A 56,548-nucleotide genomic window follows, 5' to 3' on the forward strand; every position below is an offset into this window, starting at 1 on the left:
GTCTTTGATCTTGATCTCCGCACCGAGCTCTTTAAGTATGTAATACAGTATCAGCCTTGCTCCCGCCTCGTCCGCGCTCCGCCCAGATATTTTATCCTTGTCTCCTGCCAGCAGTATCGCGCAGGCTTTTTCATAGTCCATCTTTCTCAGCTCTTCGGCGGGGATCTTTGTCCTGATCTGCCTTAAAAGTATTTTGTACGCTTGGATCTCCTGCTGGGTAAAAAGCGGCTTGCCCTGCTCTGTGCTGCCGGTTGCTGCCGGAGCTTGTGAATTATTAACCGCAGCTGCCTGCTGTGCCATTTTCAGCTCCTATCAGTCGACGTTTACTCCGAGCTTTGCAGCATATTTCTTTCCTGGATCTGTGAGCTGACCTCTCTTGGCTATTTCTTGAAGTATTGCTCTATAATCACTTAATGTTTTGTCTTCGCTCTTTAATTCTTCAAGGACCGCCGTTGCGGACGACTCGGCATTTTCATCAGTTAATTGATCTGTTGTTATTTTAACGAACTTATTTCTTTTAATTACTAGCATTTTTGCAAATGTTGTCCCGCTCTCATCTTTCAGCATCTTGTCGGCAATTGCCTTAGAACCTTTATCTCCTTCTTTAGCAGCTCCTGCTTGTGGAGCACCCGCACCTGCAGCGGGTGGCATCACTACGGCCGGACCTGTTGCCGGTTTCTGTTGCGTGCCACTTTTTGCCACATCACTGGCTGTTTTCTTATTTTTGTTTGCTCTTTCCAGCAATACCTTTGGCGGCAATTTTTGCGTGAAATCAAATGCCGAATATCCCCTTACTCCTTCAGCCTCATCTTTTGCGGAATATTCTTTCACTTTTTCAGCCATCCATTCTTTCACCATCTTGTCCTTTTCATATTCGCTGACAGTTATATATCTTGGGGCAGGGCTTTCAAATGTTGCTTCAACTATCATTTTGTCATCGGCAGACAGGCTCTTTTTCTCGGCTGTCTTTGTTACTTTATACAGATAACCTCCGTTTGTGCCATGCAACTCAAACTTTACATTTTCAGATGAAACCGATTGCTGCTTGAATATTTCCCCAAGCAACTGTCTTGGCGTTGAATCATCCTCTATGCATTTCCCGCTCGCATTTACAATAAAGTATCTTTCGCCCTGTTTTATGATTGTTTTTTTAGGGGCCTTCTCCATTCTTTCCCCCGTATCACTCAGGGTCTCAGCGTTATATTCTTCAAGGACAACTTCAACCGTCTCCCTCTCATATTTCCCCTTCTTGATTCTTTCGTCAACTTTTGCTTCCGAGAACCTTTCGCTGTCAATAGCATATAATTTCCCAAATACATCGACGGGCTTTGTCCTGTCATCGCTCGGACTGATCAGTCCCTCTTTTACCGTTATCTGGCTCTCAATAAATTTGTTATTTATTAACTTCTTTATCAGATCCGGCAAGCTGCAAGTGCTGTTGTCCGCACTATAAGTTTGTCCGTTTAATTTGGAAATATTACTGTTTGTTTTTATTTCGCCTTCAGTACGGGTCGCGATCTGTTTTGCCGCATCTCCTTCCATTTCATATCCAAACGCTCTGACTTCTCCCGCCTTCTTGCTTTCTTTCCCTTTATCGTCCTTCTTTTGTATTTCAACCTTTTTATCCAATACTTTTTTGAGCCACGCTTGTAAACTTTTCCCCGCTTCAGGCCCCACATCTTCTGTCTTCAGCACCGGCAGCTCATCACTTTTCTTGATACCAAAATAACCTTCGATGAACTTGCTGTCGAGGTCTTTGCCAAAATATGACGCGAACACAAAACCTTTGAGGACAGATTGTTTTTGTTTAATATCGGCTAGATCGCTATAACTCTTTGCAGTGGTGTAATATGTCCGCGCAATAGGATCGAGCATGCTTCCAAGTCCTGCTGTTGAAACATTTGATGTTGTTCCAAATGCCCAGCTTCTGATCGCATCGGCATTGTTTATTTGGGCAAGCGTTAAACTCCCGATAGTATCATGGCATTTTTTTATTGCGGCCACATCTGCCACAGTAAGCTCCCTGAAGGTCACCCCGGATTCGTTCCACTGCTTTGCGGTCGAAAGATATAATTCGCTCATATTGCCGGACGTTCTTCCGGACATATTAACGAACCATTGCACCCTTGCCCAGAATATCTGGAGTTCGTCCAGGGTGATTATTCCGTCAGCATTTCCGCCATTAAGGTTTACCATATCGATAAGCCTGCCTAAGTCTGCATTTTTGAATTCTATTCCAAGATTTTTTAGATCGGCTATTTTTATTCCTTTAGAAATATCTAAGTCCTGCTTCTGTTTATTTCCGTTGATAATGATTTCGATCTTACCACCGTTCACTTTCAATTCGGTTTTAGTTATGGTTTTCCCTAGTAATTTAGGCTTTGTTGTAGTAAACTCGGCTCCATTTCCTTTTTTCGTACCACCAATCGTTTCAAATAATTTGATCAACGCTTCATCCGTGCTAAGTGTGCTGTTGGCCGCAGTTAATGGCTTTGGTTCTGCAATGGGTTTATCGGCCGGTTTCGGTCCTGATTTCGGTGCCGGTACTGGTTTGGGGTTCTCCGTTGTTGACGTAGGTGTTGCTACAGGGTTTGGTGTTGGACCAGATATTTGAACCTCACCATTAACTACTTTAATTGGCACTCCTTTTTTTATTGCTTCTTCAATACCTCTATTGATCTCCGCTTGGCTGAATGTTTTATTGTTATCAGTATCTTTAATGAATGCTCTTGCTCTTTCCAAAACACTTGGAATAGCTTTGAGCTCTTTGTTGCCTTTTACATCTACAATATTTTGTTGATCCACTTTTAGTTTCGCTTTTGCACCACCGACTGTTATTTCAAAATCTATACTTGCCATTTTACTCTCCCCCTTTCGTATTTCCTGATCTGTATTTGTTCATTTTTATAACCTTTCTCCTAGTTCATATTCAGCTCGTACTCAATCTCCATTTCCTGCGAATCGGAAAGCCCTAAGCCTGAATCCACATATTCTGAGCCGTAAGCCGTAAGCTGTAAGCCGTAAGCATTTGAGGAATCATGTATCCTCACGGTATTTGTCATATCCATGCCTTTGTTTAGATCCAAAGCATAAAGCTCATAATTTAAAACGGAATTCATTGTTTTCATCTCTGAGCTCAAAATACTGCCAAAACTCTTTTGAATGCTGCATCTTGGATCCAGGATTTCCCCGCCTCCAGCGGGTCCATCCCCCTCTATGTATATATCGTCAATTTTTGGCTCAAATCCCATGGTTTCTTTAATGCAAAACTTGCCGTTATGCTGGCTTTTTATCTCGCGCTCCAGTATATGCTCAAAATCGCTGTAACTCGGCTCTCCTGCCCTTGCCGGGGTATTTTCCCGCTTTAAGTCTTCTTCCTCGTGTCCGATGTTTTCGCACATATTACACCTCTTTCCTATGGCCCATTTTAGACAGCTGCCTGCAGCTGTTAAGAAGCACATTAGAAGGGGTGACAAGCCTGTTGTTGATTGCCACCCCATGTAATATGCTTCCACTCAACTTTGTCATATTGTTCATTGAATTCCGCCCCCTGCTTGTCCCGCGAAGCTGCGGAGCATGGCGACGGAGCGAAGCGGGATAAAAGGCCATAAAAATACCGGAGCCCCCAAATAAAACATCTGAGGGTCCGGTTATACAAAAAAAAAAAAAAAATAATTCAAGTCCAACAGGCAAGTCCTTGATCATTTTCTTTCCTTATACAAAAATATCGAATCCAACAGGCCTGCCTGCAGCAGGCAGGCAAACCTTCGATAACTGACGCTCTTTGACGTTCTATATTTCTATCGGGTTTTGGGGGTCCAAACTTGCATGGGAAAAGGGGGTTGCGGTCCGCGGTTCGTAGTCAGCGGATGGCAGCTGTTTTGACCCGCCTGCCATCCGCTCGGCTATAAACTGTGCTTATTTTGCCGTATCTATATCGATCCGGTTTGATATATCGAATTCGTCGTTATTTATAAGGTAAATCGTGTATTTTTTACCCGGTTCCAGTTTCGAAACACCTATTGTCCCGTCTTTATCATTCACGTTTACGACTGTGGTATTTACAACGGCGTTGTCCGTCACTATCTTAACGCTATATTTGGCCCTCTCTTTGGGAGCCGCGAAATTGATCACGGCAGAATCTCTGGTGATCTTATTTTTAAGATACCCCAAAGTACCGGTCCTATTCGTGATAGCGCCGGCAGGAATAACGACCGGGCTTGCTTCCGGTTTTGGCGCCGGAGGGGGAGCATTTTTTTTTGCCAGGGCCGCAGCTTGTTCCGCCTTTTTCCTGGTATCCGCTATTTTCGCTTCATCTTTCGCTTTTTTTGCGGCATCCGCTGCTTTTTGCGCCAGGAGCGCAGCTTGTTCCGCCTTCTTTTTGTCAGCAATTTTTTTTGCCGCATCCGCTGCTTTTTTTGCCGCATCCTCCGCTATTTTTGCGGCATCGTTTGCTTTAATTCTCTCTGAAATAATCTTTATGCCGCCTTCCGCAGCGTTCTTTTCCTCTTCCGTAGTCAGATACCCGGATCTAGCGAGCTCTACGACCAAAGGCAGGATCTTTTTATCCTTGTTCTCGTCGAGTTCCTCGGAATTCAGGACCGCTTCCAGCTTCTTATTATTTGCATCAAGCTTTGCCTGTATTTGAGCCGCTTTTGTTAATTCCGACTGGGCTACCTGTTCTTTTTTGCCGGTTTCATTCAGATCTTTATTTAGTTTTTCAAATATCTCCGATATACATCCCATAATATTTGGCGCAAACCTTTTTGCGTTTTCATAAGGCATTCTGGTACTTTCAAACCATTTGGATTTTAGTTCATAGAACCTTGCATTTAATACCTGATCTGCCTGTTTCTGGATATCATCACTTATCCTTTTCACGTTCGCGATAACTTCCTTTTTAAGACCAACAAGCTCCTGGATATTTTTAGCAGCGTGCACTTTTTCTGATATTCCGGTGACAAATGCTTTCATAAGATCCGCCTTGTCCGGCCAACATTTTGTGAGGTCTACATAAACCGATAGCTTCGCAATTAAGTCCCTTTTTGCCGTCTCAAGAAGTTTTGCGTTTGATGCGGCATTTTCGGCTTTTACCTGCTCGAGATTTATTTCCGCTTTTTCTGCCTTGTCTGAGGCAGCATTTGCCGCATCTTCAAAAAGCCTCGTTTCATCATACCGGTTGATGATTATTTCAAGTTTTTTTCCGTCTTCTGTCACGCGACATACTCTGTTTAATCTTTCAATGGTTACCTGCGGATCTTTTTTATTCTTTTCCGATTCTTCAACGATCCATTCCATAAAACTCGGACAATGTACGCTCCGGCCTTTTAATATTACGTCGGTGGCCGGCCTTCCGGAAGATGTCAGATAAGGCATTAATTCCGACAACTGCAATTTCCCGTCTCCGTTTCGGTCCGGCACCCTTAGCGTTCTACTGATAAATATTTGAGGCACCTTTTCGCCATTTTCGCCATTTGACCTGATAATTACATTTGTCGATTTTTTGATGGTTACCTGCGGATCTTTTTGGGTCATTTCCGGTTGTTCAACGGTACAGTCTGTAATGCCCAGCTTAACCTTATGACTTTTTAATATCAAATCAATAACCGGCCTGTCGCAAGGAGACTTCAGATCGGGCATTATTTCCCGCAATTGTATTTTCCCGTCTTTGTTTAGATCCGGCACCGATAGTCCTCTACTGATAGTAACCTCTATGTCTGCCATTAAAAAATACCTCCTGTAACAGTAAATACCCCTCTAATTATCTATCGTCGGTTTTGTATGCGAATTTCACGCGGTCATCCGGCGAAAGGGGCTGATCGGGAACCGGGAGGATCATCGAATTTATCTTACAGCTCTTCTTCCTTCTCCGTGAAAACTTTGTAGAAGCAGAAAAGCGTCAGGCCGATGATGGCGGCCCACGAGGCGGTCAGAAATATCCAGCCGTAAAAGTTCATCGGTTTCCCCTCTTTTTCCAGGCGGTCCTGACAAGTAATGCCAGCCCGATGAAAAGCGCGACAAGCCCGGCCCTTGTCCATAGGACATATGGCACGTTCGCGGGACTTATATCCTTCATTGTCATCACAGAGATCCCCTGCTGGAACAGCCATGATGTTAGGATCGCGATAAGGAACAGCGGGGTGACATATTTTATGATCCATTTATAAATTTTCGGGATCTGCAGCTGCGCGCCGTGATGTATCTCGTCCCAGGCTTTATCTATCCCGAATACCCACGCGAACAGCACCGCCTCGATAGTGCCGAACAGGACAAGGCAGAACGTGCCTCCCCAAAAATCCAGTTCGTCGACCACTCCGTTCCCCAAAAAGAATATCGCCGGCTGGCAGAGAAGGAATGAGGTCACGGATACGATGAGCGCGGCTTTTTTCCTGTCAAAGCCGAAATCATCTTTGACAAATGCGACCGCGGGCTCGATAAGCGATACGGATGATGTTATCCCCGCAAGGAAAAGCAAGCTAAACCATAGGAAAGCAAAGAACGCGCCGAGCGATATTTTTGAAAAGATTAAAGGCATAGTCACAAACCCGAGATTATAGGCCCCGCTGGAAGCGATGTCCTTTACGCCTGCCGGACCGAAGAACATAAAAGCGAGCGGAATGACTATGCTCCCACCGAGTATCACCTCGGCAAATTCGTTCGTCGCCGCCGCGGAAAGCCCCGACAGCGCGACATCGTCCCCCCTTTTCAGGTAGCTCGCGTAGGTCAGGATCACGCCTATTCCCACGCTCAAAGTGAAAAAGATCTGTCCCGCGGCCGCAAGCCAGGTCTTCGCGTTAAGCAGGGCGCTGAAATCCGGGTTCCACAAATACCCGAGCCCGTTGATGACGTTAAGTTCCGGATGCGACATGTCTGGAGCGCCGAGCGTCAGGACCCTGACAACGATCACTATCGCCGCGATAAAAAGGGCCGGCATCGCTATCTTGCAAAGAAGCTCGATACCTTTTGAGACGCCGCGGTAAATGATCCACATGTTGATGGCAAAGGTCATTAAAAAGAAAATATATGCGTCTTTTATTCCGCAAAAATATTGGTTTGACGCGAGCCCCTGATAGCCGGACAAGAACTGCGCCATGTGGGCCTTATCGTGGATGGATGTAAGTACTCCGGTCAGCGAATAGAACGCGTACCCAAGCAGCCAGGACTCTATATAAGTGTAATAAATAAAGATCACGAGCGGTCCGAATATCCCTATCACGCCAAAATATTTGACGAAGCGGTTTTCCCACAGCCGGTTAAACATCCCCGGCGCCGTCGAATGGCCATGGACCCCGCCGAAACGGCCTATCGCCCACTCTATCCACATCAGGGGGATCCCCAGCAGTACCAGCGAGATAAAATACGGGATCATGAACGCGCCGCCGCCGTTGTTTGCCGCCTGTACCGGGAACCTTAAAAAGTTCCCAAGGCCGACCACTGAACCCGCGACAGCCATTATTATGCCGATCTTTGATCCCCATGCGTCTTTTTTTGTCTCCGCCATTTGTAAATATGTTAAATGGAAAAAACGCCCGGGTCAAGATGCCTGCCGGCCCGCCATCCGATATGCTAAAATATTTTCCAATGGATATTCCGCAGTTCCCCGGCTTTAAGCCCCTTAAAAAAGAAGACAAGCCCGTCTTTGAAGAGTATTATTCCAAAAGGCCCCTGGAGATGTCCGATTATACTTTCACGAATTTCTTCATCTGGCGCCTTGCGGATAACACAGAGCTCACGCTCGTGAACGGCAATCTTTGCGCTTATGTCACCGCCCCCGACAGAAAACGCTATTTCATGATGCCGCTCGGGGAGAACAAAATGGAAGACACGCTTATGAAATGCCTTTCAACGGGGACTGCCGTGATAAGAACCAATAAATATTTTGTTGACAGATACATAAGGAAAAATCCCGCTTTCAAGGCGGAGGAAGACCGCGACAATTTTGACTACATATATTTGGCAAAAGACCTTATGGAGCTTAAAGGGAAAAAATACGACGGCAAAAGGAACCATATCAACAGTTTTCTGAAATCCGGTTCTTTTGAATATGAAGACATGGACAGCGTCCATATCGGGGAATGCATCGCGCTTAACGAAAAATGGTGCCTCGGGAAAAAAAGAGAATCGGAAGAGTTCCCGAATATCGAGTGTGAAGGAGCGGTCGTAAAAGAAGCCCTGCTCAACTTCAAATTCCTCGGTCTGAAGGGAGGGGTCATAAAGATCAACGGCAGGATAAAGGCTTTCAGCCTCGGGGAGAGGCTGAACGATGACACGGCCGCTATTCACATAGAAAAAGCAGACCCGGCCATCAGGGGATTGTCGCAATTGATAAACAGGGAATTCGCACGGAACGCGTGGAGTTCCTTTACATTTATAAACCGCGAGCAGGACATGGGGCACGCGGGGCTTCGCAAGGCCAAGCTCAGTTATCACCCTGTGAAGATGGTAAGCAAGTTCAATATTACCCTGATGTGATAAAATAACCTATAAAGGAGACAATCAATGGCAAACAAATTAAAACTCGGCCTTCCGAAAGGAAGCCTTCAGGATTCCACTTTCGGGCTTTTTGAAAAAGCGGGATACAAGATAAGGGTATCGGCAAGGTCATACTTTCCTACGATAGATGATGAAGAAATAGAGGTTATGCTCATCAGGGCGCAGGAAATGGCTCGTTATGTGGAAAGCAGGGTGATCGATTGCGGCCTGACAGGTACCGACTGGACGGTCGAGAGCGGCTGCAAGGTGGAAAAGATAAAGGACCTGATCTACGCGAAACAGGGACTGAGGAAAGTGAAATGGGTGCTCGCTGTCCCGAAAGGATCCCCGATCAAAAGCGCAAAAGACCTGCAGGGTAAAAGAGTAGCAACGGAACTTGTAAATGTCACGAAAGAATATTTAAAAAAGAACGGCGTGGACGCTTCGGTAGAATTCTCATGGGGAGCGACCGAGGCAAAACCGCCGGAGCTGGCGGATGCCATCGTCGAGCTTACTGAGACAGGGAGTTCCCTGCGCGCGAACAATCTTGAGATCATCGATACCGTCCTTGAATCAAATACTATATTCATCGCGAACCAGGACGCTTTAAAAGATAACTGGAAAAAACAGAAGATAACAAACATACTGATGCTGCTTGAAGGCGCGCTGAACGCACAGACCCTTGTCGGGCTCAAGATGAACGTTCAAAAGAACGGGCTTGACGCCGTTTTGGGGGTCCTGCCGGCCCTGAAAAATCCGACAATAGCGCAACTGAGCGACCAGAACTGGGTAGATGTCGACACTATCATCGAAGAAAAGATAGTCCGCGATATCATCCCGAAACTGAAAGCCGCAGGGGCTGAAGGGATAGTCGAGTATCCGCTGAACAAGGTTATTTATTAGTTCTTAAAGTGCCGGAGCGCTGAGTAAGTGATCGAGTATTTGTTCCCGGCGTTCCACACGAGGAAACTCCTTATTTTCAGATCGTCCAAAGCTTTTTTCTGCATAAGCACATAGTTCTCGCTGAAGTTCTTCACCCTCCAGTCAAAACCCTGGATCCACGGGACAAGTTTTGCATCGGCCCCTTCGATCAGCTTAAGCGATTTTTCACACCCGCGTTTAATAAAGAGATAGGGTTCGTCCACCGGGTTCTGATATCCGTCAAACCCTCTGTCAAAATGCGAGGGGTAAAGCATCGGACTGACCACAAAGACATACTTTGCCATCTCCCCTATCCTCTGGCCGGTTATTGAAATATCCATATCCTTGAGCCAGGCCATGACGCCAAAAATGTCTATCGCTATGGAAACATTGTATGGTTCAAGCCTTTCGTAAGCTTCCTTTAAAAATCTTTCGACCGCGTAGTATTTTTCCTTGTCACGCGGGACCGCAATATTGCTCACGCTGCCTTTTTCGGGAAATCTAATATAGTCGAACTGGACTTCGTCCGCGCCCATCTTTGCCGCCGCTTCCGCGAGGTCGATGTTATATTTTCTGACCTCTTCTGAAAAAGGATCGACCCAGTTGACCCCGTCATTTTCTGTCCAGACGTTTCCTGTTTTGCTCTTCAGGGCGAGATCAGGCCTTTTTTTTGCGAGTAGCCTGTCTTTGAACACCGCGATCCTTACGGAGACCCTTATCCCGTTATCGTGCATTTTCTTTAAGACTTGTTTAAAGTCCTTGATGAATATCCTGTCCAGAGCTCCTATCTTTTTGGCAAGAGGCACTTCGACCGGGGTCCCGATAACTCCTTCTATGTCCTTCAGGTCGATGACAACGGTGTTTAGCCCTGTCTTTTTATAATTTTCTATAAGTTCATCCAGGCGGTTTTCAATTCCCGCACTGTGAAAAGTATAATAGACCCCTTTATCGGATGTTCTTATTCTGTTCATCCTGTCTTTTTTGGAAGAGATCCTTGATTCTTTCACAAATTTATCGCCGTCATAGATTTTGATCTTCATTCCCGCTTTTAGCGCGGTCTTATCCAGGAGTTTTTCGTCTTTTTGCTGAAAGGTTATTGTGTTCGGGTCTCCATCGCTGACGTAAAACTCCCGGGTATGCTTTTTCATGTAGGAGATCCATTTATCAAGTTCTACATCGCTTGCCTGGATCCTTTGCACCATTGCCGGATCAAAATCGGTGCGGAAAGGAGGGGTCGCCGGGGACCAGCCTACAAGGAACGCGACTTTGTAATGATAGGTTATCCCTCCGTAAGTACCGTCCTGCAGGAGCCATCTTCCTCTTTTTGGCAAAATGCCGAAAGGCAGGGCAACTGAAGAAGCTTCATGAGAAGGTATTGCCTCATAGATCTTTGCCTGCAACAGCGCGATCTCCTTCTTTATGCCGTTAAAATCGAGGTCCGAAAGTTTCGCGTGGGTCAAAGTGTGATTGCCGATCTCCCTTCCGGTCCTGACAAGATATTTCAGCTTCTCTTTCCAGAGCGATGGGCATTCTTTCTGATAAAAAGGCCGGGAATTTATGAAAAATGTCGCGGCCCTGCCGAAATCCGAATGCTTCCTGCAGAACTCGTCAAGTATACCTACGGCGCAGTCCGGATCGATCTTGGGAATACCGCCGCTGCCCTCGACTGTCGAACCTTTCACAATAAGAAACCTGAATTGTGTGGGGTGTCCGTCGTCAAATGTCATGACAAGCGGCTTTCTTCCTTCAGGAACTTTGACACGGCTGTTGTTGAAAAGGTCGTTGATACTTACAAGACAGAAGCCTTCGGCATAAAATTTTTCAAGGTCTTTCCTGAAATTGGCCGCGGACCTTATCCACTCGCCTTTTCCGTCTTCGATCCTGTGATATTCGACGACGAATATCCTGCCGAGCTCATTATAAGGCCCTTTTACGACCAGGGGCGAAGGCCCTGTCGCCTTCTGGCATGAAGACAACAAAATGCCCGTAAAAAATAAAGCTGAAAATATTAAAAGGCGGGGACGCATCGTAAGGGTATTATAGCAGATTAATGCGGCGGGCAAATTGCTCATGTTCCATCCAAAAGGAGGTGATAATGAATGGCAGGACTTAACAGGATGATACTGACCGGCAATCTGACGCGTGATCCCGAGATCAGGTTCACAAAGAACGAAGTGCCTGTAGCGCATTTTACCGTCGCGGTGAACGGCATCCCGAGGAACGGGGAAAAAGGTGATGTCAATTTCTTTAATTGTGTCGCATGGAGAGGCCTCGCAAATATTTGCGGAGAATATCTCAAAAAAGGGAGCTCCGTCGCGATAGAAGGTAAGCTCCGGATAAAGGCTTACGAAAGCAAAGGCGTCAAGAAACAGGCGACCGAGATCTGGGTAGACAATATGATGATGCTGGATAAAAAGTTCCTGAAAGCCGCAAAGGATAATACTGCGGAGGAATCCGAAGAAGCCGAAGGAGCGGAAAATGAGCTTGTAAGTACCTCTTAGATCCTTTCCTTAATGAGGGCCTTGGGTGTTGAAAAATCCGACACCGGGGCCCTTCCCTCCTTGAAAATATTTATGGCATCGCCTATTATGTTTTTATGCGGAAAAAGCAGCAAATAGATCTTTTGCGGATAATCGCCCTTCTTTTGATATTTCTGATGATGATCTATGCCTGGCTCTTCATTTTTATGCCGAGAAGCATACCTCACGCCCTGATGTTATTTGTCCCGGGGTCAAAATTGAACATCATACTGATCGGCAAGGATCATTCTTACGATGAATTCCATAATATGGTTAAAAACAGCCGGTCCGATACATTGATCCTGGCCCAGATAAACCCTTTTATCAATAAAATAACCCTTGTTTCAATACCGCGGGATTCGTTCGTCGATATCCCGGGATACGGGTCCCGCAAGATCAATGAAGCATATTTGAACGGAAAAGAAGACCTTGTGAAAACGACCGTCAAACAGCTTATCGGCATCGATATTCACGGCTATATGACGGTAGATACAAAGGGCTTCGTCTCCGTTGTCGACAGCCTCGGGGGATTAGTTTTCTATGTCGAAAAAAATATGCGCTACGACGATAACTGGGGAGGTCTGCATATCGACCTGAAAAAAGGAAAACAAAGGCTTTCAGGAAAACAGCTTGAAGGATACGTGAGGTTCAGGCACGACAGCGAAGGCGATATCGCCAGGGTCAGGCGGCAACAGGCCTCTCTTAAGCAGATATTTAAGAAACTGTCTTCGCCGGCGGCGCTTGTAAGGCTGCCGTGGATCATTCCTTCCGTAAAGGCTTCGATCGAAACGGACATCTCATTTACCGGCCTTTTGCGTATAGCCAATTTTGCCCGCAGTATCGAACCAAGCGATATAAGGATATTCACCCTGCCGGGACATATCAAAGACGGCGATCCTCACTGGTATATCGATCCTGAAATGACAAGAGGACTCTTTTTAGAAAACAAGATACTCTGATTTGCAATATGATATAATTTTCACAAATGAGATCCGCCATAAAAGTAGGCACGCTTATCGGCATCCCAATAGAGATAAATTATTCGTGGCTCCTGATATTCGGGCTCGTCACTTGGACCCTTGCCACACTCCATTTTCCATACCGCGTGCCGGGACTTCCGCCTCTCCATTATTGGATAGCCTCCGTCATCGCGGCATTCCTGCTGTTCGTCTCTTTGCTTCTGCACGAGCTCGCACATTCATATATAGCGCAGAAGAAAGGCCTGGCCATAAAAAAGATAACCCTTTTTATTTTTGGCGGGGTCGCGCAGATGGAAAGTGAGCCGGAACTGCCAAACATCGAATTCCAAATGGCGCTTGCGGGGCCTTTTTTCAGTCTGTCAATGGCCGCTTTTTCATTCGTATTGATGAGCATTTTAACCGCTATGGGGATAAGCGGTCTTTCGGTTGAAACATTTAGATATCTTTGGTGGATGAACGTTACTATAGCTGTCTTCAACATGATACCGGGATTCCCGCTTGACGGCGGCCGCGTCCTCAGGGCGGTGATATGGCATTTCAACGGGAACCTCAGGGACGCGACAAGAATAGCCACGATATTCGGAAAACTTTTCTCGTTCGCCTTCATGATGACCGGACTTTTCTTTCTTTATATGATGCAGTTCGTCACCGGTATCTGGTTCATCGTTATAGGGCTTTTCCTGCACGAGGCGGCCGAGCTCTGCTACCAGCAGCTGATACTGAAAAAAGCCCTCCTGGGCGTCCCGGTCAGGGACGTGATGGTCGCGGATGTAATAACCGTCCATCCCGAACTCACGATCGACAGGCTGATAAGGGATTATTTTTATAAACACCGCCACATGGGATTTCCGGTCGTCGAGAACGGCAAACTTTTAGGTCTGATCACACTGCAGGATGTCGGACAGATACCGGACGACCGGAAACCTTTGACAAAAGTCAGGGATCTGACTGTCCCCGCCAAACAGGAGCTTTTGATATGCCCGGAACATGACGCGCTTGAAGCTCTGCTTAAAGTCACCAAGTCAGGCCTCGGAAAACTCCTTGTGGTCGAGAACGGCCGGTTGCTCGGCATAATCGCCCAGACAGACCTTGTAAAGCTATTTGAGATAAAGACCCATCTTTGCAGATAGGAGCAGCCGCAAGTGAAAAAAGCCGTGCTGGTGATCGCACATGAAGCTTTCAGGGACGAAGAATATTTCCATCCTAAAGAGATACTTGAAAAGAACGGCATCTTCGTTAGGACTGTTTCCGCAAAAAAAGGCGCCTGCCTTGGAAAATTGGGCGCAAAGGCTGAGTGCGACATGGCCCTCTCCGAGACTAAAGCATCTGATTTTGACGGAATATTTTTTATAGGAGGACCTGGAGCTTATGATTTTTTCGAAGATAAGACAGCGCACGGCCTACTGACAGATGCGGTATCTCTTGGGAAAGTCGTCGGCGGGATCTGCGCGGGAGCGGCTGTCCTGGCGCACGCGGGAATATTAAAAGGAAAAAAGGCGACTTCTTTCTCGGGAGTAAGACAGGACCTTGAAAAATACGGTGCTCATTACACGGCTGCAAGTGTGGAGGTCGACGGAAAGGTGATCACTGCCGACGGGCCGCAGTCGGCAAAGCAGTTCGGCGAAGCGATCGTAAAAGCTCTGGCTTAAATGGACAACCAGCAGATAGCAAAATATTTCTACGACATCGCGAAACTTCTCGAGATAAAGGACGAGAACCCCTTCAGGATACGTTCCTATCAAAAGGCCGCGCAGACGATCGAGGCTTATCCCGAGAGTATCGAGGACATTTACAACTCCGGCGGGATAGAGGAGCTCAAAAAGATTACGGGCATCGGCGACAGCATCTCCCATAAGATCGGGGAAACAATAGAACGCGGGCATCCAAAGATCATAGATGAACTGTTCAAGGAAGAACCGAAAGGCCTTCTGGGTATCATGGACATCCAGGGCATCGGCCCGAAGTTCACCAAGATGGTCTATAAAGAACTCGGGATCAGGAATGTAAACGATCTTGAAAAAGCCGCGAAAAGCGGCAAGCTCCGGGGTCTTCCCGGAGTGGAAAAAAAGAGGATCGAAAATATCATCAAAGGCATTGATTCGTATAAAACAAGGGCCTCAAAGCATTATATCGGCGATGTCCTGCCTTTTGCTAAGGAGATCGAAAGCATCCTTAAAAGATCGAGGTGCGTCAAGAAGATACTTATATGCGGAAGCCTCCGCAGGATGAAAGAGAACATCGGAGATATAGATATTCTTGCGACCTCTGATGACAGGAAAGCGGTGATGGATGTCTTCACAAAACTCCCGCAAGTCAGGGATATCGTCGCGAAAGGCGATACAAAATCATCGGTCAGCCTGAAGAACGGCATGGACAGCGATCTGCGTGTGGTCGATGAGGAAAGTTTCGGGGCGGCATCTAATTATTTTACGGGATCAAAACAGCATAATATCAAAATGAGGCATGCCGCAATAAAAAAAGGCCTGAAGCTTAACGAGTACGGCGTCTTCAAAGGCAAGAGATGCGTTGCAGGAAGAAGCGAGGGCGAAGTCTTCAAAGCCCTGGGAATGCAGTTCATCCCGCCAGAGATAAGAGAGGACAGCGGAGAAGTGGAGCTAGCGCAAAAAAGGAAGCTCCCGACACTGATAGAACTTTCAGATATAAAAGGCGATTTTCATGTCCACTCAAATTACAGCGACGGCTCGGACACCATAGAAGAGATAGCTAAGGCCGCAAAAAAACTTGGGTATGAGTTCATCACGATCTCTGACCATTCGAAGTCCACAAAGATAGCCGGTGGCCTGACCGAAAAAGAGCTTCTAAAACAGATGGGGGAGATCGACCGTTTGAACAGGAAGATAAAAGGCATCAGGATACTGAAAGGCTCCGAAGTTGATATTTTACCTGACGGGTCCCTTGATTTTGACGATGAAATACTTAAAAAGCTTGATGTCGTGGTAGCTTCGGTCCATTCAAGGTTCGGCATGGGCGAAGACGAGATGACGGGCAGGATTATTAAGGCGATGGAAAATAAATTCGTCACTATCATCGGCCATCCGACGGGAAGGCTGCTCAGCAGGCGTGACCCGTATAAATTGGATATTGACAGGCTTGCCGCTGCAGCAAAAAAATACGGAAAGGCGCTTGAGCTCAACTGCTATCCCGACCGGCTTGACCTGAGCGACATCAACTGCCGTCTTGCAAAAGAAAAGGACGTGAAGATAGCGATAGGTACTGATTCACATTCTGCCGTTCAGTTGTCTCATATGGAATTAGGCATCGGTATCGCGAGAAGAGGATGGCTGGGAAAAAAGGACGTATTAAACTGCCGGACTTATTAAAGAGATCAGAATCTTGAGGCTATGTTCTGCAGGAACTCCGGGACATCGATAGAGTGTTTTGGTTTTGGGGTCTGCTGGGGAACCTTTTCATGAGGCGTACTTTGAGGGACTGTCTTTGAAGCCTGCTCGAATATTACCGCGCCCGACTCGGCCCTCTGCCTGAAGCCTGTAGCTATCACTGTGATCATGATATCACCCTGCATTTTTTCGTCTATCACTGCTCCGAATATTATATTGGCGTCCGGGTCCACCGCGTTGTAGATGACCTGAGCTGCTTCGTTGACCTCGTAAAGTGTCAGGTCTGAACCGCCGGTCACGTTCATTATCACGCCTTTAGCGCCTGTTATCGTCTCTTCAAGCAGCGGGGAAGAGATCGCCTGCTCGGCCGCCTCTATCGCCCTGTTGTCCCCTCCGGCAAGCCCGATGCCCATCATCGCGGACCCCGCATCCATCATTATCGTCCGCACGTCCGCAAAATCAAGATTGATCAGTCCGGGAACAGTTATCAGATCCGAGATGCCTTTGACGCCCTGGCGCAACACATCGTCCGCGACCTTAAAGGCATCGATGATGGAGGTCCTTTTGTCAATCACCTGGAGAAGTTTATCGTTGGGGATGACTATCAGCGCGTCGACTTTTTCTTTTAAAAGAGCTATACCGTTCTCCGCCTGAGCTGTCCTGACAGGGCCTTCGAATTTGAACGGCTTTGTGACTACACCTATCGTCAGGACGCCGAGGTCCTTTGCAACTTCGGCTATTACGGGCGTGGATCCGGTCCCCGTGCCGCCGCCGAACCCGGCGGTCAAAAATATCATGTCAGCGCCTTCGACGACCTTGGCGATATCTTCGCGTGATTCTTCGGCCGCGCGCATCCCTATCTCGGGATTGGATCCGGCGCCAAGACCTTTTGTGAGCTTTCCGCCAAGCTGTATCTTGTTGTCCGAAAGAGAAACGTTCAGGGCCTGCAGGTCCGTGTTTGCCACCCAGAAATCGACGCCTTTAAGCCCTGCGCCTATCATGCGGTTCACGGCGTTCGTGCCCGCTCCGCCCACGCCGAAAACCTTGATGTTCGCGAACCTTTTTATTTCATCACCCTTGGCCTGCACTAATCATAACCCCCTATAAATAATAAACCTGTTTGCTGATTTTCTTGAGAAATTCATGCTGCTTGACTATTTTATTTTAGCATATCTTTATATGAAAACAAGAAGAAAATCATTTTTTGAACCTGATCACGGGATCGTTCACCAGGCGGACATCAATATATTCGATCTTTGATGTATCGCTGCCCGCGGACCTTAAAAGCTGGGCCAGGTTTGACAGTTTCCTGTCGATGTTATCCGGATATCCTATTTTTACATCCAGCGTGTCATCGATCAGGATACTCAGGCTGTCGGATTTTTTCATCACGAGGACGAACTTGCTTTTTGTAAATACCGGGCTCAGCGTCCTGAAGGATTTTTCGATCGCCGACATCACGTCCGGCCTGACCCTTTTGTCATCGACTATCGATCCTTTCGGAAGACCGATAACTGTCGGCAATTTCGATACCTCGGCCTGTATCTGCGTGCGGGCGCTTCCCTTGACGGAATCTATTATCACGCCCTTTTCATCGACGACTATATAGTCACCGCCGACAAGGAATACCGCGAAAGGGGTCCTTTCTTCGATCTTTATTTCGATCGTTGACGGTATCTTTGCGGAAAGACGCGCATTTTTCACCTGCGGTATCTCTTTGAGTCGGCGCGTCACCTCGCGGTAATTGACAAAAAAGATGTTCTCGTCAAATGAGATGTTGGCTTTTTGTTTTACCAGCTCGGGCGATATCATTGAATTGCCCGTGACGGTGATATTGTTGATCCTCCAGACCGGAAGTGAAAGCAGGATTATCAGACAGCTCGCGGCTGCAAGGGAAAAGATGATCACTTTGACCGGTCTGAGATTTCTTTTTTTTTCTTTCTTTTTCACTTACAAAGCGCTCTCAAGGATGCGCAGAACAAGTTCGTCATAAGATATGCCCCCGGATGCCGCCTGGGCCGGCAGGTCCGAAAGGTCAGTCATGCCGGGTATAGTGTTGGCGTCATGCACATAAGGGGTCCCGTCGCTGTCGACGATCATGTCCACCCTGGCAAACCCCGCACATCCGATAGACCTGTACGCGTCAAGCGCGGTCTTTTGAACCCTTTGATAGACGGGCTTCGGAAGCCTTGCAGGGATGACGAACTCCGTCATGCCGGAAGTATATTTGGCCGCGTAGTCATAGAACACGGATTTTGTCACAAGCTCAAGGACCGGAAGGGCCCTGGCGTTTTCTCCTGTTCCTAGTATCCCGACAGTCACCTGTACGCCGGCTATATATTCTTCAATAAATACATCCCCGAACTCCTTGACCGTGCTTTCTACCGTCCCGAATAGTTTGTCCTTTTCATGGATTATTGTCACTCCGAGGCTCGAACCCTCCGAAACGGGTTTCACTACAAGTGGCACAGGGAAAGTCGTGCTGACCCTGTCACACTGTACCGGAATATCTTTCTCTTTGTCGATCTCGATGAACTTAGGGGTTGGAATGCCGCATGACATCCATATTTTCTTTGAAGCCGCCTTATTCATGCCAACCGCGCTTGCAAGTACTTTAGAACCCGTATAAGGAATACCAAGTATTTCAAGAAGCCCCTGGATAGAACCGTCCTCGCCGTATCTTCCGTGCAGCATTATGCAGGCGATATCCGGCTTTTTATTTCTGAGTTCGCTGATGAATTCTTCTTTAGTGTCCACCAGGAATGCATCCAGCCCTTGCGAGACAAGGGACTCGTGGACCTTTTTGCCCGAACGCAGAGATACGTCCCTTTCACCGGAAATGCCGCCGTAAAGGACCGCGATCTTTTTGTTCTTGAACTTTTCTATAATAGACATGTCTTCATTCTTATATTATCAAACCAAATGTTATAATTCAAATTAACATGAAAATGCGCCCGGCAAGACCCGATGAGATAAAAACAATTTATGGTTTGGCATATAAAATGGACCTGGATTCGCAGGACATGGACTATGAGGACTTTACCGTGATTGAAGACAAAGGGTATATAGTCGCTTTTGGAAGGCTTAAAAAGCGGGGCGACGCGATCGAGTTGGGGACTTTAGGCGTCGTTGAGAAATACCGCGGCAAAGGTCTGGCTAAAAAGATCGTCGGCGATCTTCTTTCAAAAACTGACAGGGATGTTTATCTTACGACCCTCATCCCTGCATTCTTTGAAAAGTTCGGTTTTAAGGAGCTCTCTACCCCTCCCCCGCAATCACTTATCAGGACAAAAGAATTCTGCGAGGGGTGCGGAAAAGTTGGATGCACATTAATGAAGCTGGAAAGATAAATTAATTTCTAATGTCTAATTATCAAATAATCCTTCCTCAATTAGTCATTCGTCATTAGTCATTTCTTTTTCGGCTGGTGGCCTTTCGGATAACACGCCTTGACCACCGTCTTTATCCCCCCGCGCGGGTTGAAATCACCTGCAATTTCAGCCTTCTTCGGTTTGCAGGCAAAAACAAAATCTTTCAGTATCCTGTTCACTGAGTTCTCCATAAAGATGCCGATATTCCTGTAAGAGTTGAAATATGCCTTTAAAGATTTAAGCTCGGCGCAAAATTTACCGGGGATGTATTTGATGGTGATAGTCCCGAAGTCGGGAAGGCCGGTCTTGGGACAGACGGAAGTGAATTCCGGCTCAATAATCGTGATCTCGTAATCCTGAAAATTATTCTCGAATATTTCTATTTTCGGAAGTTTGTCCGCTAATCCTGACTTTGCGTGATTTTGATATTTTTCTTTCAATATTAAGCTTTACCGGAACAGCCGAGCACATCGGATATCTTGTGCTTTACTACCTTTTTGATCTCATCCCTTGCCGGGCCGAGATATTTTCTCGGATCAAATTCTGCGGGAGATTCCGTGAATATTTTTCTTATCGTCGCCGTCATAGCAAGTCTCAGGTCCGTATCGATATTGATCTTGCATATCGCGCCTTTTGCCGCCTCACGGAGCATCTCTTCCGGGACACCCTTGGCTCCGGGAAGTTTTCCCCCGTATTTATTGCATTCGTCTACCAGGTACTGAGGAACCGAAGACGCACCGTGCAGGACGAGGGGAAAGTTAGGGAGCCTTCTTGCTATCTCAGCTAACCGCGCAAGGTCCAATTTTGCTTCACCCTTGAACTTATACGCCCCGTGAGAAGTCCCGATCGCGATAGCAAGCGAATCGCAACCTGTTTCTTTTACGAATCTTTCGGCCTCGTCAGGGTCTGTATAGGTCGCGTCCTTTGCCGCCACTTTTACTGCATCTTCGACACCGGCCAATTTCCCAAGCTCCGCTTCGACGGTTACTCCTTTAGGGTGCGCATAATCAACTACCTGTTTTGTCAGGCGGATATTTTCTTCAAGAGGATATTTGGAGCCGTCTATCATCACGGACGAGAACCCGCCGTCCACGCAGGATTTGCACACCTCAAAATCCTCGCCGTGGTCCAAATGCAGGGCTATCGGAAGGTCGGCGGTCAAAAGCGCCGCTTCAACTAATTTGACCAGGTATTCGTGCCTCGCATATTTCCTTGCACCGGCAGACACCTGGAGGATCAACGGAGCTTTCTCTTCCTTAGCTGCATCCACTATGCCCTGCAGGATTTCCATGTCATTTACATTGAACGCACCTACTGCATATCCTCCGGAATAGGCTTTCTTGAACATCTCTCTTGTAGAAACTAAAGGCATTGTTTTCTCCTTCCAAATATATTCTCAATTTTAATTATAACATAAGGATTAAGCCTGCTGCTTTTTTGCAATTTTCACCTGTTATAATGTATAATAATCCAATAATAATATGTTCAAGATCAGGCCGTCGATAGTAATAGCTGTAAGTTTTTTCATCGTGATACTGGCGGGCGCATTGCTGCTGCAGCTGCCTATATCTTCGTCGAACGGAACTTTTACAAAGTTCCTTGACTCTTACTTTACCGCGAACTCAGCCACCTGTGTGACAGGCTTAGTATGCCTTGACACGGGGGTCCATTTTTCATTTTTCGGACAGTTCATCATACTCCTGTTGATACAGATCGGCGGTCTCGGATATATGACTTTTTCCACTTTTCTGGTTCTTCTTTTCAGGAAGAAGATGTTCATCACAGAAAAAATTGCGGTTCAGGAAGCGCTTAACATCCATTCCACAAATGACGTAATAAATGTCGTCAAAAGGATTTTCGGCATCGTCTTTGTGATAGAAGGTGCAGGGGCTTTGATCCTTTTTCTTAGATGGCTGCCTGAACTTGGACTGAGACATGCCTTATGGTATTCGATATTTCATTCTGTATCCGCTTTTTGCAACGCGGGGTTCGCCCTCCCAGCTAATTTTGCCAATCTGACCGCCTACAAGGCCGACATCGTTGTCAACCTGACTATTACTTCTCTGATAATACTTGGCGGCCTCGGGTTCCTGGTAATAGCAGATATTATCCAGAACCGGAGATTTTCTCTCCAGTCAAAGACCGTCATAGCCACGACCGCGTTTCTGATAATTTCGGGAACGCTCGCAATATTTGCCATGGAGTTCAATAATCTTTCCGTGATGGGCGGCTTGAGCGTCGGGGGGAAATTCCTGTCTTCCTATTTTCAGGCTGTCACGCCGAGAACCGCAGGTTTTAATACTCTTGATATCGGACATCTCTCCCATACAACGCTCCTGCTCATGATGGGGCTGATGTTCATAGGTGCAAGCCCCGGCGGTACCGGAGGCGGGATAAAGACGACTACTTTCGCCCTGATCACGTGGACGATCATCGCAACATTGAAGAACAATAAGAATACCGTTTTATTTGACCGTAAGATCCCTGCCGAGACTATCAGGCGCGCGTTCGTGATATTCTTTCTTTCGATAATAGTTGTCGCGTGCGCGGTGTTCATGTTGAACGGCATAGAGAAATTTTCGCTTATGGAGATCGCTTTTGAAGTATTCTCGGCGTTTGGCACCGTGGGTCTTTCGACGGGCATTACGCCTTTTCTGTCAGATGCCGGTAAAATAGTCATTATATCCGTTATGTTCATCGGACGCGTCGGGGCCCTCACGCTGCTTGCCGCTCTGTCGGGCCACGAAGGCAAACATCATATTGAATATCCAAAAGAAGGAATATCGATAGGTTAATAAAGGAGGGGGAAATGAAAAAGCAATTTGCGGTTCTTGGGATCGGGAGGTTCGGTTCAAAGGTGGCCAGGGAGTTGTTCTACAGGGGGCAAGAGGTCATTGTCATGGACAAGGACGAGCATAAGATCCAGCAGGTCAGGGACGAAGTGACCCACGCATATATCGGGGATATAACAGATGAGGCCGCTCTTAAAGAAGCGGGGATCAATGATTGCGATATCGCGATAATAAGCGAGAGCTCCAATATCGAATCTAATCTCATCGCATGCCAGATTTGCAAAAGTTTCGGGATAAAAAAGGTCATAGCAAAAGCCCAAAACACGCTCCACGGAAAAATACTGGTCAAACTGCAGGTGGACCAGATAGTGTACCCGGAACAGGATACTGCCATAAAACTCGTCAACAAGATGACTTCGGACAGGATCCTTGACTATATCGAGCTCGGCGAGCATATAAATATCGTCAGTGTAGAAGCGCCCGCTAAAATGGAAAACCTGACTATCAGAGAACTCGCGCTCAGAAGAAGGTTCCACGTGACGATACTCGGGATAAAACGGGGTGAAGAACTGATATTCAACCTGACGGACGATAATATTATTGAAAAGGGTGATATCCTGGTCGTGTTCGGCGAGACGGAGAACCTGAAAAAACTTAATATGGATGTAACGCATAAGACGTGAGACAAACGGTCTATAATACTGATTTTCCAAAATTAAAATTATTCAACCGCGGCAAGGTGCGGGACATATATGACCTTGGAGAAAACCTTCTGATAGTCGCGACTGACAGGCTTTCCGCCTTTGATATAGTCATGCCGAATCCCATTCCCAGAAAAGGAGAGGTTCTGACAAAGATATCCCTTTTTTGGTTCGACGCTCTAAAAGATATCATTGAAAATCATCTCATCTCCGCTGATCCCAAAAATTATCCCAAAGAATGCAGAGAATACGCGGACAATCTTAAAGACCGCTCAATGCTCGTGAAAAGATCCAAGCCTCTTCCGGTTGAGTGTATTGTGAGAGGCTATATTTCCGGTTCAGGCTGGAAAGATTACAAGACGACGGGAACTATTTCTGGGATAAAACTTCCAAAAGACTTAAAAGAATCGGATAAGCTCCCTGAACCGATATTTACTCCTTCCACAAAAGAAGAGGTCGGGACACATGACCAGACGATCGACTTTGAAAGAACAAAAATGCTCTTAGGAAATAAGACCGCAAAAATGATAAAAGAGGCCTCGATCGCTTTATACAACAAAGCATCCGAGATCGCAGCTAAAAAGGGCATTATCATCTCCGACACCAAGTTCGAGTTCGGCTTCTATAATGATGAAATAATACTGATTGACGAGGTTTTGACCCCCGACTCTTCCCGTTTCTGGCCCAAAGACGATTACAAGCCTGGAAGACCGCAAAAAAGCTTTGACAAGCAGTTCACCAGGGATTATCTGCTATCCATCAAATGGGACCAGAAGCCCCCAGCGCCTGAACTACCCGAGGAGATAATATCGAAGACATCAGAAAAATATATTGAGGCTTTGAATAGATTGACCGCTTAAACCTTGCCGGCCGGCAGCTCAATTGTAAATACAGACCCTTTCCCCTTTTCGCTCTTAACGCTTATCCTTCCTCTGTGGGCATTAACGACCCATTTTGCGATAGCAAGCCCGAGCCCCATCCCTTCTTTTCCGGTCCTTTCAACCCGGTAAAATATATCGAATATTTTCTTTTGCAATTTTGGGTCTATGCCCGGACCGTCATCAGAAACTTTGACCGTGAATTTCCCGGCCTTTTTTTCGACAGATATTTCTATCCGGCCGTTTTCCTTTGTATTCTTGGCCGAATTTTCAAGGAGGTTGCCGATGACCTTTCGTATCTGACCCTCATCGGCGTTGATCAATGATTCATCGGACAAATTCAGGATTAAATTCCTTCCCGGATATCTGCTTTTGGTCATTTGCGCCTCGTTCACGATCATATCTGAAAGATCAAACTGCTTTTTGCTTATTTTTTCGGACCCTGTCGCACTTTTAAAGATATACATAAAATTTGAGACCAGCCTGCCCATGAAATCGCTTTGTTCTTTTATTTCATTGAATGCCTGGCGGGAATCATCATCTTTTGATCCTTTTCTCAGCGCGATCTCCGCTGTTCCGGAAATAACGGACAGAGGGGTCCTGAGCTCGTGCGAAGCAAAAGCTAAGAACTTCTTCTGGTTTTCCACTATCCCGTAAGAAACGATAAGCGAGACGACAAAACCGATTATCATTATTGTTGATAACATTACAACGGAAAGCACCAGTTTAAGATATTCCAAATGCTGGTATATCCGTGAGACCGGCGCGGCAACGATCAGATAACCTATGCTGGTCTCGTTAATTTCAATCAAACATTGATAAACCTTCATTTTTGTCCCGTCAGGCATCTCAACGTCCGACAATATACCGTCTCCGTCATTGATGAACGGCAGATATTCATTATTCAGCCTCTGGGATTTTGTCAGGGGTACGCCTTTTACGTCAGTAAACTCTACAAGGATATCGGAAGTGGCAAAAACAGTCTTGCTGGGATGCGCTAAATATTCCTGCGGCCTCAATTTAAACTCCGCAGGATCTTTCGCGATCTCTATTACAATATCATTGGCGAAATCGTATAATCCATATTCAAACGCCTCAATTATATTGATCCTGTAATACAGATATAACACGGTCGAAGAGAACGAAAGTATCAGTGTAAGGACGGAAATGATGATTATTGTTAATCTTGTCCGCATATTTTATACCCGATCCCGCGGACAGTATGCAAAAGAGGTTTTTTTGACCCTTTGTCGATCTTATCCCGCAAATATTTAATGTAAACATCAACAATATTGCTTTCAGGGCTGAAATCATAACCCCACACATCTTCGAGTATTCTTGTTTTTGAGACCGGCCTCGGAGAATTTTCCATCAGGAATTTAAGAAGCTTGAATTCTGTCGCGGAAAGTACGACATTCTTTTTATCTCTCTTAACTTCAAAAGTGTCGGGGTCTAAAATAAGATCGGCTACTCTTATCTCCCCTGATACGGTGCCTTTTCTCCTTGTAAGAGCTTTTATCCTTGCAAGAAGCTCCGCAAAGGAAAAGGGTTTTGTCATATAATCATCGGCGCCGGCATTAAGGCCCGCTATCTTTTCTTCGATGCTGTCTTTTGCTGTGAGCATGATTATCGGACATTTTTTTCCGTTAATTCGCAGTTTTTTGCAGACCGTGATCCCGTCTATTTTGGGCAGCATAACATCAAGGATCACCGCGTCGTAATCGCCCTCCTGTGCCATAAAAAGGCCTTCTTCACCGTCAGAAGCGGTCTCAACCGTAAAATGCTCCGCTTTCAGGCCTTTTTGAATGAAAGCGGATATTTTTCTTTCATCTTCTATGATCAATATCTTCATTTCCTGAAGATTATATCATGAATGACTTCTAATGAAATTCTAATCATCCTTTAACATCCGTTTAATGACGCGAGAATATACTAAACGCAGATAGTTTGATATTAGTTAAGGGAGGTGAGTTCAGTGGGTAAGAAAACGATCGCAATGTGCATGGCAGTCTTTTTTTTAGCGTCCATGTCTTATGCATCTCCAAAAACTTGCGAAAATACCGGTGACAAGACCTGCAATCCCGCAAAAGCAAAAGTGATGAGAATGAAAAAAATGGCACCTAAACTTGGAAAAACAGCAACAACAGAGGCTGGAAAGATGTCCGTAAAGAAATAAGCGGATTTTCCGGATTTAATTACATACGCGAGGAGGTGAGTTTAATGAAAAAGATAGTAAGTGCTTTATTGGTAGCCGTGGTTTGCTTTGGTATAGTAGCATCATCCCCTGTTTTAGCGAAAAGGCTTCACAAGACAGCGGTGAAAGCAACAAAACCTGCGGTAACAGCTATAGCAGCCCCAGTTAAGGCGGCCCCGGTTAAGGCGGTCCCGGTTAAGAAATAGTCCGGACCCAGGACAAAATTAAAAGCAGGGGATTAATTTCCCCTGTTTTTTTCTTGATCATTCATTTTCCCGAAGCAACATAATGGTATAATTTTTATATGTTAAGGAAGATAACGGAAAAGGCCCGCGGCTGGCAGACAAGGTTCAGCTTCGGTTCTACATCGGCAATAATAACTAACCTTGCGCTGATGGCTGGCCTGCATATGCAAGCCAACGCAAAAATAAGCATAATCGGCGGCATCCTGGTGATAGCTCTTGCCGATAATATCGCCGATTCTTTCGGCATCCACATATTCCAGGAATCCGAGAATATCGAGACAGGCGAGGTCTGGATCTCCACTTTTTTGAACTTTATTTCCAGGGCTCTCATTTCATTTGGATTTATAGCATTGATATTAATTCTGCCGCTTAATACGGCAATAATATCTTCGATCGTTTTGGGCCTTCTTCTTCTTGCCGCGCTGAGTTATTTGATCGCAAAGAATGAGGGAGATAACCTGTATTTGCCTGTTCTTACCCATGTTCTCACAGCTATCGTTGTGATATTTTTAAGCAATCTCGCGGGTGATTTTCTTATCAGCAGGTTCGGAAGATAAAATATGTCTTACTCTAAAAAAACAGTAGGATTTTTCTATTTAACAACTTTACTGGCCGGATTTGTCTTATTACTTTGCCACAATGAAGTTTTGGCCTGTAGCCGCGTTCTATCTTCTAATAACGGCCATGCAGTTTTATGCGGACGGAACATGGATTGGCCGGATAACACTCCAACAGATCTATGGATTTTACCCCGAGGGATACAACGCGACGGTATGATCAGCAAAAATTCTCTCAAATGGACGTCGAAATACGGCAGTTTGGTTGTCGTTTCATCCACAATAGGCAAATGCATCGTTAGTGACGGCCTGAATGAAAAAGGATTAGCAGCCAACCTGCTCTGGCTCGGTAATAGTGATTATGGGGTTAGGGACGAAAAACTTCCCGGCTTGTCGGTCAGCCTCTGGGCCCAATACTGCCTTGACAATTTTGCCACGGTTGATGAAGCCATCCGTGCTTTTCAAGATTCATCCTACCAGGTTGTAACATTGTCGATCCCTGTGGGCAAAAAATTCGATAAAGCCACGCTCCATCTCTCGTTGGAAGATAAAGCCGGCGATTCGGCGATCATTGAATACATCAACGGAAATCCCGTTATTCATCACGATAGAAACTATGCTGTCATGACCAACGATCCGCCTTTTGAGGGGCAACTCGCCAACCTTAAGCAATATGAAGGTTTTGGCGGAAAAAAACCGCTGCCGGGAACTACCTCGGCCTCTGACAGATTTGTACGTGCCTCGTATTATTTAAAATATCTGCCGAAGCCGAAAGATCTGCGTGAAGCTGTGGCCGGAGTTTTTAGCATCACGCGCAATGTTTCCCAACCTTTCCGTGACATGTCGGATCCGAAATTCTATACTTCAGCAACCATCTGGAGGAGCGTCGCCGATTTAAGCGATAATATTTATTTCTACGAATCGACAATGAGCCCCAATGTTGTCTGGGTAGAGTTAAATAAATTTGATCTAAGTGAAGGCGCTCCGACTATGAAAATCGATTTAAACAACAATTATACTCTTGCTGGCGATGTCACAAAACAGGCAACGAAAGCGCAACCGTTTGAATTTATATCTTCGGAAATAAATGTAAAAGAGTTGATACAACAACAATCCGGGAAAATTAATTAGCTTACTATATTTAGACATTTGATGTTTAAATATTATAGGCCTTTTTAAGGCTTATTCGGCTTCTATATTTCAAGGCAAAAATATTAACATGATATAATTCATTTTATGAAAGAAAATTGCTGATATGTTCCTGCTAGCCATCGAAACATCCTGCGACGAGACTTCCGCTGCTGTTGTCGAGGATGGTACGAAAATATTATCTAATATCGTTTCCTCGCAGACCGAATTCCACAAAAAATACGGCGGGATAGTTCCTGAAATTGCATCGCGCAAGCATATCGAATCAATAAGCGCTGTCATAAAAGAAGCTATGGATAAATCGGGCGTTATGTTCAATAATATTAATGCGGTAGCCGTGACTTTCGGGCCAGGACTTCCGGGTTCACTTCTTGTCGGTCTCTCGGCCGCGAAAGCCATTTCCTATTCACTTAAGAAACCGCTTATCGGCGTAAATCATCTTGAAGGTCATATATATGCGAATTTCTTAAACAGTCCTTCAGCCCCTCGACTCGCTACACTCGCTCGGGGCAAGCGCTTCAGCCTTCAGTCTTCAGCCTTTCCCTTCATCAGCCTCATCGTCTCCGGAGGTCATACTCAGATAGTTTTAGTCAAAGATCATTGTGAATACCGGACCATCGGCAGGACCCGCGATGACGCCGCAGGAGAAGCGTTTGATAAGGTATCCAGGTTTCTTGGCCTGGGATATCCTGGAGGGCCGATAATAGACAGGATCGCAAAGACCGCAGACCCGGGTGCCGTTGATTTCAAAAGACCGATGCTGGACGACGGTTATGACTTCAGCTTTAGCGGTATTAAAACAGCGGTCGTTTATTATGTCAAAAAACACTCCCCTCTCCCTGTCAAGGGAGAGGGGACGGGGGTGAGGGTTCACGATCTTGCCGCTTCTTTCCAGCAAGCCGTTATCGAAACCCTTGTTGAAAAAACTATCCGCGCAGCAAAAGAAAATAACGTAAAAACAATAGCGCTTGCCGGAGGTGTCTCAGCTAACAGCCTTCTAAGAAAGATGATGAGTGAAAACTGCAAAAAGCAAGGGATCGTTTGCATTATCCCGCCATTGGAACTTTGTACGGATAACGCAGCGATGATCGGATGCGCCGGATATTTCAGGTTGAAAAAGGGATATACTTCTGATTACAACCTGGCTATTTTATCCACTGCAAAACTATAAATAATCTCTTTCTAATCCCTGCCCTTCCTTTTTCCGCTTGCCCTGAGCCTGATTTGTTCACCACTAAAATATAAATTACACGAAATTTCGAGCGGGAAATAACGATATTGAAGTATGAACATGTCTAGACCTATCAAACCTGTTGTCAGATCGCCATTACCCTCAATGGTTGTTTTGAAAGAGGATCTTTTGGCAAGAAGGGTACTTTATGGCCGACCGGCTGTTCGACCTTCTCAAGAAGCTGTCAACAATGCCATTTTAGAGGAAGAGGAAGGGTATTCGGGGTTGGACCCGCGTAAACTAGACTTGATCGAAACCAACAGAAGGCCGATTATGGGAGCATTAAGAGCTGTTGAATTGCCGACCTTTCATGAATTTATCCCGCTAAACGCTGATTGCGTCGTTGAAATCGGAGCTGCCTCGAATTTCCTTTACAGGAACGTGCTGGATGAGCCGTTAAAAAGAATATGGAATCCGTTCGAAATAAACCTGGAAATTATTCGGACTAATAACCTGTTCGCACAACCTGGTATGATTCTGAGATCCGGTTCGGCCTACCGTCCGCTGTCTTCCGTGAAGGATGGCACCGCAGATGCCTGGGTAGGGCATTCTTCATATGATAGTATCGGTTTTTTGGAGATAGCTCTGCGTAATGCCGTGCGGTATCTGAAGCCCGGAGGAGTATTTATTCATATCCAAGATGTTGTTCCCGCTAGTTTCCCTTCTCAGAGATATGTTCAATATTCATTGGGTGAAATGGATGTTAAATTACTTTCAATGGAATGCTTTTGCGGGAATAGCATTTTTCCCACAAAAGACGGGATCAATCCTCTTGATCCATATATTGATTTAAACGAGAGATTGATTGAAGCGATGAAAAAGAATGGATTGAATATCGTCAAGGATTCATTGGGAATTGGCGTATGGGTAGGCCCACGGGAAGATAGGCATGACTCTGACAAGAGAGATCTTGAAAAAAATTATTTCTTATGGAATAAAGGCAAGCTTTTCTGTGCTGAAACGCTAATTTCTGAGGATGATAATCCGCCGCTCAAAGCCTTCTTGTGTGCACTAAAAAAAAATTCATCCATTACGTTAATTGAAGACAAAAAAATAAGCTGGTCCTCGTTTTTAGCACTTATGAGGGGACGGAAGCGTTCCACTGTTCGATTAGAGCCTCATTCATACAGTGTCGACATGGATCATCCTGTAATTATATATCCTGCAAGTCTTCTTAAACAAGCCGGATTCGTTCAGGAAATTTTTATGGCTGATATCGTTGTTGGAACAAAGTAAAATATATTTTGCAGATCTTTGGCGGCCGAAGGGTTGGGGTGAGGGCTACTTTACTTCCATCTCCGCAAGTAATTTCGATATTGCCCCGGCAAATTCCTTAGTCTCCGGCTTTAAGAGGTCTTCGAAGCTATAGGCTGCTCTTCCTTTTTGGAAAGAGAGCCGTATTTCCTGGGAGTAGAACATTTCCAGGGTCTTTTCGGAGTTTTCCTCTATCAGTCTTGCGAGCATCTTGGCTATTGAATTTTTATCAGAATATGAGAAACATAACGAAAATGTTTTGAATTCAACAGAATTCCCGTTCAATTGATCGATATATGAGGAAATGTCATCCGAAGAATAGAAATATTTGCCTTTCTCAAACGGCACTCCGTATGAAACCATCATCTTTTTTAGGTCTTCCATGCTTCTTTCCATCATTTTCACGGTCTCCGACGGCGGGTAGATCACATAACGCTTCCACAGAGAACCGTTGAGCATCGCAAAAGCCCATCCTGTCCTGTTGTAAGCCCTGGCAAAATACAGAACCCCGAGGCTTTGCGAAGATATCTGGAGTCGCTTTTCCGAGTTGTAATTTGATGCTGTCGTCAGGACTTGCTGGATCCATTTATCCGCGTCGCTGAACAACTTGATCTGCCTGTATAGCTCAATGACCGATCCTTCGACGTAACGGTTGGTGATTATCCCCTTCCTGTATGCTGACGCGATATAGAACGGAAATACCAACGATGCGGTCCTGTTATCGACATTGCTGCTGTTCAACATTTTATCCGCAATAGCAAGGACAGAATTATATGCGTACAGCGAGTTCTCAAGAGTGTCCATATTCTCGCGCATGAGGGCTTTGTAATAGACGCTTTTGATCAGGTTTATCTTTGAGGCCACCGACGCTTCGGGTGAAGTGACCGAAATGATTTCTTCCGTGGGAGCCGCGATCGAAACGCCAGCGCACACAATCATCAGTAGAATGATAAGTGTTTTTTTCATTTTAACTCTTAATTTATTCATAATATCACAAATAGAAATGCACAGTAAAGTATTATATAATTGGGTCATGAGCGTCTCGAAAAAAGACACGCAGTACGTTGCGCTTCTTGCAAGGCTTGGCTTGTCGGAAGATGAAGAAGTATCTTTCGCAAAACAGCTTAACGATATTCTCGGCTATATCGATATAATAAATTCCGCGGACACAAAGACCGTTTCACCTGCGGCACACACGCAGCTGACCGGATCGATACAAGAAAAAAAGACCCCGATGAGGGATGACAAGGCTTTTCCGTATAAAGACACAAAAAAAATACTGGACATTGCTCCTCACGTTGAAAACAATATGTTCCGTGTCCCCAGGATCCTTGAAACGGAAGAATAACAAAAATGAACCTGTATAATCTGACGGCTCACGAACTTTCAAAAAAACTTAGCAACAAAGAAATCGGCTGCGTCGAGCTTACCGAATCGGTCTATAAGAGGATCGAAACCGTCGAGCCAAAAGTGAACGCTTTCAATATTCTTACAAAAGAACTCGCCCTTAAGAAAGCTAAGGAGGTTGACGATCAAACGAACCGGGAACCACAAACCATGGACCAGTCTTTAAAAGGCATTCCCATCGCCATAAAAGACAACATGTGCACTGACGGCATACCGACCACCTGTTCATCAAAGATACTTGAAAATTATATCCCCCCTTATAACGCAACGATCGTCGACCTTGTCTTTGAAGCGGGGATGATCCCGGTGGGAAAGACAAATCTGGATGAATTTGCAATGGGATCTTCAACCGAAAATTCCGCTTTCAAAACGACTAAAAACCCATGGGATCTGAAAAAGGTACCGGGAGGATCTTCCGGCGGATCGGCCGCAGCGGTTGCGGCGGACGAGACGATACTTTCGCTGGGTTCGGATACCGGCGGGTCTATCAGGCAGCCCGCTTCTTTCTGCGGAGTGGTCGGGTTGAAACCGACCTACGGCAGGGTTTCGCGCTACGGGCTTGTGGCCTTCGCGTCTTCGCTGGACCAGATCGGCCCTATCACAAAAGATGTAACTGATGCCGCGCTATTGATGAACGTCATTGCAAGGCACGACCCGAAAGACTCGACCAGCGTAAACATAAAAGCACCGGACTACACAAAGTCTCTTGTCCGCAATGTAAAAGGCCTGAGGCTCGGTTTACCGAAAGAACTCTTCGGCGAAGGGATCGAAGAGAATATAAAAAGATCCGTCATGGATGCGGTAAAGCTGCTCGAAGGCCTCGGAGCCTTCGTCAGAGAGGTGTCTCTGCCGTCACTTAAATTCGCTCTTGCGGCCTATTACATCATCGCGCCCGCCGAAGCGTCTTCCAACCTGGCAAGATACGACGGCGTACATTACGGCCTTCGCTCAAAAAAGGACAAGGATATCATGGAGATGTACCTGAATACGCGCCGTGAAGGTTTCGGAGCGGAGGTAAAAAGAAGGATCATGATCGGGACTTATGCTCTAAGTTCCGGGTATTACGATGCTTACTATTTAAAGGCCCAGAAGATAAGGACTTTGATAAAGAACGATTTTGAAGAGGCCTTTAAAGACCTGGACATGATCATCACTCCGACATCGCCGACAGCCGCCTTCGGGATCGGCGAAAAAACCGCAGATCCGCTTTCCATGTATCTTTCGGATATCGCCACTATTCCGGTGAACCTAGCGGGCTTACCGGCGATCTCTATCCCCTGCGGGTATGATAACGGACTTCCGATAGGGCTCCAGATGATCGGAAGGGCATTTGACGAGGAGACTCTTTTCAGGGCGGCTTACACGTTCGAAAGTGAAACGGATTATCACAAAAGGAAACCGCCGTTATGAAATACGAGATCGTGATAGGACTGGAGACACACGCGCAGCTGCAGACTGGATCAAAGATGTTCTGCTCCTGCCCGACAAAGTTCGGCAATGCCCCGAATACCGATATATGTCCTGTCTGCACGGGACAACCGGGATCGCTTCCCGTGATAAACAGAAAAGCCGTCGAGCTGGCGGTCAAGACCGCGCTGGCACTTAACTGCAAAGTAAACGAGGAGAGCATCTTTGCCAGAAAAAATTATTTTTATCCCGACCTTCCTAAAGGCTACCAGATATCGCAGTTTGAACTGCCGCTGGCAGAGCACGGATTTGTCGAGATAGAGGTCCGAGGGCAGACAAAGAAGATACGCATCACAAGGGTCCACCTTGAAGAGGACGCCGGCAAACTTGTCCACAAGGGGAGCTCGGGGATAAAAGGAGCGGATTATTCCCTTGTCGATCTTAACAGGACAGGGACCCCTCTCATGGAAATAGTGAGCGAACCGGACATAAGGGACCCGGAAGAAGCCAGGATCTTCATGGAAGAACTCGCGCATATACTTCAGTATCTCGAAGTGTGCGATGCCAAGCTTGAAGAAGGAAGCATTAGATGCGACGCAAATATTTCTCTCAGGCCGCAGGGGCAGGCAAAGCTGGGAACAAAAACAGAGGTTAAGAACATGAACTCTTTTAAGGCTGTCCAGAAAGCCCTTGAAGCCGAGGCCAGGCGGCAGGAGACAATGCTTGATGGCGGCGCAAAAATATTACAGGAAACTTTATTGTTCGATGAAAGTAGCGGGCAGGTCAGCCCGATGAGAAGCAAAGAACAGTCCCACGATTACAGGTATTTCCCTGATCCGGACCTTTTGCCGCTTTATGTTTCAAAAGAGATGGCGAGTAATATCGCGGCACAAGTCCCCGAGCTTCCGATCGATAAATATAAAAGGTTCATTGAAAAATATAATCTTTCTTCCGCTGATGCGGGAACGCTGGTCTCGTCCAGGCAAATGGCTGATTTTTTCGAGAGTTCCGTTTCGATCCTGCAGGAGCCAAAACTCATCGCCAACTGGATTATCGGAGATATCTCGGCATATTTAAATTCAAAGGGCACAGGCATCGACGGGACAAAACTGACCCCTGCCCTTTTGACGGAAATGATCGCCTTGATACAAAAAGGCACTATCGGGGGAAAGACCGCTAAGGATATCATTGTCGTGATGCTTGGAACCGGGAAGTCCGCAAAAGCGATCGTCGAAAGTTCGGGTGCTACTCAGATATCGGACGAGAGCGTATTGCTTGAGATAATTGATAAGGTGATCGCCGAAAACGCGCGATCGGTCGAGTCATTTAAAGCCGGGAAAGAAACGGCGGTAAAATTCCTGATAGGCCAGGCAATGAAACTTTCAAAAGGAAGGGCTAACCCTACAACGCTGGAAGAGCTTTTCAAGAAGAAGCTTAGGTCCTAGGAAGTCTTTTTATATTTTGCCCTGATCGCCTCAACCTTCGCTATTACCGTATCCATTTCCAGGGGCTTGTTTAAATAATCTTCAGCATGAAGGGCAAAAGTTTCTTTGTGCGCCAGCTCCGTCTCAACCGCGGTCATCATCACCACGGGAATATTTTTTAATTTATCATCACTTTTGAGCCGCTTTAATACCTCTATGCCGTCTTCACCGGGCATCATGATATCTAGGAAGATCAGGTCGGGAGTTTTTTCCTTTGCCAGTTCAAGCCCCTGTTTCGCGTCAGATGCCAAGAATATCTTATAATCCCCTTTTGATTCCATAAGGAATTTGAACGCCGTGGTATAGACCGGCTCATCGTCGATCATCAGTATTGTATACTCGCTCATAAATTACATCTCCAACAATGAAGGATAATAATAGTATACTCATTTTTTATTGTTTGTCAAAGCGATAAAACGGCTTTAAGCGCCGTAGTGTTATAATCAAAAAATGGCTGACTATATCTATGAATTAAAAGATTCTTTATATATTAATCTTACTAACAGGTGCAATAACCGCTGCTCTTTCTGCATCAAATATAAGAACCGGATATTTGAAGGAAAACATAATCTCTGGCTTGATCGGGAACCGGACGCGGAAGAAGTGACAGGCCTGATAAACGATCCTTCAAAATACCGGCAGATAGTTTTCTGCGGGTACGGAGAGCCGCTGATAAGACTTGAGACGCTAAAGAAGATCGCCGCGGGATTAAAAGAAAAAGGCAGCTTCATCAGGGTCGATACCGACGGCCAGGCAAACCTGTTTTACGGCCGCAACATTACTGCCGATCTTAATGGTCTTGTAGATGAAATGGATATCAGTTTGAACGCGCATGATAAAAAGACCTACGATAAGCTTTGCAGGTCTGTCTACGGGGAAAAAGCATACAAAGCGATCTTAGATTTCGCAAGACTTGCCAAGGAAACCATACCGAAAGTCGTTTTGACGGCTGTGGACCTGCCCGGGATCGATATTGAGAAGTGCAAAAATATATCGGATGAGATCGGAGTAGAATTCAAGATAAGGCCCTACTATGAAGAAAGCTATATAGCCTGAACCTCTTTTTTTGCACAGTTGTTCTTTTCGCAGCGCTGCGCCTGCCATTTTTTGAAAGGAATAAACTCTATTTTCTGGCCTTTTCGAAGTGATTCTTCAAGTCCGGCCATTATATTTTCATTGAGCGACATCAGCGGAATGCCGTTTGCTGTGTGATGAAGATCCGTATTAACGTTCTTTTCCATTGTCAGAATATTTTAGCACCGTCATACGCATTATGCAATGATTTTCTATCAAAGTGACGGGCCCGTGACAAGCGATACGGGAGCAAAACTTCTCCTGTGGACCGGGCACGGTCCGTATTTTGCCAAAGCCTCAAAATGTTTTTTTGTGCCGTAGCCTTTATGCTCATTAAAAGAGTATTGCGGGTATTTTTTTGAGATCTTCATCATCAATTTGTCTCTCGTTACCTTTGCTATGATCGACGCGGCCGCTATCGAGGCGCAGATGCCGTCCCCTCCAATGATAGTTTTTTGAGGAGTATTTATTCCGGGAATGCTTTTGTTGCCGTCCACCAGTATAAAATCGGGGGGGTTGCCCGTATTAAGGACCGCTCTTTTCATTGAAAGAAGCGTTGCATTAAGAATGTTTATCTTGTCAACCACGGCCTCACCCGCAATGCCGATGCCGATATCTACGGCTTTTTTTAGAATGATCCCGTAAAGTTCCTGCCTTCGTTTGGGTGATAATTTTTTGGAATTATCAAGACCTATAATACCGAAATTTTTGGGTAAGATCACAGCGGCAGAAACGACGGGCCCCGCAAGTGGCCCCCTTCCCGCTTCATCGACTCCCGCAATAAGTGAAAAACCTTTTTTGTGCAGCGCTTTCTCGCTTCTAAAGCTGACCATTTACATCCCGGGGAAGATACTTAATTTATTTAGAGGCCAGATGCGCACTACCGCTCTGCCGATGATATTGTCTTCGGGCGCAAAGCCCCAGAACCTGCTGTCCATGCTGTTAGGGCGGTTATCCCCCATCATGAAATAACTTTTTTCCGGAACTTTCACTTCAGGCATGTTGAAATTGTCGCGGTTTACCGGATGTTTTTCTTCGAGTTGTCTGCCGTTTATATAAACATAACCGTTTTTTATCGAGACCGTCTCGCCCGGAAGTCCGATGATCCTTTTGATGAAATCTCTTCTTGTCCCGACAGGGTCTTTAGGATATTTGAAAACGATCACTTCCATCCTCTTCGGCCTTGAGAATGTATATATATTGCGCGCGTTGCTGAAAATAAAATTCGTATTGTAAAGAGGGTTGGGAATATTGAAGAGGAATATCGGGCTGTCGTTCATGTCATACAAAGGATTAGGCAGTCCCAGGGATAACCTGTCGACGATTATTCTGTCGTTCACCTCGAAAGTCGGAAGCATCGATTCGGAAGGTATCCAGAATATCTGAATAAAGAACGCCCTGATAAAAAGCGCTATCAAAAGCGCGACGACTACGGTCTCTATGGTCTCTTTGATGAAGGCTCTGATCTTTTCCATTGAAAATGATCTACTGGGCGGTCTGTTGGGAAGCCATTTCTTCGATCTTTGTGGCGGACGAACCTATCCTGTCCCTCAGGTAGTACAATTTTGCCCTTCTGACTTTTCCCCGTTTTATGACCTTTATCCTGTCAACTTTTGGAGAATGCAGAGGAAATATCCTTTCGACCCCGACACCCTGAACGATCTTCCTTACCGTGAATGTCTCGGAGATGCTGCCGCCTTTTCTCGCGATGACGATCCCTTCAAAACCCTGTATGCGCTCCTTGTCGCCTTCGACTATCTTAGCGTATACCCTTACGGTGTCACCGATGCCGAAAGCTTCGACATTTGGCTTCATATTTTTCTGGTTTATTTCTTTGATCATATTCATGGAAAAACCCCGTTTATAATAGAATTATAACATAAAATTCATATTCCGAGGACGATCTGCCTCAGGAATTCTTTGTCTTCTCCGTTCAACTCTGCCATTGCCAGAAGATCGGGACGCATGAAAAAAGTCTTCTGAAGGGACTGTTTTCTTCGCCATTTGCGCACCTCTTCATGGTTGCCGCTCCGCAGGACTTCCGGAACAGCACTGCCTTCAAGATCAGCCGGCCTTGTGTAATGAGGGAAATCTAGCAATGATCCTGAAAAAGAGTCTGCCTCGACAGAACCCAACTCTTTCACGACCCCCGGGATGTAGCGGCTTACCGCGTCTACAAGTACGGCCGCGGGCAGTTCCCCTCCGGTCAGGACATAGTCGCCTATGGATATTTCCTCATCGATGAACGGCCGGATCCTTTCATCTGCCCCTTCGTAATGGCCGCAAATTATGACAAGATGGTCCAGTTTTGACAATTCCACTACTTTATCCTGCGTCAGTGTTTTGCCAGCAGGGGTCAGGAAAACAGTCTTTGAGGTCTTTGTCCCGATCTTTTTTAAGGTCTTTATTATCGGTTCGGCAAGCATCACCATGCCGGGTCCGCCGCCGAACGGGCTGTCATCGGCTGTCTTATGGGGGTTGCTTGTTTCTTCGCGAATATCGTGGATATTAATAATGATTGACCCTCTTTCCCTCGCTTTTTTCAAAAGGCTTTCGGTGAACGGCCCCTCGAACATTGCGGGAAAGAGGGTCAATATGTCAAATCTCATCTGTTATTCGATGTTTCTGATTTCCATTATGACGCCGTCTTTTACCAGGATCTCAGCGGCGCCTACTTTCCTGTAAAGATTATCGCCCACCTTCACGTTGACGGGTCCTTCAAGCGGCCCCTGGATGAACTCGCTCCCAAGCACCAGTTTTTTTGCTTCCTCCACTTTCATCAAAAGATCGTTCTTTGAAGCGGTCATCTTTGCACGCTCTTCGTTTAACTGGTTCCTGAACGTGGTTATCTGCTGCATCATGCCTTTTTTCTTGAGGTCTTCCATATACGCCTTGCTTTGGTTCTCGATCTGCTGCATCTGACCGTCCATATTCCTGATCGCTCTCTCGAGCTCCTTTACTAGGTTGTCCTTGAACGCTTCGGTCACTATCGCTTTGACCATAACTATACGTTTTAACTCGATCGCTGTCTCACTCATTTTATTTTTCCACCCCTTTCTCCTATGATATGATTTCGACGGTCACTCTTTTTCTCTGTTTTGCCGCTGCTGATTTTACGACGGTCCTGATCGCACTTGCTATCCTGCCCTCTTTGCCGATCACCTTGCCTACATCTTCAGGCGCTGTTTTTATTTCGAGTATCGTCACGTTCTCTCTATCTGTCTGGGCGACCGCTGCTTCTTCAGGCTTGTCCACTAATGCTTTTACGATATACTCTACCAGCTCTTTCATCAATGATCTTCTTTCTTTTCCTCTGCGGGTTTCGGGGCTTCGGCTGCCGGCTGTTCGCCTTTTGGCAGCTTCTTTTTTTTCTTATCAAAGTTCACCGGCGGCATGATACCTATCTTACCGAGATATTTCCGCACTACTTCCGTTGGAATAGCGCCTTTTTTAAGCCATTCCTGCACTTTTTCTTTGTTCACTTCAAAAGCGTACGGTTCTTTCCTCGGATCATAATGGCCGAGGATCTCGATCGCCTTGCTGTCCCTCGCTGCGGACTCGTCCATCACAACGACCCTGTAATACGGCTTGCTTTTTGAACCGACCCTTGATAACCTCAGTTTTGCTGACAAAATAATACCTCCAGAATGTCTGTTTTTAAAAAACCCCGAATATCTATCCGAGGAATTATTGCGTTAATAAATAAAATCAGAGATCACTAAATTATGTAATTATTATATCACAGGAAAGAGGCGAAATGCGCTTTTGTTTCTTCTAAGCTGTCGCCTCCGAATTTCTCGAGGAAAACACCCGCGATGACCATTGCAGCGGCGTTTTCTGCGATAACCGCGGCGGAATGGACTGCGCATACGTCCGACCTTTCAAAATGCGCCTCGCAGCTCTTTTTCGTGGCAAGATCTACCGATCTGAGCGGCTTTTTCAATGTGGCGATCGGCTTCATGGCGGCCCTTAATATCACCGGCTCCCCATTGGACATCCCGCCTTCTATGCCGCCCGCGTTATTTGAAGAATGGAATATCTTCCCGTTCTTTATCATTATCTCATCATGGACCTCTGACCCAAACCTGTTCGCCACGCCGAATCCCATGCCTATATCGACACCCTTTATCGCCTGTATGCTCATTATGGACTGCGCCAGAAGCCCGTCGAGCTTCCTGTCCCATTGGACGTGGCTGCCAAGTCCTGCAGGGAGACCTGTTATCCTGACCTCGAAGATGCCTCCTAGGCTATCGCCTTCTTTTCTCGCTTTTTCAACAAGATCTTTCCATTCGTTCTGTTTCAATAGGCCTCCTAGGGCTATTACGTCGCTTTCTATCTTTATCTTGAACTCCGACAGGAGTTTCCTGGCAATCGCTCCTGCAGCGACCCTGGCCGCTGTCTCGCGCGCGCTGGCTCTTTCAAGAATATTTCGGAGATCCTTCTGATTGTATTTGATCGAACCCGCCAGATCGGCATGCCCAGGCCGCGGCCTTGTCAAAAGAGCTGCCCTGTCGGATGAATCCGCGTTCTCTATCAAAATGCATATCGGACTTCCGATGGTATGTCCTTTTCTTACGCCCGAAAGTATCTGCGCCGAGTCCTTTTCGATCTTCATCCGCTCCGACCTTCCGATTCCGCCCTGTCTTCTTAAAAGCTCGGTATTAATATCATCTTCATTCAGCGCCATATTAGCGACCATACCTTCGAGGATGGCGGTAAGGGCTTTCCCGTGAGATTCGCCTGCGGTTAAAAACCTTAACATAGTAGAAAAATTATATCACTCATTCAGGGAAGCGACAACTTCATTTATGACCCAGTCCGGGGTGGACGCGCCGGCCGTGACGCCGACCGCTATTTTACCTTTTAACCATTCCATGTCAAGTTCTTTCGAGTCCTGTATCTGATGCGTCGGAGTGCCCGTCTCCTCGCAGAGTTCCTTGAGCCGCTTTGTGTTCGCGCTCTTCTTGTCGCCGATCACGAGCATGATATCGGACTTTTTCGCGAGTTCCACGGCGTCGCTTTGCATTTTTTTTGTGGCATCGCATATCGTATTAAGGACCTTGAGGTCTTTGATTTTTTTTCTTAATGCTTCCGCCACCGCGTTGAAGTTATCAAAGGATTGTGTCGTCTGCGCAACTATGCCGACCTTATTAGACAGGACGGACCCTACGATATTTCCTTCATTTTCTATCACGATAGAACCCTTTCCCGCCCATTCTGCTATCCCTTTGATTTCCGTGTGGTTTTTATCGCCGACTATTATTACCTGATATCCTTCCTGCGCCAACTTGTGGGCCGTATCCTGCGCTTTTCTGACCCATGGGCACGTTGTATCGATTATTTTAAGTCCCGTTTTTTTCGCTTCTTCCAATGTTTTCGGCCCTACACCATGAGAAGAAATTATCAGTGAGCCGGAAGAACCTTCGGGGATCTCCGAAAGAGATATGACGCTCTTTATGCCGAGGCCCTCAAGTTTTTTTATGACTAAAGAATTGTGGACAAGAAGTCCGAGAATGTAAACAGTGCCGCCGTTCTTTACAGCCTCAAGCGCGGTCCTGTAAGCCCGGTCGACCCCGGTGCAAAATCCGATGTGACGCGCGGTTTCTATTTTCCTGACCAATTTGCTCCTCGCTTCTTATCTCCTCAGCAAAATTCTCCGGAAATATTATAGTGAAAGTGGTCCCTTTACCCTCTTCGCTGTCCACATCGATCAATCCATTATGTGATTCTACTATACCATGCACTATAGTCAACCCCAAACCCGTACCTCCATACCGCAAAGAGAAAAATGGGTCAAATATCTTTGAAAGATGTTCGTTGGGGATCCCGCGGCCGGTATCCGCCACGGTGATAACGACGCTTTTCCCTGGCAGATGACTTTTCGAGGTTTTTCTGGCAGTAATATTCAGCTGTCCGCCTTTTGCCATCGAACTTATCGCGTTCTGCATCAGATTTAAAAAGACCTGGAATATCTGCTGTGCATCAGCCTGGATCACAATATCTTCCTGAGGAGCAAATACCGCATTTATCTTATGCTCCTTAATGCTCCCTGCAAAGAAAAACAAAGCCTCTTTGATCAGTGCGTTTATATCGGCCGCTTCAATGCTCTGCTTCTTTGTGCGGGCATGGCTGAGCATTCCTTCGATTATCCTGTCGATCCTGCTTATTTCCACGGACATTATCTCGGTATATTTTTTCTTGAACTCCGGATCCTCGATCTTTTTTATCGCTAATTGAGACATGACTTTTATGGAAGCCAAAGGATTTTTGATCTCGTGAGCCATTCCGGCGGCCATTGTCCCGAGAGCTGCCAGCTTATCAGCCTGCCTCACCATTTTTTCGAGGCTTTTTATTTTTGAAGATTTGTCCATTGCCACTTGTTTCTCGACCGGTATTTTTTAAAATTTCACTTTTTTTGGATAATTTGGCAGATTGCTAAATTTACCTATTTGAAAGATATATTGTTTTGCCGCATCCTGGCGATAGCTTGTTCGATCCTTTTCTCTTCCGCGGTTATGCAGACCCTTACGTATCCTTCGCCGCAACTGCCGTACCCGCTGCCTGGCACAATAAGCACCCCGCATTTTTCAAGAAGAATAGAGCAGAACTTTTCGCTTGTGAGACCGGCCGGTACAGGCGCCCATACATAGAACGTTGCTTTTGTATAAGGAAGTTCCCAGCCCAAAGAGTTCAATCCGTCAATAAGGACTTTCATTCTTTTTTCGTATGCCAGGTTCATTTTTTTTGTAAATTCATCGCTGCCGGACAAAGCCCGGACCGCGGCTTTCTGCACAGCCTTAAAAACGCCGGAATCGATATTGGTCTTTACTATCGCGAGAGCTTTTATCACATCGGCGTTCCCTGCGGCCATCCCGATCCTCCAGCCGGTCATGTTATAAGTTTTTGAGAGCGAATGGAACTCTATTGCGATCTCTTTTGCGCCATGTATCTCGAGGATGCTCTGGGCCCTGTATCCGGAAAAGGTCACTTCCGAATACGCGAGGTCGCTGCAAAGGACGATATCATTGTTTTTGCAGAATTTCACCGCTTCCTTTAAAAATGATTCCGGGGCCACGGCCGATGTCGGATTGTTCGGATAATTGATGAACATCAGTTTTGTTTTTTTTGCAATATCGGACGGTATCACTTTCAGGTCGGGAATAAAATTGTTTTCTTTTGTCAGCGGCATATAATACGGCTCGCCTCCTGCGAGAAGAGTGCACATCTTGTATACGGGATAAGAAGGATCGGGGATCAGAGAGATATCGCCCGGATCGAGCAAGGCGAACATTATATGGGCTATCCCCTCTTTTGAACCTATCAGCGACATCACTTCCCTGTCAGGGTCAAGCTCGACATTGAACCTTCTTTTGTACCAGCTCGCAACTTCCGACCTGAACTCCTTAATGCCCTCATACGGAGGGTAATTATGCGTCGACGGATCCTTCAACGCTTCATTTAAAGCATCGATTATGTACTGAGGGGTCGGCTGGTCAGGGTCGCCGACGCTCAGATCGATGATATCCGCTCCCTTTGCCTGCGCTTTAGATTTCTTTTTATCTATCTCCGCGAAGAGGTATTTAGGGATTTTAGAGATCCTGTTGGTTTTCTTCATAGTATAAGAATTATAACGCATTTATAAAAGAAATGAAATTTCAGAAAAATACTGCCGATATATGTTCGATTACTTATATCTATTTAAGGAAAACTATATGATCAGAAGTACAAGCAATTCGCATTCAAGGATAAAGATAGACCCTCAACTGATAAGGAGAGCGATTGCCTTGACATTACCAAACAGGCCCGGGACAATTCCTCTTCCAGGCTATATTGGCAGGCCGGGAATGGTCCTTATGTCAGATTCTCACGGCGAAATTGAAAGCGTACTTAGTATCTCTGCGGCTCTGCCGTCCAGCATAAGATTCGCGATAGATCTCGGCGACAAGGTCGACCACGGGCCTGACCCGATAGGCACTAACTTTGTTCTTCAGACAATGCGGATAAAAAGAGTATTGGGAAATCATGACGGAATGTGGATAGACGCCGGTCTCGGCATACCCTCCCAATCAATAGAACTAATAAGATGGCTTATGAGGTATAACGAGATCAAATTTTTGACCTCGGATCTCGGCATAATATTAAACCCGCTCAAGGACTATGCCGAAAAATATTTCCCCGCGGGTTCGCACAGGATCGAAACAAAGTCAAAAGAGTCTCCTGTCATGGAAGCCGCAGCCACATATCTCAAGATAATCGCCGAGGCTCCTATAAGGTTCCCCGAACATGCGGGGACACGGTTAAACGAATCTGACCTCAGGGTGCGCAGGGCTTTATTTTTTAAATCGGGCTTCGACGCATTGCGTGGACCGGAAAAGGAGATCTTCGGCCGCCTAACGGGGCCCGAACGTCTCTTAAAAGCCGACTCGGATTATTTTTACCGCCTGATCGGAGGCTTAAAAACATTTACGGAAGAAGAACAGACTGTGATGGACCATTGCGCAAGTGAATTCAGGAACAACGAGGTATTTTATGATTTTGTCCGCTGGATGGTCGGAGAAGGCGACATCCATCTGACCTTCAGGCCTTACCAGGGATATCCCTGCGGTATTATCGCCACTCACGCGACGATACCCCTTGACGAAAACGGGGATTTCAAGCCTTTCTTCGGAAAAACAGGAAGGGCCGTCATGCTCGAAATAAAAGAACGGATCCAGATAGCGATGGAAGCGTGGAGGCATGTCGTGCAGCACGGCGACACGACCATGATGGAGCTTCATCAGGAAAAGATAAACTCGCTGGCTTATCTTCCGTGGACCGCAGGGTCACCAATATACGGAAGGCAGATGCAGACCGCGGCCAGAGCCGTGCTTCCGGAATCCTCCGGCACATGGGAAGAGCCGAAAGAGCCGTTCTTTACCCATTTTGAAAAATACACGGAGCCTCAGGATACTGACAAGACAAGAAGATTGATAGCCGGATCTTTCGGGATACCTGACCATAACAATTTTGTCATTGTAAGGGGCCACGAACCCAGCAAGGACGGGTCATTCCAGGTCCTTGCCGGAGGGTTCGTGATAAACATCGACGGCGGCCTTGCGGCAAAATACGGGAGAAAAGGCGGAGCTTTGGTATTCGGGGACAGAGGAGCCGCATGGCTTTCGTATCCGGGCCTGGAATATTCACGGGTCCCTCTGCCCATGGAAAGACATTAGGTATTCAAACAATAGATTCAAAACCTGCTATGACGGGATTCACTTTAAAGAATAGACGCCTTCAAAGACTTTTTCTGCCGGCCCTCTCATGATGACATGGCTGTCATCCGCCCATTCGATATTAAGAGCCCCTCCGGGAAGATGGACCGTGACCTTTTTGTCGGTCAAATCGTTTGACGCGGCCGCAACTGCCGCAGCGCACGCGCCGGTACCGCATGCAAGCGTCTCCCCCGCGCCTCTTTCCCAGACTTTCAGTTCTATTTCTTTTTTGTTGATCACTTTTGCGAATTCGACATTTGTCCTGCCAGGGAACTGAGGAAGGTTCTCGATGATCGGGCCGATCTTTGAGATCTCGATATTTTCGATGTTATCCGCAAATATGACGCAATGCGGATTCCCCATCGAAACTTTGTTTATTTTATATTTTATCCCCTCGATGATCAGCTGTTCCTGCAGAGCGATTATTTCCGGAACACCCATGTCCACTTCGACGCCGATGAAATCTCCGTTCTCGACTATAACCGCAGGGATCTTTATGCCAGCAAGGGTCTCGACGGATATCACTTCTTTTTTATCTTCGCTTTTTTCCCAGACGTACCTGGCAAAACAGCGGATACCGTTCCCGCACATCTCAGCTTCACTCCCGTCGGGGTTTATGACCCTCATTTTGAAATTTGCCTTGACCGAGGGAAGGACCAATATCACTCCGTCAGCCCCCGCGCCGTAATGCCTGTCACAGATCTCTTTGGAGAAACTCGCCAGATCGATACCGTTCATGTCCTGCGCCCCTGCATCGACCAGTACAAAATCGTTGCCCGTGCCCTGCATTTTTACAAACTGTATGTCGCGCATGTCACCTCCGATTCCCAGACCGTAGTTTTTGCCACCTTGAGGCCTGACGGCAATTTATTCTTCCCCGATTTTTTATTGAACGACCCGTATATTATTTTCGCGATGTTTTCGGCGGTCGGATTTATTTTTTTAAATATTTTGAGATCGTTCAGATTTTTGTGATCAAAAATATCAGTTGTACCTTTTAATATCGCCTTAGCCTTTTTAAAATCGAAGAGCATCCCAAGCTTATTGAGGTTTTTTCCGACAATAAGCACACTGACTTTCCATGTATGGCCGTGAAGGTTCTCGCAGGGTCCTTCATACCCTATAAGCTGGTGGGCCGCTGAAAATGTATCTTCGATCATTATTTCAAACATTTGCCGCCTGCCTTAAATAGCCGCGCTTCCCCGATTTTGGAAGGGCTATTTGTTTGACATTTTGGAGCGGTCTTCCCAGAAGCCTGCTCCCCAGGTCCTGGAACTGTACCGCGCTGCCGCTTACAAAATATTTATGGTTCACTTTTGTCCCGGCCGACACTCTTGAAGCCGCAAGCCCCTTGGAAACAAGGATGCTCTTTGCCTGTGAAACTGCCTCCTCCGCCGGATCAATAAATTTTATTTTTATGCCGGTTATCTCCCTGAGTATCTTTGTCAGGTGCGGATAGTGGGTACAGCCGAGCACAAGCGTATCAATGCCTGATTTCAGCATCGGTTTCAGATACTGCAAAGCGACCCTTTTTGTCTCATCAGCCTCGATGAACCCTCCTTCTATCAGGGGCACGAACAAAGGGCATGCTGCCGCGAATACATCAGCATCCTTTTTTATTTTTCTGATCGCCCTCTGGTAGGCGCTTGAATCGATCGTAGCCTGCGTAGCTATTATACCTATCCGGCCTTTTCCCGTCTCCCGTACAGCTGCGGCAGCGCCGGGTTCTATCAAAGAGACAGTCGGTATCTTGTAATGATCTTTTACGATCGGATAAGCGACCGAGGAAGATGTACCGCATGCCATGATCACAAGCTTGACACCCTGCGATACCAGAAAATTGAGTATCTCGTAATTAAACTTTACGATCTCCTGCGGTGACCTGCCCCCGTACGGAAGGCGCGCCGTGTCAGCAAAATATATCACATCCTCCGAAGGCATCTGTTTGATAACCTCCTTCAGTACGCTCAACCCGCCGACCCCTGAATCGAACATGCCTATCGGAGACGAAGCAGTTATCTTTGCCTGCGACTGCCCCTCGCCTGCATTGGGAACTATCCTGTCATGCGCGATAGATTTTGCCACGCTTACTTCTGTCATAAGACCCCTTCTGTCTTGAATTCTATCCTATTTTTTTCAATACTTCAAAATACTGTTTTATACCGTCGAATATAGCTTTTGCCACCTTTTCCTGGAAATCAGCGTCAGTTGCCAGCCTTTCCTCGTCAGAGTTGCTCAAATAAACCGGCTCCACCAGAACTGAAGGCATCGGAGAATTGTAAATAACATAGAATTTCACTTGCGCAAGACCTCTGTCCTGTCGTCCAAGCTCAGAAACTATGTCCCTGTGGATGAGCGAGGCCAGGAGCTTGCTGTTCGGATTGTAATAATAAGTCTCGGTGCCTGAGATGTCGCTTCTAAAAGAAGAGTTGTAATGCATGCAGATCAGTATATCGGCTTTGTTGTTCCTTGCAAATTCCACTCTGCCGGCAAGGCTTATCTCGGCATCTTCTTCTCTTGACAAAAAGGGAACGGCTCCTGCATCCGACAGCATCCTTATAAGCTTTTTTGCCGTTGCCAGGTTGAGGTCCTTTTCTTTTACACGGTCTCCCGAAGCTCCGAACGCGCCGGGATCCGAACCGCCGTGTCCGGGATCGATAACTATCACTTTACCCCTAAGGATCTTTTCTTTCTTCAATTTTGCAGGTCTTGCCTCCTGAGGTGCGGAGATGTCCCCCTTTTCTACTCCCAGAGAAAAATATCTGTTGTCATCCGAAAGAACAGCGTTGAACGCCTGTTCTTTTGCAAGGTCAACGACCACTCTTGAGACAACAGGGTCTGTTTTGAACTGGCTCGCGCGTACTCTCAATACCCCGCCTTTTCCTATTTCGATGTGGTTAGGCCCCGCGTATATCGCTTCGGGGATATCTATTATTATCCTTTCCGGATCGGACAACCGTCTCGTCTCAAAAAGCACCGGTTTTGTTGAAGCTATCTTGATCTTTACCGATTCCGATTCTTCCGTAAATGTCACCGCTGTCACCATCGGAGGAAAGCTTATGATAATTTGTTTATCGTTTTGCATTATTCTTGACGCCTGTTTTTCCTCTAAATATATTCCAACCTTGATGTCGCCGCCCGACTGGAAGGATTTTATTCCCTTTATCCCGTCTTCTTTTACCGAGATTTTTTCCGTATCAACATCTAATATGAAATTGGGTATCTTCAAGACAAATATCATCGGCCGGTCTTTTTCCTCTGTTTCAAAAGTCGGGACCTTTGAGCTTGCGGTCATCAGGACGGATTTTGTCCCGCCTACATCTTCCCATGAGATCTTTGTTATCCTCGGGGAAATATATAAGGCCTTTGCGCCTTTATCCCATACCGCCCCGAGTCCCGCCCATTTTGCTGTCGGTATCAACGGGATAAAAAGCTTTCCGGCTTTTTTCTGAACCGCAGCCTGCATCGTACGCTCTTTCCCGTTCACAGTGATGATATTTGAACCTGAGGTCATTCTGACCTCTACTTCGGTGCTCTGTCTCGCCGTAAGTGTTTTTATCTTTTTGTCAAAAGACGTCTCGAACCCGCAAAAAGAGAGAAAACCTACCGCCGGCACCATCAGGGTATTTTTAACAAATACAGGTTTTCTTCCGATGTTCATTTTCTTGCCGTTCACATATACAGAAAAGGTTTTAAGTTTTGCAAATGGAGGAGATTTTATCCTTGAAGAAGGTATAATTTCTTTGCTGTAAGGTGACAGGCTTATTTCTGTTTTTTCTTCCTCGATCACCGACTCGGGTTTTGATACGGATAATTCAATTGCTTTTCTCCCGCTCGATTCAATAGTTGCCGCCAGAATATTGGCTGCTTCCGGCGATGGAGATCGTTCGATCACGGAGCTCGAATCTCCCGGATTGCCAAATCTAACTATTATTTTATTCCCGTTGTTTTCAGTGGCCACTTCATGGGCAACGTTCATTTTCAAGTCCACCACGACCCTCACATTATCGGGATGCACGCTGTTTTGCGCCCACCGTACCGACGATATCCTGTCGCTCACAACATCAAGGATCTTTTTGCCGCCGTCCCAGAACGTATCTTTGAGGTCGATCACAAGCCTGTCCGGCTCTTTCAATTTGAACATTTTTGGTTCAACGGGGGATGAAAGTTCTATAGCTATCGAATCGGAGTTCTTTTTGGAGTCTACGGAAACACCGATCAACTGCCCTGCTGATACTGCGGAAGATATAAAAAACAATAGAAAAAATATTAATGGTCTTTTCATATTTTAGTAATATTCAGGGTCTTCTGATCATCTCTATCAATTTTTCCCTTTCGTTAAGGCTGGGATCGTCCAGGACTTTTTCCAGCAGATGCCCGAGCACCTCCCCCACCTTCGGCCCCTGTCCGATATTAAGCTCTCTCATGACATCCTGACCGTCAATTTTTAACTGTGAGACGGAAAGCGCATCCTGTTTTTCGATCACTTTTTCTATCCTGTTTTTAAGCTCCTTCAGGTATGCGGGGTCGACATCCCTTTCCATCGCTTTCATGTCAGCGATCCTCAGCATGAACAGGTCCTCGATATTTTCGATGCCTACCCTGTTGATAAAACGCCTCACAGCGCTGTCGGTCCATTCGTCCGTGTAATTGAACATATGATTCTTTATCAGGTTTGAGACTTCTTCAATATTATCATTGCTGAATTTCAGGCGTTTCATTATCTTTTCCGAAACAATGGCGCTTTCAGATTCATGGCCGTAAAAAGTATCTTCCTTTTTTGTGGAGGGTTTTGCAATATCATGGAACAGTGCCGCAAGCCGCACCATAGGAAGCTCTTTCGGGGCGTGATCGCAGGAATATATGCTGTGATGATAGACATCATATACATGATACGGCTTTGGCTGCTCGACCCCGAGGCATTCTTCAAGTTCCTGCATGACGATCTTTAAAAGCCCGGATTTTCTCATATATTCTATACCGACCGAAGGTTTGTCTGCGGACATCATCTTGATCAGTTCTTCGCGTATCCTTTCCGGAGCGACTTTTTTGAACGTCCCGGCGGCTTTCGGGATCGCATCAAAAGTCTTTTGTTCGATACCAAACCCGAGTTTCGCGCCTAATCTGCAGGCTCTCATCGAACGGAGCCCGTCCTCCAAAAACCGCGCTAACGGATCTCCTACGGCCTTTAATAATTTTGAATTTATGTCGGTCTGCCCGTTAAACGGGTCGATCAGTTCGCTATTTACCGCGTCATAAGCGATGGCGTTGACGGTGAAATCCCTCCTCGAAAGGTCGTCTTTTATATCGGCAGTAAAGGTGACGCTGTCCGGATGCCTGCCGTCGGAATACTTTTCGTCGCTTCTGAAGGTCGTCACCTCAAAATCACCGTCTTCAAGCATCACGGTCACGGTACCGTATTTGAGCCCGGTCGGGACCACTTTTTCAAAAAGCGCCGTCACCTGTTCCGGCCTTGCCGATGTCGTGATATCCCAGTCGTATACAGGGGTTTTCATCAAAAGGTCTCTCACGCTGCCACCGACAAGAAAGGCCTTAAAACCTTTTTCGTTAAGAGCTTTTATGATATATAATACGCCGCAGGGTAATTTGAACATTGCAGAATCAGTTTACAATAATAGGGGAATATTGTCAAAAAATGCGGGTATTATTTCAACAAATACACCGTAAAATCGTGTGGAAGATAGCCGTCAACAAATTTGATATTCTCTGTTACTTTTTTCAGATTATTCAGGACTTCCTGCTTATCATGAAAATAAAACTTCTTTTTTTCCTGCTCGAGCAGATGTTTCGGTATAAGAGGGATCGCGCCATTACTTTGAAAATTTACAGCTACCCCTCTTTGTGCAATTGCAAAAAGTTTAATCAGCTCCTCTGTGTAATATTTATGAATATCAAAATCTTCGGAGAACTTCAAATTGTAAAGACCTGAAGCGAGCACGAAATCATATTTTTCACTGTAAACGGAATCATTCTTTATCCTGAATTTCACCATCGGCATTTCCCTTTTGGCTGCTTCAATAAAGTCTTTATTTATATCGACTCCCGTATAATCCAGTTTCCAGTTCTCTATCAATTTCTGGTCTTTTATGAACTTATAGAGGTGCCCGAGCCCGCAGCCAAAATCAAGTATGGTAATGGTCCCGGAAGTATTGACCATGGCGCATATCTTAAGAAGCTCGATAAACCTTGCCTGCTGAGTAAAAGGCGTTTCCCAGCACAGTGATTTATGGCTATAACCGTGTTTTTTATAGAGATCGCCAAAGAATTTATTTTGGTCTTCTTCGTATGGATGCATTCATGAAATTATAACATCGATTTATGATCTACATATTTCACCAACTATATATCAAAATATTTTAGAATGATATTATTTCTGATGTAAGATGCGCCCCAACAAAACATTTGGAGCAATTTGAAGAGCTCTTGATATCTGGACAAATACAGACAAAGAAATATTTCTCGTGCCCCTCTCAATAGTTTGAATATATTTACTGTGTAAATCGCATATTTCCGCAAGCTCCTCGATCGTTAGCCCTTTTGTTTTCCTTAACCGTTTAAGCTCTTTTGCCATTGTTTCCAGCAATTTGTGATCCGGCTTATAAAATGATGTTGCTCGCATATATTTTTGTATGGACACTATCATATCCATTGTGGTAATATATACAAACAACCGATAGTATCTTTTTTGATGAGGAAATATATATGCGAAAAATGTTGCTGCTTGTCACTTTTGCACTGTTTTTATCGGGCTGCCAAACAGTAAATACTCCAAAAATTGGAAATTTAGAAATTGACGGGGCAATTTCGGCTGGTGTAAAAAGTTATGGGGCTCCCTATTTGTCAGGGTATATTAAAAACACTGGAAATAACACTGTTTATAATTCTCAAGTTGCCTTTACTGTTTATAGCGATTCAACAAAGAAAACTATCAAAGATACGGGACGCGGTTTCCCTGCAAGTTTAGGAGATATTCTTCCCGATATAAGAGCCCCTTTTGAGGCGGTATTTTTTGCTCTCTCCTCTACTGAATCTGTAGCAATATATGACTATAAGATTACCTGGCTAGAGGAATAGCAACAAAAAAACATATTTTAAGCCGGGAGTAATTTCCCTTTTAAATATTCTTTCAACATTATCTTTAATGCTCTTTTGCCTGCTGTTGTTTTAAAATAATCTTCTCTTCTTAAAGCGTCTTTTTGATTAAGATAGGCTTCGTAAAAAATAAGCTCTAGTGGCCTTCGTGGTTTTGTAGATACCACTTCGCCATCATTATGCTGTTTCAACCTTCTGGCGAGGTCTATTGTATAACCAATATAAAATTTATTGTCTTTTTCACTTTGAAGAACATAAACGTGGTGTTGTGTCATTTATTTTTGATCGTGATCAATGGACCATGAAGTAATTTGCTGCGTCCGGTTTGCCGATCACTTCATTCCTTTATTTCTTGATCCGGCCTGCCATGAAGTTTTGCAAGCGAAGCGCAGCAAATACTTCATGGTGGAGCTAGCGGGAGTCGAACCCGCGTCCGAAAAGTTTTAGATCTTAAGACCTACAAGCTTAGCCCTTTTTTTAGTTTCGCTCCCGGGGTAAACCAAGGACGGGGCAACCTCAGGAACTATCCTTGCTGTCTTGTTTTCCCGCTCATACCGAAGGAACGCATGATCGGGTATCCGGTCATATGACGCCTGTATCCGGACCGGCCGAAAGATCCGGCAGACGCAGCCCCTAAATTATGAGAGGCTGAAAGCCGGCGATCCAGCGAGAACATCTGCATTGCAGACTACCCACTGAACGCGACCGACTAGATCTTTAAGTGTTTCTGCACTTATGTTTTGCTGTTAGTTTTACGAGGTGAACAGCACCTCGGCCTGCACTTAAGACCTCCCCCTTCCCGTCGAGACCCTTATAGCCCCCCGACTCGGTATTCCTTTATTTCTTTGTCTGAATTTCTTTTTCCAGTATGCCCACGAACTCTTTGATCTGGTCCTGCGTCATGCTGTTCTCAAGGATATCGGCAAGTTCCTCCCATGAATACGCTTCTTCCATAAGGTCCTTATTTTTCTTTATCTTATCGATCTCGTCCTCGATCTCTTTCTGCAATTTCCTGTTGCCTTCTTCCATCGCCGCCTGCGCGTCAACGATGCCCGTCTCTTTTATTACTTTTTCAACTATCTCGTCAAAAGACAGTTCCTTTTCCTTCGCGTCATGGGCCAATGCCGCCATCCTTACGGCGATGCCCCTCGCGTCAAGTTCGAACAGCTCCCTGGCGATGGAAGTCCGGCTGGGAGTGATCGGCCTTTGTACTTCAGTCGCTTCTTCCTTTTTTTTAGGCGGCATCGGCGGGACGACCGGGGCCGGGATCGAACCTGGGATTTTTACCATTTTCTTTCACCTCTTTAAGTTTTCTCTAGATCTCCCTTTATTTGTGCTTTTGTCAGCAGCACCGCCAGCTTCATCGCGCTCGCTTCTCCGATGCCCGGACATTCCGATCTGAACATGTTCCTCACGGTATTGGCCAGATCAAGTCCCGTGAACGACCGGTTTTTCGGTTTTCTGCCGGCCTCCCCCGGTTTGCTCTTGTTCTTCTGCGCTTTATCCGCGGGTTTTGTCTCGGTTATTCCTGTCAACTAATTCTCTCCCCATGTCCCTGTCCAGGTCTCTTCTTTTTATTTTTTCCTTTTTATCGTACAGCCTTTTCCCTTTTGCGATGCCCAGTTCAATCTTCGCGTAATTTCCCAAAAAGTATATCTTTAACGGTATTATCGACAGCCCTTTTTCGGTCGCCCTGCCGGCCAGCTTTTTAATCTCCGTCCTTTTTAAAAGCAGCTTCCTTGTCCTCAGGGGGTTCATATCATCTTTTCCGGCAAATTTGTACGGGCTTACGTGCATACCGTACAGCATCATTTCCCCTTTTTCAGGGCGCGCGAAACTGTCTTTCAGGTTGATGCTTCCCCTCCTGATGGACTTTACTTCGCTCCCGCGGAGCACTATCCCCGCTTCGACGGTCTCTGATATGTCAAAATCGAAGAAAGCCTTGCGGTTTTCCGCGATGATCTTTTTATATCGTGGCATAATTATACACTTTTATTTATTTTCTATCAAGGAAATTATGCTGTCGCGAATTGTCTCTAATTTACCGGCATTGATAGTCTCGCAGGCATTGCAGTTCTCATTTAAATCAACGGGTTTTCCGATGTTCACGCGCACTTCTGCGGGGTTTATAAAAAAGCCCCCTTTTTTCTGGATATTAAAACTTCCGGTTATGCCCACCGGAACGATCTTCGCGCCTGAATCAGCCGCGAGCACGAGGCTTCCCCTCTTGAACTGCCCGAGTTTTCCGTCACGGCTCCTGGTCCCTTCGGGAAAGATAAGCACCGGCTCTCCTTTTTTTACGGTCTCAGCCGTTATTTTCAGCGTGTTATGGGCTTTCTGTCCTTTTTCCCTGTCGATAGAGATATCACCTCTGTTCTTAATATACCATCCGAAAAACGGCACTCTGAACAGCTCTTTTTTTACCAGGAACCTGAAATTTATCGGGAGGGCTGCGATCAGGATCGGGATATCGAAATTGCCCTGGTGGTTTGAGACGATCACTTTTGGCCCGTCAAAGCATAAGTTCTCCTTCCCGGAGACAAAAAGACGTATGCCGGCGATCTTCAATACCGCTCTTGCCCAGGGCCGTGAGATATCTTCAAAGGCCTTTTTTCTGGGGCAACCTAATGTTATGAGAAAAAGCGCTGCGGCGCATCCCAGAAAGAAGGTCGAAACAGCAAAAATAACCGTCAATACCGTTAAAATAACATTTTTTAACATCAGTTAAAATATAGCATAAGAATCATTTGTTTTATAGCGGAAATGTTACCTCCCTGTTTTGTCATGCCATTCCATATTTGACTGAAATTTCCCGGATAAATGCCGATAGATATAAAAGACATATATGCGTACAGAACTGATAGACAAAAAAACCGATATCCGCACGCTCTCGAAAGACGTGATCTCTTCGTATCACGCGACGATCAAAAACAAGCGTTCACCGAAAAAATGCATCTATCTAACTGACACTGAGTGCACGGCTCCCGGAAGTCTTTTTGAAGTCTGCAAGACATGCCCATATGGCTATATTTATTGTTTCGGTGATATCGTAAAAAATGTTTACAGAAAGACAGTCGGATTTACTATCGACCTGCTTAACAAAGAGATCTCGCTCAATTCTATTTTCAAAATAAACGATTAAGCTGTCATTGGTCTTGGCAGACACTTTTTTGGACTTCTTCCTCTGTTGTCAGGCCGTCCTTTGCTTTCTCTATCCCGGCCTCAAAAAGATTTTTTAACGAGGCTGCTTTTTCCAGGGATTTTCTTTCGGCTTTTTTTGAGATCAGGTTCCGTATCTCATCGCTGATAAATATTATCTCGTAGATCCCTGTCCTGCCCTTGAACCCGGTAAAAGAACATTCTCTGCATTTCGGGCACGAAAGCCGGACAAGCCTTTGCCCGATGACACAGGACAAAGAAGATGCTATAAGATAATTTTCTATCCCCATGTCCGTGAGCCGCTCTATCGCTCCTGCCGCCGAATTTGTATGGAGAGTAGAAAACACCAGGTGCCCTGTCATCGCCGCCTGCACGGCGATACGCGCGGTCACTTCATCCCTGATCTCACCTACCATGACGATATCCGGATCCTGCCTCAGTATAGAGCGGAGACCTTTTTCAAATGAATATCCCGTCTTGTAATTTACCTGCGTCTGATTTATGTTCGGGAGCTGATATTCGACGGGATCTTCGATGGCGATGATGTTCTTTTCCGGTGAATTTATCTCGTTCAGGGACGCGTAAAGCGTCGTCGTTTTTCCCGAACCCGTCGGTCCTGTCACAAGCACAAGCCCCTGCGGCCTGTTGATGACCTTTCTATATTTATGCAGGTCCTCCTCCTGCATTCCCAGATCGTCAAGGGTCCTTAAAATACTGTTCCTGTCAAGCAGCCTCAGAACGGTTTTTTCCCCGAATATGACAGGGATCGTCGAGACCCTGATATCGATCTCTTTGCCGCCCATAGAAAGATGCGTTTTCCCGTCCTGGGGAAGGCGCGTCTCGGCGATGTCCAGGTCCACCATGATTTTTACGCGGGAGACGACCGAAGATATCATCGACCTGTGGACAGTCACAGCGTTCTGCAGTATCCCGTCGACACGGAAACGCACCTTCAGATTGTGCTGGGTCGGCTCAAGGTGGATATCGCTTGCACCTATCCCGACCGCTTTTTCTATAAGATCATTTACAA

65 protein-coding genes and 1 other RNA gene (2 of these 66 only partly in view) are annotated in these 56,548 nt (G+C 46.0%); 24 read left to right on the plus strand and 42 right to left on the minus strand.

All coding sequences use genetic code 11. The annotated features are described in order from the left end of the window. The 6 genes from NTZ10_04780 to NTZ10_04805 all read right to left on the minus strand — a co-directional run. The coding region (locus tag NTZ10_04780) for a hypothetical protein (GenBank protein ID MCX5749537.1) at positions 1–300 on the minus strand (300 nt) is incomplete at its 3' end. 12 nt (positions 301–312) lie between these two features. Further along, complete coding sequence (locus NTZ10_04785; protein MCX5749538.1) at positions 313–2,859, minus strand: hypothetical protein; 2,547 nt, start codon at positions 2,857–2,859, stop codon at positions 313–315. Between the two features lie 59 nt (positions 2,860–2,918). Beyond that, positions 2,919–3,401, minus strand: a complete 483-nt coding sequence (locus NTZ10_04790; protein MCX5749539.1) for a hypothetical protein — start codon at positions 3,399–3,401, stop codon at positions 2,919–2,921. 1 nt (position 3,402) lies between these two features. After that, positions 3,403–3,537, minus strand: a complete 135-nt coding sequence (locus NTZ10_04795; protein MCX5749540.1) for a hypothetical protein — start codon at positions 3,535–3,537, stop codon at positions 3,403–3,405. 381 nt (positions 3,538–3,918) lie between these two features. After that, complete coding sequence (locus tag NTZ10_04800; protein MCX5749541.1) at positions 3,919–5,724, minus strand: hypothetical protein; 1,806 nt, start codon at positions 5,722–5,724, stop codon at positions 3,919–3,921. A 229-nt stretch (positions 5,725–5,953) separates the two neighbouring features. Continuing rightward, positions 5,954–7,501 (minus strand): sodium-dependent transporter, encoded by a 1,548-nt coding sequence (locus NTZ10_04805; protein MCX5749542.1) that lies wholly within the window; start codon positions 7,499–7,501, stop codon positions 5,954–5,956. An 80-nt stretch (positions 7,502–7,581) separates the two neighbouring features. On the opposite strand from NTZ10_04805, the gene NTZ10_04810 reads away from it, so the two are divergent. Further along, complete coding sequence (locus NTZ10_04810; GenBank protein MCX5749543.1) at positions 7,582–8,472, plus strand: phosphatidylglycerol lysyltransferase domain-containing protein; 891 nt, start codon at positions 7,582–7,584, stop codon at positions 8,470–8,472. Positions 8,473–8,499: 27 nt separating this feature from the next. Continuing rightward, on the plus strand, positions 8,500–9,375 hold the full coding sequence (gene hisG / locus NTZ10_04815) for an ATP phosphoribosyltransferase (GenBank protein ID MCX5749544.1): 876 nt from the start codon (positions 8,500–8,502) through the stop codon (positions 9,373–9,375). Here the strand turns inward: hisG and NTZ10_04820 are convergent. Continuing rightward, positions 9,372–11,420, minus strand: coding sequence for a polysaccharide deacetylase family protein (locus NTZ10_04820; protein ID MCX5749545.1), 2,049 nt, complete (start codon positions 11,418–11,420; stop codon positions 9,372–9,374). The two genes, hisG and NTZ10_04820, sit on opposite strands and share 4 nt — an antisense overlap. A gap of 72 nt (positions 11,421–11,492) precedes the next feature. On the opposite strand from NTZ10_04820, the gene ssb reads away from it, so the two are divergent. The 5 genes from ssb (at position 11,493) to polX (ending at position 16,233) form a co-directional block, all read left to right on the plus strand. Further along, the gene (gene ssb, locus NTZ10_04825) at positions 11,493–11,894 is read left to right on the plus strand and encodes a single-stranded DNA-binding protein (protein ID MCX5749546.1); all 402 of its coding nucleotides are present in this window, start codon (positions 11,493–11,495) and stop codon (positions 11,892–11,894) included. Between the two features lie 95 nt (positions 11,895–11,989). Beyond that, positions 11,990–12,871: an LCP family protein gene (locus tag NTZ10_04830; protein ID MCX5749547.1), complete on the plus strand. Its 882-nt coding sequence runs from the start codon at positions 11,990–11,992 to the stop codon at positions 12,869–12,871. Between the two features lie 26 nt (positions 12,872–12,897). Next, on the plus strand, positions 12,898–14,022 hold the full coding sequence (locus tag NTZ10_04835; protein MCX5749548.1) for a site-2 protease family protein: 1,125 nt from the start codon (positions 12,898–12,900) through the stop codon (positions 14,020–14,022). A 12-nt stretch (positions 14,023–14,034) separates the two neighbouring features. Beyond that, positions 14,035–14,541, plus strand: coding sequence for a DJ-1/PfpI family protein (locus NTZ10_04840; protein ID MCX5749549.1), 507 nt, complete (start codon positions 14,035–14,037; stop codon positions 14,539–14,541). Beyond that, positions 14,542–16,233, plus strand: a complete 1,692-nt coding sequence (gene polX / locus NTZ10_04845; GenBank protein ID MCX5749550.1) for a DNA polymerase/3'-5' exonuclease PolX — start codon at positions 14,542–14,544, stop codon at positions 16,231–16,233. Between the two features lie 5 nt (positions 16,234–16,238). Here the strand turns inward: polX and ftsZ are convergent, their stop codons facing one another. The 3 genes from ftsZ to NTZ10_04860 form a co-directional block, all read right to left on the minus strand. Then, positions 16,239–17,339 (minus strand): cell division protein FtsZ, encoded by a 1,101-nt coding sequence (ftsZ, locus tag NTZ10_04850; GenBank protein ID MCX5749551.1) that lies wholly within the window; start codon positions 17,337–17,339, stop codon positions 16,239–16,241. A 109-nt stretch (positions 17,340–17,448) separates the two neighbouring features. Continuing rightward, entirely contained in the window at positions 17,449–18,201 is a 753-nt protein-coding gene (locus tag NTZ10_04855) for an FtsQ-type POTRA domain-containing protein (GenBank protein MCX5749552.1), read from the minus strand. Beyond that, a complete protein-coding gene (locus tag NTZ10_04860; protein MCX5749553.1) occupies positions 18,202–19,146 on the minus strand; it encodes a D-alanine--D-alanine ligase in 945 nt (314 codons plus the stop codon). It abuts the gene before it with no gap. Positions 19,147–19,193: 47 nt separating this feature from the next. On the opposite strand from NTZ10_04860, the gene NTZ10_04865 reads away from it, so the two are divergent. Next, positions 19,194–19,601: a GNAT family N-acetyltransferase gene (locus NTZ10_04865; GenBank protein ID MCX5749554.1), complete on the plus strand. Its 408-nt coding sequence runs from the start codon at positions 19,194–19,196 to the stop codon at positions 19,599–19,601. Between the two features lie 59 nt (positions 19,602–19,660). Here NTZ10_04865 and queF read toward each other — a convergent pair whose 3' ends face one another. Then, a complete protein-coding gene (gene queF, locus NTZ10_04870; GenBank protein ID MCX5749555.1) occupies positions 19,661–20,062 on the minus strand; it encodes a preQ(1) synthase in 402 nt (133 codons plus the stop codon). Between the two features lie 2 nt (positions 20,063–20,064). Then, positions 20,065–20,994, minus strand: coding sequence for a class II fructose-1,6-bisphosphate aldolase (gene fba / locus NTZ10_04875; GenBank protein MCX5749556.1), 930 nt, complete (start codon positions 20,992–20,994; stop codon positions 20,065–20,067). A gap of 109 nt (positions 20,995–21,103) precedes the next feature. Here fba and NTZ10_04880 point away from each other — a divergent pair, with 109 nt between their 5' ends. The 3 genes from NTZ10_04880 to NTZ10_04890 are packed head-to-tail and all read left to right on the plus strand — an operon-like array spanning position 21,104 to position 23,975. Beyond that, entirely contained in the window at positions 21,104–22,417 is a 1,314-nt protein-coding gene (locus NTZ10_04880) for a TrkH family potassium uptake protein (GenBank protein MCX5749557.1), read from the plus strand. A 14-nt stretch (positions 22,418–22,431) separates the two neighbouring features. Then, on the plus strand, positions 22,432–23,097 hold the full coding sequence (locus NTZ10_04885; GenBank protein ID MCX5749558.1) for a TrkA family potassium uptake protein: 666 nt from the start codon (positions 22,432–22,434) through the stop codon (positions 23,095–23,097). Then, positions 23,094–23,975, plus strand: coding sequence for a phosphoribosylaminoimidazolesuccinocarboxamide synthase (locus NTZ10_04890; GenBank protein ID MCX5749559.1), 882 nt, complete (start codon positions 23,094–23,096; stop codon positions 23,973–23,975). Before NTZ10_04885 ends, NTZ10_04890 begins: the two co-directional genes overlap by 4 nt. Here the strand turns inward: NTZ10_04890 and NTZ10_04895 are convergent. Beyond that, positions 23,972–25,189, minus strand: coding sequence for a HAMP domain-containing sensor histidine kinase (locus NTZ10_04895; GenBank protein MCX5749560.1), 1,218 nt, complete (start codon positions 25,187–25,189; stop codon positions 23,972–23,974). The genes NTZ10_04890 and NTZ10_04895 overlap by 4 nt on opposite strands. Then, a complete protein-coding gene (locus NTZ10_04900; protein ID MCX5749561.1) occupies positions 25,174–25,845 on the minus strand; it encodes a response regulator transcription factor in 672 nt (223 codons plus the stop codon). The genes NTZ10_04895 and NTZ10_04900 overlap by 16 nt, the downstream gene beginning before the upstream one ends. 123 nt (positions 25,846–25,968) lie before the next feature. Here NTZ10_04900 and NTZ10_04905 point away from each other — a divergent pair, with 123 nt between their 5' ends. The 6 genes from NTZ10_04905 to NTZ10_04930 all read left to right on the plus strand — a co-directional run bounded on the left by NTZ10_04905 (position 25,969) and on the right by NTZ10_04930 (position 30,605). Continuing rightward, the gene (locus NTZ10_04905; protein MCX5749562.1) at positions 25,969–26,169 is read left to right on the plus strand and encodes a hypothetical protein; all 201 of its coding nucleotides are present in this window, start codon (positions 25,969–25,971) and stop codon (positions 26,167–26,169) included. 44 nt (positions 26,170–26,213) lie between these two features. Further along, positions 26,214–26,393 carry a hypothetical protein gene (locus tag NTZ10_04910; protein MCX5749563.1) on the plus strand — a complete coding sequence of 60 codons (180 nt, stop codon included), beginning with the start codon at positions 26,214–26,216 and terminating at the stop codon, positions 26,391–26,393. Positions 26,394–26,491: 98 nt separating this feature from the next. After that, complete coding sequence (locus tag NTZ10_04915; GenBank protein ID MCX5749564.1) at positions 26,492–26,989, plus strand: hypothetical protein; 498 nt, start codon at positions 26,492–26,494, stop codon at positions 26,987–26,989. Between the two features lie 3 nt (positions 26,990–26,992). After that, positions 26,993–28,120: a linear amide C-N hydrolase gene (locus tag NTZ10_04920; protein MCX5749565.1), complete on the plus strand. Its 1,128-nt coding sequence runs from the start codon at positions 26,993–26,995 to the stop codon at positions 28,118–28,120. Positions 28,121–28,244: 124 nt separating this feature from the next. Further along, the gene (tsaD, locus tag NTZ10_04925; protein ID MCX5749566.1) at positions 28,245–29,309 is read left to right on the plus strand and encodes a tRNA (adenosine(37)-N6)-threonylcarbamoyltransferase complex transferase subunit TsaD; all 1,065 of its coding nucleotides are present in this window, start codon (positions 28,245–28,247) and stop codon (positions 29,307–29,309) included. A 189-nt stretch (positions 29,310–29,498) separates the two neighbouring features. Continuing rightward, complete coding sequence (locus NTZ10_04930) at positions 29,499–30,605, plus strand: hypothetical protein (protein MCX5749567.1); 1,107 nt, start codon at positions 29,499–29,501, stop codon at positions 30,603–30,605. Positions 30,606–30,650: 45 nt separating this feature from the next. Here NTZ10_04930 and NTZ10_04935 read toward each other — a convergent pair whose 3' ends face one another. Then, positions 30,651–31,589, minus strand: a complete 939-nt coding sequence (locus NTZ10_04935; GenBank protein ID MCX5749568.1) for a hypothetical protein — start codon at positions 31,587–31,589, stop codon at positions 30,651–30,653. Between the two features lie 37 nt (positions 31,590–31,626). On the opposite strand from NTZ10_04935, the gene gatC reads away from it, so the two are divergent. From gatC to gatB, 3 genes are read left to right on the plus strand one after another with little or no spacing between them, the layout of a single operon-like run. Further along, positions 31,627–31,971: an Asp-tRNA(Asn)/Glu-tRNA(Gln) amidotransferase subunit GatC gene (gene gatC / locus NTZ10_04940; GenBank protein ID MCX5749569.1), complete on the plus strand. Its 345-nt coding sequence runs from the start codon at positions 31,627–31,629 to the stop codon at positions 31,969–31,971. A gap of 5 nt (positions 31,972–31,976) precedes the next feature. Then, on the plus strand, positions 31,977–33,440 hold the full coding sequence (gatA, locus tag NTZ10_04945; GenBank protein MCX5749570.1) for an Asp-tRNA(Asn)/Glu-tRNA(Gln) amidotransferase subunit GatA: 1,464 nt from the start codon (positions 31,977–31,979) through the stop codon (positions 33,438–33,440). Beyond that, positions 33,437–34,882, plus strand: coding sequence for an Asp-tRNA(Asn)/Glu-tRNA(Gln) amidotransferase subunit GatB (gatB, locus tag NTZ10_04950; protein ID MCX5749571.1), 1,446 nt, complete (start codon positions 33,437–33,439; stop codon positions 34,880–34,882). Before gatA ends, gatB begins: the two co-directional genes overlap by 4 nt. Here gatB and NTZ10_04955 read toward each other — a convergent pair. Then, positions 34,879–35,268, minus strand: a complete 390-nt coding sequence (locus tag NTZ10_04955; GenBank protein ID MCX5749572.1) for a response regulator — start codon at positions 35,266–35,268, stop codon at positions 34,879–34,881. The genes gatB and NTZ10_04955 overlap by 4 nt on opposite strands. Before the next feature lie 103 nt (positions 35,269–35,371). On the opposite strand from NTZ10_04955, the gene NTZ10_04960 reads away from it, so the two are divergent. After that, positions 35,372–35,977 carry a TatD family nuclease-associated radical SAM protein gene (locus tag NTZ10_04960; GenBank protein MCX5749573.1) on the plus strand — a complete coding sequence of 202 codons (606 nt, stop codon included), beginning with the start codon at positions 35,372–35,374 and terminating at the stop codon, positions 35,975–35,977. Here the strand turns inward: NTZ10_04960 and NTZ10_04965 are convergent. The 12 genes from NTZ10_04965 to NTZ10_05020 all read right to left on the minus strand — a co-directional run bounded on the left by NTZ10_04965 (position 35,965) and on the right by NTZ10_05020 (position 43,610). Next, positions 35,965–36,162 (minus strand): hypothetical protein, encoded by a 198-nt coding sequence (locus NTZ10_04965; GenBank protein MCX5749574.1) that lies wholly within the window; start codon positions 36,160–36,162, stop codon positions 35,965–35,967. The genes NTZ10_04960 and NTZ10_04965 overlap by 13 nt on opposite strands. A gap of 48 nt (positions 36,163–36,210) precedes the next feature. Beyond that, on the minus strand, positions 36,211–36,828 hold the full coding sequence (locus NTZ10_04970) for a ribonuclease HII (GenBank protein ID MCX5749575.1): 618 nt from the start codon (positions 36,826–36,828) through the stop codon (positions 36,211–36,213). Then, positions 36,829–37,470 (minus strand): signal peptidase I, encoded by a 642-nt coding sequence (lepB, locus tag NTZ10_04975; protein ID MCX5749576.1) that lies wholly within the window; start codon positions 37,468–37,470, stop codon positions 36,829–36,831. 10 nt (positions 37,471–37,480) lie between these two features. After that, entirely contained in the window at positions 37,481–37,843 is a 363-nt protein-coding gene (rplS, locus tag NTZ10_04980; protein ID MCX5749577.1) for a 50S ribosomal protein L19, read from the minus strand. A gap of 38 nt (positions 37,844–37,881) precedes the next feature. Then, positions 37,882–38,604: a tRNA (guanosine(37)-N1)-methyltransferase TrmD gene (gene trmD / locus NTZ10_04985; GenBank protein MCX5749578.1), complete on the minus strand. Its 723-nt coding sequence runs from the start codon at positions 38,602–38,604 to the stop codon at positions 37,882–37,884. A 3-nt stretch (positions 38,605–38,607) separates the two neighbouring features. Further along, complete coding sequence (locus tag NTZ10_04990) at positions 38,608–39,033, minus strand: YlqD family protein (protein MCX5749579.1); 426 nt, start codon at positions 39,031–39,033, stop codon at positions 38,608–38,610. Positions 39,034–39,055: 22 nt separating this feature from the next. Beyond that, on the minus strand, positions 39,056–39,286 hold the full coding sequence (locus NTZ10_04995) for a KH domain-containing protein (GenBank protein MCX5749580.1): 231 nt from the start codon (positions 39,284–39,286) through the stop codon (positions 39,056–39,058). After that, positions 39,286–39,627 carry a 30S ribosomal protein S16 gene (rpsP, locus tag NTZ10_05000; GenBank protein MCX5749581.1) on the minus strand — a complete coding sequence of 114 codons (342 nt, stop codon included), beginning with the start codon at positions 39,625–39,627 and terminating at the stop codon, positions 39,286–39,288. Before rpsP ends, NTZ10_04995 begins: the two co-directional genes overlap by 1 nt. 107 nt (positions 39,628–39,734) lie before the next feature. After that, on the minus strand, positions 39,735–40,757 hold the full coding sequence (locus NTZ10_05005; GenBank protein ID MCX5749582.1) for a chorismate synthase: 1,023 nt from the start codon (positions 40,755–40,757) through the stop codon (positions 39,735–39,737). 15 nt (positions 40,758–40,772) lie between these two features. Next, the gene (ispH, locus tag NTZ10_05010) at positions 40,773–41,615 is read right to left on the minus strand and encodes a 4-hydroxy-3-methylbut-2-enyl diphosphate reductase (protein ID MCX5749583.1); all 843 of its coding nucleotides are present in this window, start codon (positions 41,613–41,615) and stop codon (positions 40,773–40,775) included. Further along, positions 41,539–42,366, minus strand: coding sequence for an ATP-binding protein (locus NTZ10_05015; GenBank protein MCX5749584.1), 828 nt, complete (start codon positions 42,364–42,366; stop codon positions 41,539–41,541). The genes ispH and NTZ10_05015 overlap by 77 nt, the downstream gene beginning before the upstream one ends. A 74-nt stretch (positions 42,367–42,440) precedes the next feature. Next, on the minus strand, positions 42,441–43,610 hold the full coding sequence (locus NTZ10_05020) for an LL-diaminopimelate aminotransferase (protein MCX5749585.1): 1,170 nt from the start codon (positions 43,608–43,610) through the stop codon (positions 42,441–42,443). Between the two features lie 97 nt (positions 43,611–43,707). On the opposite strand from NTZ10_05020, the gene NTZ10_05025 reads away from it, so the two are divergent. Next, positions 43,708–45,207 carry a fructose-bisphosphatase class III gene (locus NTZ10_05025; protein MCX5749586.1) on the plus strand — a complete coding sequence of 500 codons (1,500 nt, stop codon included), beginning with the start codon at positions 43,708–43,710 and terminating at the stop codon, positions 45,205–45,207. Between the two features lie 39 nt (positions 45,208–45,246). Here the strand turns inward: NTZ10_05025 and dapF are convergent, their stop codons facing one another. Genes dapF through NTZ10_05055 form a run of 6 tightly spaced genes read right to left on the minus strand, consistent with a single transcriptional unit; the run spans position 45,247 to position 51,562 of the window. Next, entirely contained in the window at positions 45,247–46,050 is an 804-nt protein-coding gene (gene dapF, locus NTZ10_05030; GenBank protein ID MCX5749587.1) for a diaminopimelate epimerase, read from the minus strand. Further along, complete coding sequence (queD, locus tag NTZ10_05035; GenBank protein ID MCX5749588.1) at positions 46,038–46,418, minus strand: 6-carboxytetrahydropterin synthase QueD; 381 nt, start codon at positions 46,416–46,418, stop codon at positions 46,038–46,040. The genes dapF and queD overlap by 13 nt, the downstream gene beginning before the upstream one ends. After that, positions 46,411–47,346, minus strand: a complete 936-nt coding sequence (gene murI / locus NTZ10_05040; protein ID MCX5749589.1) for a glutamate racemase — start codon at positions 47,344–47,346, stop codon at positions 46,411–46,413. Before murI ends, queD begins: the two co-directional genes overlap by 8 nt. Positions 47,347–47,368: 22 nt before the next feature. Further along, positions 47,369–49,531: an N-acetylmuramoyl-L-alanine amidase gene (locus NTZ10_05045; protein ID MCX5749590.1), complete on the minus strand. Its 2,163-nt coding sequence runs from the start codon at positions 49,529–49,531 to the stop codon at positions 47,369–47,371. Positions 49,532–49,544: 13 nt separating this feature from the next. Next, on the minus strand, positions 49,545–50,861 hold the full coding sequence (locus NTZ10_05050) for an HD domain-containing protein (protein ID MCX5749591.1): 1,317 nt from the start codon (positions 50,859–50,861) through the stop codon (positions 49,545–49,547). 50 nt (positions 50,862–50,911) lie between these two features. Next, complete coding sequence (locus NTZ10_05055; protein MCX5749592.1) at positions 50,912–51,562, minus strand: class I SAM-dependent methyltransferase; 651 nt, start codon at positions 51,560–51,562, stop codon at positions 50,912–50,914. A gap of 407 nt (positions 51,563–51,969) precedes the next feature. Here NTZ10_05055 and NTZ10_05060 point away from each other — a divergent pair, with 407 nt between their 5' ends. Next, positions 51,970–52,341 (plus strand): hypothetical protein, encoded by a 372-nt coding sequence (locus tag NTZ10_05060; GenBank protein ID MCX5749593.1) that lies wholly within the window; start codon positions 51,970–51,972, stop codon positions 52,339–52,341. Between the two features lie 17 nt (positions 52,342–52,358). On the opposite strand, the gene NTZ10_05065 is transcribed toward NTZ10_05060, so the two are convergent. The 6 genes from NTZ10_05065 to NTZ10_05090 all read right to left on the minus strand — a co-directional run bounded on the left by NTZ10_05065 (position 52,359) and on the right by NTZ10_05090 (position 55,080). After that, positions 52,359–52,634, minus strand: coding sequence for a GIY-YIG nuclease family protein (locus NTZ10_05065; protein MCX5749594.1), 276 nt, complete (start codon positions 52,632–52,634; stop codon positions 52,359–52,361). A gap of 128 nt (positions 52,635–52,762) precedes the next feature. Then, positions 52,763–53,180: a transfer-messenger RNA gene (gene ssrA, locus NTZ10_05070) on the minus strand. A gap of 16 nt (positions 53,181–53,196) precedes the next feature. After that, positions 53,197–53,649, minus strand: coding sequence for a hypothetical protein (locus NTZ10_05075; protein ID MCX5749595.1), 453 nt, complete (start codon positions 53,647–53,649; stop codon positions 53,197–53,199). 14 nt (positions 53,650–53,663) lie between these two features. Continuing rightward, positions 53,664–53,894 carry a hypothetical protein gene (locus tag NTZ10_05080; protein MCX5749596.1) on the minus strand — a complete coding sequence of 77 codons (231 nt, stop codon included), beginning with the start codon at positions 53,892–53,894 and terminating at the stop codon, positions 53,664–53,666. Next, positions 53,860–54,339 (minus strand): SsrA-binding protein SmpB, encoded by a 480-nt coding sequence (smpB, locus tag NTZ10_05085; protein MCX5749597.1) that lies wholly within the window; start codon positions 54,337–54,339, stop codon positions 53,860–53,862. The genes NTZ10_05080 and smpB overlap by 35 nt, the downstream gene beginning before the upstream one ends. 12 nt (positions 54,340–54,351) lie before the next feature. Then, entirely contained in the window at positions 54,352–55,080 is a 729-nt protein-coding gene (locus NTZ10_05090; GenBank protein ID MCX5749598.1) for a lysophospholipid acyltransferase family protein, read from the minus strand. A gap of 124 nt (positions 55,081–55,204) precedes the next feature. Here NTZ10_05090 and NTZ10_05095 point away from each other — a divergent pair, with 124 nt between their 5' ends. Continuing rightward, complete coding sequence (locus NTZ10_05095) at positions 55,205–55,501, plus strand: hypothetical protein (GenBank protein ID MCX5749599.1); 297 nt, start codon at positions 55,205–55,207, stop codon at positions 55,499–55,501. A 4-nt stretch (positions 55,502–55,505) separates the two neighbouring features. Here NTZ10_05095 and NTZ10_05100 read toward each other — a convergent pair whose 3' ends face one another. Further along, positions 55,506–56,548, minus strand: partial view of a GspE/PulE family protein gene (locus tag NTZ10_05100; protein ID MCX5749600.1) — the 3' portion only. The gene runs 49 nt beyond the window's last position; the window shows 1,043 of its 1,092 coding nt (coding positions 50–1,092); its start codon lies off the right edge, out of view; its stop codon occupies positions 55,506–55,508. After that, positions 56,539–56,548, minus strand: the 3' end of a protein-coding gene (locus NTZ10_05105) for a hypothetical protein (GenBank protein ID MCX5749601.1). The gene runs 281 nt beyond the window's last position; 10 of the gene's 291 nt are visible here — the last part of the coding sequence; its start codon lies beyond the right edge, outside the window; the stop codon is at positions 56,539–56,541. Before NTZ10_05105 ends, NTZ10_05100 begins: the two co-directional genes overlap by 59 nt.

The organism is Candidatus Saganbacteria bacterium (assembly GCA_026387835.1).
Classification (GTDB): domain Bacteria; phylum Margulisbacteria; class WOR-1; order JAKLHX01; family JAKLHX01; genus JAPLKZ01.

Coding starts and splice junctions, on each gene's coding strand:
- NTZ10_04785 (MCX5749538.1), bottom strand. CDS start 2,859: ATGGCAAGTATAGATTTTGAAATAACAGTCGGTGGTGCAAAAGCGAAA.
- NTZ10_04790 (MCX5749539.1), bottom strand. CDS start 3,401: ATGTGCGAAAACATCGGACACGAGGAAGAAGACTTAAAGCGGGAAAAT.
- NTZ10_04795 (MCX5749540.1), bottom strand. CDS start 3,537: ATGAACAATATGACAAAGTTGAGTGGAAGCATATTACATGGGGTGGCA.
- NTZ10_04800 (MCX5749541.1), bottom strand. CDS start 5,724: ATGGCAGACATAGAGGTTACTATCAGTAGAGGACTATCGGTGCCGGAT.
- NTZ10_04805 (MCX5749542.1), bottom strand. CDS start 7,501: ATGGCGGAGACAAAAAAAGACGCATGGGGATCAAAGATCGGCATAATA.
- NTZ10_04810 (MCX5749543.1), top strand. CDS start 7,582: ATGGATATTCCGCAGTTCCCCGGCTTTAAGCCCCTTAAAAAAGAAGAC.
- hisG (MCX5749544.1), top strand. CDS start 8,500: ATGGCAAACAAATTAAAACTCGGCCTTCCGAAAGGAAGCCTTCAGGAT.
- NTZ10_04820 (MCX5749545.1), bottom strand. CDS start 11,420: ATGCGTCCCCGCCTTTTAATATTTTCAGCTTTATTTTTTACGGGCATT.
- ssb (MCX5749546.1), top strand. CDS start 11,493: ATGGCAGGACTTAACAGGATGATACTGACCGGCAATCTGACGCGTGAT.
- NTZ10_04830 (MCX5749547.1), top strand. CDS start 11,990: ATGCGGAAAAAGCAGCAAATAGATCTTTTGCGGATAATCGCCCTTCTT.
- NTZ10_04835 (MCX5749548.1), top strand. CDS start 12,898: ATGAGATCCGCCATAAAAGTAGGCACGCTTATCGGCATCCCAATAGAG.
- polX (MCX5749550.1), top strand. CDS start 14,542: ATGGACAACCAGCAGATAGCAAAATATTTCTACGACATCGCGAAACTT.
- NTZ10_04860 (MCX5749553.1), bottom strand. CDS start 19,146: ATGTCTATTATAGAAAAGTTCAAGAACAAAAAGATCGCGGTCCTTTAC.
- NTZ10_04865 (MCX5749554.1), top strand. CDS start 19,194: ATGAAAATGCGCCCGGCAAGACCCGATGAGATAAAAACAATTTATGGT.
- fba (MCX5749556.1), bottom strand. CDS start 20,994: ATGCCTTTAGTTTCTACAAGAGAGATGTTCAAGAAAGCCTATTCCGGA.
- NTZ10_04880 (MCX5749557.1), top strand. CDS start 21,104: ATGTTCAAGATCAGGCCGTCGATAGTAATAGCTGTAAGTTTTTTCATC.
- NTZ10_04885 (MCX5749558.1), top strand. CDS start 22,432: ATGAAAAAGCAATTTGCGGTTCTTGGGATCGGGAGGTTCGGTTCAAAG.
- NTZ10_04895 (MCX5749560.1), bottom strand. CDS start 25,189: ATGCGGACAAGATTAACAATAATCATCATTTCCGTCCTTACACTGATA.
- NTZ10_04900 (MCX5749561.1), bottom strand. CDS start 25,845: ATGAAGATATTGATCATAGAAGATGAAAGAAAAATATCCGCTTTCATT.
- NTZ10_04910 (MCX5749563.1), top strand. CDS start 26,214: ATGAAAAAGATAGTAAGTGCTTTATTGGTAGCCGTGGTTTGCTTTGGT.
- NTZ10_04915 (MCX5749564.1), top strand. CDS start 26,492: ATGTTAAGGAAGATAACGGAAAAGGCCCGCGGCTGGCAGACAAGGTTC.
- NTZ10_04920 (MCX5749565.1), top strand. CDS start 26,993: ATGTCTTACTCTAAAAAAACAGTAGGATTTTTCTATTTAACAACTTTA.
- tsaD (MCX5749566.1), top strand. CDS start 28,245: ATGTTCCTGCTAGCCATCGAAACATCCTGCGACGAGACTTCCGCTGCT.
- NTZ10_04935 (MCX5749568.1), bottom strand. CDS start 31,589: ATGAAAAAAACACTTATCATTCTACTGATGATTGTGTGCGCTGGCGTT.
- gatC (MCX5749569.1), top strand. CDS start 31,627: ATGCACAGTAAAGTATTATATAATTGGGTCATGAGCGTCTCGAAAAAA.
- gatA (MCX5749570.1), top strand. CDS start 31,977: ATGAACCTGTATAATCTGACGGCTCACGAACTTTCAAAAAAACTTAGC.
- gatB (MCX5749571.1), top strand. CDS start 33,437: ATGAAATACGAGATCGTGATAGGACTGGAGACACACGCGCAGCTGCAG.
- NTZ10_04955 (MCX5749572.1), bottom strand. CDS start 35,268: ATGAGCGAGTATACAATACTGATGATCGACGATGAGCCGGTCTATACC.
- NTZ10_04960 (MCX5749573.1), top strand. CDS start 35,372: ATGGCTGACTATATCTATGAATTAAAAGATTCTTTATATATTAATCTT.
- NTZ10_04965 (MCX5749574.1), bottom strand. CDS start 36,162: ATGGAAAAGAACGTTAATACGGATCTTCATCACACAGCAAACGGCATT.
- NTZ10_04970 (MCX5749575.1), bottom strand. CDS start 36,828: ATGGTCAGCTTTAGAAGCGAGAAAGCGCTGCACAAAAAAGGTTTTTCA.
- lepB (MCX5749576.1), bottom strand. CDS start 37,470: ATGGAAAAGATCAGAGCCTTCATCAAAGAGACCATAGAGACCGTAGTC.
- rplS (MCX5749577.1), bottom strand. CDS start 37,843: ATGAATATGATCAAAGAAATAAACCAGAAAAATATGAAGCCAAATGTC.
- trmD (MCX5749578.1), bottom strand. CDS start 38,604: ATGAGATTTGACATATTGACCCTCTTTCCCGCAATGTTCGAGGGGCCG.
- NTZ10_04990 (MCX5749579.1), bottom strand. CDS start 39,033: ATGAGTGAGACAGCGATCGAGTTAAAACGTATAGTTATGGTCAAAGCG.
- NTZ10_04995 (MCX5749580.1), bottom strand. CDS start 39,286: ATGAAAGAGCTGGTAGAGTATATCGTAAAAGCATTAGTGGACAAGCCT.
- NTZ10_05005 (MCX5749582.1), bottom strand. CDS start 40,757: ATGTTAAGGTTTTTAACCGCAGGCGAATCTCACGGGAAAGCCCTTACC.
- NTZ10_05015 (MCX5749584.1), bottom strand. CDS start 42,366: ATGGACAAATCTTCAAAAATAAAAAGCCTCGAAAAAATGGTGAGGCAG.
- NTZ10_05020 (MCX5749585.1), bottom strand. CDS start 43,610: ATGAAGAAAACCAACAGGATCTCTAAAATCCCTAAATACCTCTTCGCG.
- NTZ10_05025 (MCX5749586.1), top strand. CDS start 43,708: ATGATCAGAAGTACAAGCAATTCGCATTCAAGGATAAAGATAGACCCT.
- queD (MCX5749588.1), bottom strand. CDS start 46,418: ATGTTTGAAATAATGATCGAAGATACATTTTCAGCGGCCCACCAGCTT.
- murI (MCX5749589.1), bottom strand. CDS start 47,346: ATGACAGAAGTAAGCGTGGCAAAATCTATCGCGCATGACAGGATAGTT.
- NTZ10_05045 (MCX5749590.1), bottom strand. CDS start 49,531: ATGAAAAGACCATTAATATTTTTTCTATTGTTTTTTATATCTTCCGCA.
- NTZ10_05050 (MCX5749591.1), bottom strand. CDS start 50,861: ATGTTCAAATTACCCTGCGGCGTATTATATATCATAAAAGCTCTTAAC.
- NTZ10_05055 (MCX5749592.1), bottom strand. CDS start 51,562: ATGCATCCATACGAAGAAGACCAAAATAAATTCTTTGGCGATCTCTAT.
- NTZ10_05060 (MCX5749593.1), top strand. CDS start 51,970: ATGCGAAAAATGTTGCTGCTTGTCACTTTTGCACTGTTTTTATCGGGC.
- NTZ10_05065 (MCX5749594.1), bottom strand. CDS start 52,634: ATGACACAACACCACGTTTATGTTCTTCAAAGTGAAAAAGACAATAAA.
- NTZ10_05075 (MCX5749595.1), bottom strand. CDS start 53,649: ATGGTAAAAATCCCAGGTTCGATCCCGGCCCCGGTCGTCCCGCCGATG.
- smpB (MCX5749597.1), bottom strand. CDS start 54,339: ATGCCACGATATAAAAAGATCATCGCGGAAAACCGCAAGGCTTTCTTC.
- NTZ10_05090 (MCX5749598.1), bottom strand. CDS start 55,080: ATGTTAAAAAATGTTATTTTAACGGTATTGACGGTTATTTTTGCTGTT.
- NTZ10_05095 (MCX5749599.1), top strand. CDS start 55,205: ATGCGTACAGAACTGATAGACAAAAAAACCGATATCCGCACGCTCTCG.